Raw genomic sequence first — 56,933 nt, forward strand, 5'->3', positions numbered from 1 at the left:
CAGGAGCCGAGGACCTTGCCGGTGCCCGGGTCGACCTCGACGTTGTGCCAGGTGCTGCCCTTCAGGACGTCGACGCCCCAGACCAGGCCGCCGTCCTCGTCGTCGAGCTCGGCGGAGACCGCGGTGCCCGGGGTGTCCGCGAGGGCCGCCTTGATGGCGTCCGCGGCCGTGACCTTCGCGGCCTTGGCCTCGGTGGTGTTCTCCACCGTGTCCCCGCGGTCGTCGTCCTTGACCTGGACGCTGGAGCGCTGGGCGGCCGTCGGCCCGTCGTCGCCGGTGACCGCGAGGGCGGTGGCGGTGCCTCCGGCGACCAGGGCGGCCGCGGCGACGGTGGCGATGACGATGTTGCGCTTCATGAGGGGTTCCTCCCGAGACGGTGGGCGGTGCGGCGGCGGCCGGTGAGCCGCTGCCGTTCGCTTTCGACGAGGACCAATCTGGCGGAGCGACCCTGAACCCAGCCTGAAGCCGCCTGAAGAACTCTTCAGGTTCGCTCTGCCACCCTGAACGCATGCGCCTGTTGATCGTGGAAGACGAAAAGCGCCTCGCGTTGTCCCTGGCCAAGGGCCTGACGGCCGAGGGTTACGCCGTCGACGTCGTCCACGACGGCATCGACGGGCTGCACCGCGCGAGCGAGGGAACGTACGACCTGGTCGTCCTCGACATCATGCTGCCCGGCATGAACGGCTACCGGATCTGTTCCACGCTGCGCGCCGCGGGCCACGACGTACCGATCCTGATGCTCACCGCGAAGGACGGCGAGTACGACGAGGCGGAGGGCCTGGACACGGGCGCCGACGACTACCTCACCAAGCCGTTCTCGTACGTCGTGCTGGTGGCCCGGGTGAAGGCGCTCCTTCGCCGCCGCGGTGGCGGTGGCCCTTCGCCGGTGCACACGCTGGGGGAGCTCAAGGTCGACACGGCGGCGCGCCGCGTCTTCCGCGGCGAGGACGAAATCACCCTCACCACCAAGGAGTTCGCGGTCCTTGAGCAGCTGGTGCTGCGGGCCGGCGAGGTGGTCTCCAAGGGCGACATCCTGGAGCACGTCTGGGACTTCGCGTACGAGGGCGATCCCAACATCGTCGAGGTGTACATCAGCACGCTGCGCCGCAAGCTGGGCGCCACCCTCATCAAGACCGTGCGCGGCGCGGGCTACCGTCTTGAGGCCCCGCGATGAGGCGGCTCTTCGGCTCGGTGCGGGCCAGGGCCACGCTCGGCGCCAGTCTCGTCGTCGCGCTCGCGCTGGTCGCGGCGGGCGCGGCCGTACTGATCTCGCTACGCGTCAACCTCACGGGGCAGGCGGATTCGCGGGCCGCCTCCGCCGCCCGCGAGGTCGCCTCGCAGATCGTCTCGGGGCGTCCGTACGCCGATCTCGACCTGCCCGACGGTGAGGACAGTCCGGTCCAAATCGTGGACGAGAACGGCCGGTTGGTGGCGGCCAGCGAGGATCTGGAGCGGATCAGCGGCACGGGGTCGGACGAGGTGAAGCCGGGGTCCGCGGCCGGGAAGCCGTCGGGCGACGACGACGAGGGAGAGCGCGAGGGGAAGGGGAAGGGCGGCGACTCCGCCGCCGACTCCGAGTCGGGGTCCGATTCCGATTCCGAGTCGGGCTCCGACTCAGGGTCGGGTTCCGACGACGCCGAGATCTCCGACGACACCGAGTACAGCGACGGATCCGCCACCGTCGACGGCGAGAGCGCCGACTACCGCTTCGCCGCCGTCGAGGTGGGCACGGAGTCCAAGGGCGACCTGAAGGTCTACGCCGGTGGCTCGCTCTCCGACGAACGGAGCGCCGTGTCCACGGCGTTGACCTCCATGCTGGTCGGCTTCCCGCTGCTGCTCGCCGTCGTCGCGGGCACCACCTGGCTGGTGACGCGCCGCGCGCTGCGCCCGGTGGCCGCCATCACGGGGGAGATGTCCGCCATCACCGCGTCGCAGGACCTGGGGCGCCGGGTCCCCGAGCCGGACACGCACGACGAGATCGCCAGGCTGGCCCGCACCACGAACGAGACGCTCACGGCCCTGCAGACCTCCGTGGAGCGCCAGCGCCGCTTCGTGGCGGACGCCTCCCACGAGCTGCGCAGCCCCATCGCCTCGCTGCGCACCCAGCTCGAAGTGGGCGCCGCGCACCCGGAGTTGCTGGACGTCGACGGCGCGGTCGAGGACACCGTGCGGCTCCAGGAGCTCGCCGCCGATCTGCTGCTCCTCGCCCGTCTCGACGCGGGGGAGAAGCCGGGCGGCGCGCGGGTCGAGCTCGCCGCGTTCGTCCGCGAGGAGCTCTCGCAGCGCACCCGGGACCGCGTCGACGTGCGCACGGACCTCACGAGCCTCGAAGTCACCGGATCGCGCGGTCAGCTGGCGCGGGTGCTCGGCAACCTCCTGAACAACGCACAGCGGCACGCGCACTCCCGGATCACGGTCACCACCAGGACCGAGGGTGCCTGGGCGGTCCTGGAGGTGTCCGACGACGGGAGCGGCGTGCCGGTGGGCGAGCGCGAGCGGATCTTCGAACGCTTCGTACGCCTGGACGACGCACGCAGCAGGGACGACGGCGGGGCCGGGCTCGGCCTCGCGATCGCACGGGACGTGGCGGTGCGGCACGGCGGCGCCCTCGTGGTGCGGGAGGCGCCGTCGGGCGGTGCGCTCTTCGAGCTCCGGCTGCCGCTCCCTCAGTCGTCGGCGGAGTGAGGGGTGCTGTCGCTGCCGGGCGGGAAGGCGCGCACGACGCGCGGGATGCGCGCGGTGTGCGGGCGCCGGTGGGCGCCGCGCGGGATGCGCGTCAGGGTTTGCCGCGCTGTCCCCGCAAATGTTCCGCGATCGGGGTCAGGGCCTTGCGCAGATCGCCGAGCGCCTCGGGTGAGACGAGGTCGACGAAGTGCCGCCGCACGGATGCGACGTGGTGCGGTGCCACCTTCTGCATGGTCTCCATGCCCTCCTCGGTGAGGACGGTGTAGAGGCCGCGCCGGTCGGACTCGCAGTTCTCCCTGCGCACCAGGCCCGCGTTCTCCATGCGGGTGATCTGGTGGGACAGGCGGCTCTTGGACTGCAAAGTGGCGGCGGCGAGATCGCTCATACGCATCCGCAAATCATCGGACTCGGAGAGGTGTACGAGGATGTCGTAGTCGTTCATGGTCAGGTTGAACGGCTGAAGGTCCTTTTCGAGCTGATAGGTCAGCATCCTGTTGACCTCCACGTGGGTGCGCCAAGCGCGCTGTTCCTCGTCGGTCAGCCACTGCGGGGCCGTCTCGGTCTCCATGGAATCGATTCTACCTAAGAAGTTGAAAGGTGAACGAATGGTGGGATGTGACGCGCCTCGCACCCCCTGGCTCACGGAGGCGCACAGGCGTTCGCCGTCACACTCCGCAGACTACCGCTCACAGCCCGAAGCGACGCTGGAGGTCCCCCAGTTGTCCGGGAAGACGCGGTGCGCCCGACTGCTGTCCCGGTTGACCCGGAGTGCCCCGTCCGCCCGGCACGCCCGCCTGGTGCGGCACCTCACCGGCGGCCTGCTCCGGCATCAGGGCCTCGGTCGACTGGAGCAGCACGGTGCCCGCGCCCACGAACTCGAACTGGTGCTCCTCTCCGGAGGTTCCGCCGATGCCGGTCAGTGCCCGCACGCCTCCGATGACGCCCGTGAGGTACCCGTGGTCGTAGTGGTGGCACGGTGAAGGACAGTCGGCCCAGCCCACCAGCGCCTGTGGATCCACCCGGATCGGCGGCTCCATGAAGACCACGGGGCCGTTCGAGGCGGCGACGAACTTGCCCGTCCCGATCAGCGTCAGAAAGCCCGGAACGATCGACTGCTTCAGCGCGAGAGTTGGCTGAAAAGCGAGGAGGTTGCCGGAGCGAATGGTCAGGTTGCCCTCTTCGAGGTCGTACGAATTCACGTCGAAGGCCCGGTCGGCTAGGAGCATCTTGCCCTGGCCCTCCGCCACGACCCAGTCGCTCGCGTGCAGCGGCGAATGAAAGCTGGTCCGGACCAGACGGTCGAGACGGCCGTGCCCGATGCCGTTGAAATCGATCCGCCCGTAGTAGGCGATCATCTTTCCCTTCTGCAGGAACCACTGGCTCCCCTTGAGCTCCACGCAGAAGGTGTAGGCATTCACGTTGTCGTCGGTCGGCAGCGTCATCGGGTCGAAGACGGCGGGAGCGCCCGCCGGGGTCGAGACGTTCGGGTTCACAGCTTCTCCTCCGAGGCCTGGACGTACACCGCGCCGCTGCCCGACAGCTCCAGCTGGAACGCCTCGCCGGAGCCGCGGCCCACCATGTCGCGCCAACCGAGCGCCGTGGACAGCTTGTTGCGTACGTCACCGTGGTGTGCCACGTACGCCTGCGGGTCGACGTGGACCGGGCGCTGGGGGGTGATGGGGACCTCGATGACCCCGCCGTGTGCCATGACGGCGACCGCGCCGTGTCCCTTCAGGGTGGTGGTGAACAGGCCCTGACCGCTGACCTGGCCGCGGACCATGCCCATGACGCCGCCCTGCGAGCCCATGAACATCGTGCCCTGCTGGAGGGTGCCGTCGAAGGCGAGCAGGCGGTCCGCCTCCACGTAGAGGGTGTCTCCGGAGAGGCCGATCACCTGGATGTGATGGCCGCCGTGCCCGAAGAGGACCGTGCCGCTGCCCTCGACGGTCATCAGGGGCGTCGCCTCGTTGGCCACCCGGCGTCCGATCATGGACATCAGGCCGCCCTGCCCGCCCTGGATGTTGGGGGTGAAGGAGACGTCCCCCTTGTAGGCGAGCATGGCGCCGCGCTGGCTGAAGATCTTGGCCCCCGGCTGCACGGTGGCCTCGATCATCTTCGAGTTGATCTCCTGGAAGGGCATGTCAGACGTCCCCCGCGATCGTCGCCCGCTCACTGGGCTGTACATAGACCAGGCCGTCGCCCTCGAAGCGGATCTGGAAGGCCTCGCCGCCGCCCTCGCCCATGAAGGTGCGGAAGGTGACGCCGGACTGGAAGCTCTGGTGGAGGTTCCCCTGGTGCGCGATGTACGCCCCCGGGTCGACCGTCAGCGGGTACTGCTGTGAGACGCGCAGGACCACCGCGGGTCCGTCGGAGATGATCGCGGCCTGCCCGCTGCCCTCGACGGTCGTCGTGAACAGTCCGTTGCCCTGGGTCGCGCCGCGCAGCCCGGTGAAGCTCGTGCCCGTGCGCAGCCCGGCGTCGGTGCAGAGCAGATTGCTCGCCTCCACGTAGAGCTTCTCGCCCCGCAGCTGTACGAGATTGATCTCGGTGGCACGGTCGGCGAACCAGCACGTGCCGTGCCCCTTCACCTCCATCACCGTCATCTGCTCGCCGGTGACGCGACGGGTCACCATGCCCCGTATGCCCTCGCCTCCGCCGGTCATCTTCTTGAAGGCCATCTGGCCGTCGTACGCGACCATCGAGCCGTTCTTCGCCTTTACGGCGTCGCCGGTCATGTCGACCGCGAGCACTCTGCTCCCCTGGAGCCGGAACGTAGCCACGAATCGACGGTAGCCGCCCCGTACCCGCCCAGAACAGGGTGAAGGGCCCTGAGCGAACCCCGAGAACACCCCGATGTCACAATGGGGGTCGCTTGTGCGCGCGTTCACAAGATCGGCGCGCGCCGTGCGTCCGCCCCCTCCCGCCGCCCACCCACCCGAAGGTGATCCGTGGACATCAAGACCGCTTCCGCACTCCGCCGCCTCCGCCTGGTCTCGGCCCCCGAGGCCGTGTCCTTCCTGCTGCTGCTCATCTGCTCGGTGCTGAAGCGGACCACGGAGTTCAACGCCGTGCCGGCCATGGGCATGATCCACGGCGTGCTCTTCGTCCTCTACGTGCTGTTCTGGCTGGACGCCTGGAACCGCACCAAGTGGGACCTGAAGACCGGCGCCCTCTACTTCGTGCTCTCCGTCCTGCCGGCCGGCGGCTTCTTCGCCGAGCGCAAGCTCAAGCGGGAGGCCGAGGCCGCGGTGATCGCCTCGCGCGCCCGCCGTGAGGGAGTCGTGGGCGCATGATCGTCGCCTTTTCCGTCACCCCGCTCGGAGTCGGTGACGACGTCGGCGAGTACGTCGCCGACGCGGTCCGCGTGGTCCGCGAGTCCGGTCTGCCGAACAGGACCGACGCGATGTTCACCTCCGTCGAGGGGGAGTGGGACGAGGTGATGGACGTGATCAAGCGCGCCGTCGCCGTCGTGGAGGAGCGCGCGCCCCGCGTCTCGGTCGTGATGAAGGCGGACATCCGCCCCGGCGTGACGGACGGCCTCACGTCCAAGGTGGAGACGGTGGAGCGGCACTTGTCCGCGTAGCGTTCCCCGGTGCTGCGCCTGTGCCCGTGCCTCTGCCTGTGCCTGCGCCTCGGCTTCCGTCTGCCGGTTCCGTGTGGCTGGTCGCGCAGTTCCCCCCGCCCCTGACGGGGCCCACGCGCGCCTGCGCGAAGCCCTGATGAAGTTGTGAAGCCCCCGCCTCCGGGCGGGGGCTTTCTTGTGCCTGCCGACTTGAGCGACTGCTCAAACGCCTGTACCTTCCGTGGAAGAAGACTTGAGCACTCGCTCAAGAACGCGCTGACGTGGGGGTTTACCGTGAGCCTGTACATCGAGGCACGCATACGCGCCGATCTCGACGACCTGTGGGCCCGCACCCAGGAGCCCGACCGGCACCAGCGCTGGGACCTGCGCTTCACCGAGATCACCTACCTGCCGCGCCAGGAGGGCGAGCCGCAGCACTTCCGGTACGCCACGCGCGTGCTGCCCTTCCTGGCCGTCGCCGGCACCGGGATCTCCGCGGGGGAGAAGCGCCGCCCCGACGGCACCCGGACCTCCGCCCTGCGCTTCGCGTCGCCGCACCCGCTCTCCCTCCTCGAAGAGGGCAGCGGCTACTGGCGCTACGTGCCGACCGACGACGGCGTCCGCTTCGTCACCGGCTACGACTACCGCCCGCGCTGGGGCCGCTTCGGCAAGATCGCCGACCGCGCGGTCTTCCGCCCGCTGATGGGCTGGGCGACGGCCTGGTCCTTCGACCGCCTCCGGCTCTGGCTGGAGCGGGGCATCACCCCCGAACGCGCGCTCCTGCACGGCGTCGCGGAGGTCGCCGTCCGCGTCCTGTGCGTGGTGGCGGCCGTCCTCCTGGCCCCGCTGACGGCCATCGCGACGGCGGCCCTGATGCTGATGCTGCCGCCCCTGCCGACGACCCCCGCGGCCCGCCGCTGCCTGCGCACCCCACCGGAACGCGCGCGTGCGCCGCGTCTTCTCACCACTCTCGCCCCGTACGCGGAGCAGCGGCAGCCGGAGCAGTCGCCGCGGCCCCGCACGGGGCGGGAGGAGTTGCGCGCCCGGCCCGCGCGGAGCCGCGGCCGCGCCGCCCGCGGCGGGGCTCTCGGCGGGTGCGGGTTCGCGGGGGTCGCCCGCGCGACTCCCCGCGCCCCTTACACGGTCAAGGAGCAGCAGCTGTGAAGCGACGATCCGAGTCGATCTTCAGGACGGTGCTCGGCGCGGACTTCGAGCGACTGCACCCGCAGCTCCAGCGGCGTTTCTCCGTCGGCCTGGACAGTGGTGAGGCGTGCACGGGCCGGGGCGTGATGGACCGCATCTGGCACGGCAGGGGCTTCGTGAAGCCGTTCCTCGCGGTCGGCGGCACGCGCAACATCCTCGTACCGCGCCAGGGCAGGAACGTGCCCTTCGTCATCGAGAACGTGCCGTACGCCGACACGTACGGACGTGAGACGGTGACCTTCGTGCGCACCTTCGACCTGCCAGGCGGCCCCCGCCGCTTCGACGCCCAGATGGTCCTGAGCCCCCAGGGCGACCGCGTGCTCGACTACCTCGGCACGCACCAGCACCTCGCCAGCGACCTGCACTTCGAGGCCGAGCCCGACGGCTCGCTCCTGATCCGCTCCGGGGAGCACCGCTTCCGCGAGGGGCCGGTGGACTGCCGCGTACCCGGCCTCATCGGCGGCGACGCGGAGGTGCGGGAGTCCTACGACGACGCGACGGGGCGCTTCCGCATCCAGGTGCGGGTGGTGAACCGGCACTTCGGGCCGCTCTTCGGGTACGAGGGTTCCTTCGAGGCGACGTACGCGGACGTCCGCTCCTGCGGAGTACGTCCCGGGCTGCGCCCGGTGCGCGAGGAGGCGCGCGCGTGACACCCGCGAAGGACGCGGCCAAGGGCCAGGAGACCCGGACCAAGCTCCTGGAAGGCGCGCTGCGCACGCTCACCGAACAGGGCATCGCCAAGACGTCGGCGCGGACGATCGCGGCGGCGGCGGGGGTCAACCAGGCGCTGGTCTTCTACCACTTCGGCTCCGTCGACGAGTTGCTGTCCGCGGCGTGCAGGCACGGTACGGAGCAGCGGGTGACGCGCTACCGGGAGCGGCTCGCCGGAATCTCCTCCCTCTCCGAACTCCTCGCCTTCGGGCGGGAGATGCACGAGGAGGAGCGGGCGGCCGGGCACGTCGCGGTCCTGGGCCAGCTGCTCGCCGGGTCCCAGACCCAGCCGAGGCTCGCTGCCGCGACGGCTGCGGGGCTGGGCCTCTGGATCGAGGAGATCGAGAAGGTGCTTACCCGGGTGCTTTCGGCGTCCCCGCTGGGGGAGTTCGCGGATCCGGTCGGGCTCTCCCGGGCGGTGGCGGCGTCGTTCGTGGGCATGGAGCTGTACGAAGGGGTCGATCCGGCCGGTACGGAGCGGGCGTTGGCGTCCCTGGAGCAACTCGGCACGCTGGTCTCGGTGATCGAGGACCTGGGACCGCTGGCCCAGCGAGCACTCCGCCACGGCCTGCGCCGAACGCGCCCTTGACCGGCTCCGGTGCGGCTGCCCCCGTCCTTCCCCTCGGCATGGCGTCCACCGGCATCACCCACCTGCCCCCGTAACGGCCCCTCAGCGACGGGGGCTGTGCCCACCCGTTCCGCCCTGCGGAACGCCTGCCCACAGCGGGGGACCGCACCGTGCCGCAGCCGCGAGCGAGACCCGAGGGGACGCGGCGGTATGTCTGCCCGGAGCACTGGTGGCCACGCCCAGAGGTGCATGACCACGACGGCTCACCGGGATAGCGAGGACGGACATACCGCCGCGGCCCCGCCCCACGACACCGGCCGAAGGCGACGCCCCACACGCCGCCCCAAGGCGCACCGGCGAACCCCGAACCGCACAAGCCGCCCCCCACCGCAACCCCACCCAAACCGCCCACCCTAAAACCGCTCGCACGGGCGTACCCGGTTCGACACGCCGGGGAAACTCCCCTTTTGTGTGGGTATCGGCTAGTTCGATCACCAGAACCTGGAGGGCGCTGTGCGGCAGCCGGAGGGCTACGACTACGACACCCACAGCACGCTCGCCGGCCCGCTCACCGAGCCGTCGGCCGGCGGAGCCAAGGACGGCGGCGGCTATCGGGTCCAGTACCGCAAGCTCCTCGCCCGCGAGCCGCACCGAATACGGGCCGTCCTCCTGATGACGCTGGCCCCGGTGCTCACCGGCCTCCTGCTCGTGTATCTCGTCTGGCCCACCCACTGGACCGAACGCGAGGGCGGCGACCGCTGGCTGATCGGCCTCGACATCACGATGCTCGTGGCGATCGGCCTGATCGAGCTGTTCATGCTGGTCAACGTCGTATCGATCGCGCACGCGACGATGGTGGCGAGGGACCCGATCCCCGTCGTCCCCGAGGAAGGCACCCGCGTCGCCTTCCTCACCACGTACGTCCCCGGCAAGGAACCGCTGTCCATGGTCCGCGCCACCCTGGAGGGCGCCGTGCGGATACACCACACGGGCCCCCTGGACGTATGGCTCCTGGACGAGGGCGACGACGCCGAGGCCAAGGCGCTCTGCGAGGAGCTCGGCGTGCACCACTTCACCCGCCACGGCGTACCGGAGTGGAACCGCAAGAAGGGCCCGCACAAGGCCCGCACCAAGCACGGCAACTACAACGCGTGGCTCGCGATGCACCACGCCGACTACGAGTTCTTCGCCTCGGTCGACACGGACCACGTCCCGCTCCCCAACTTCCTGGAGCGGATGATGGGTTACTTCCGCGACCCGGACATCGCGTTCGTCGTCGGACCGCAGGTCTACGGGAACTACGAGTCGCCGGTCACCAAGGCCGCCGAGTCCCAGCAGTTCCTCTTCCACGCGCTGATCCAGCGCGCGGGCAACCGCTACCGCGCCCCCATGTTCGTCGGCACGAACAACGTCGTACGCATCAGCGCGCTGACCCAGATCGGCGGCCTGTACGACTCGATCACCGAGGACATGGCGACCGGATTCGAGCTGCACCGCCGCCGCAACCCGCTCACCAAGAAGCACTGGCGCTCGGTGTACACCCCGGACGTGCTGGCCGTCGGCGAGGGCCCGGCGTCCTGGACGGACTTCTTCACCCAGCAGATGCGCTGGTCGCGCGGTACCTACGAGACGCTGTTCAAGCAGTACTGGAAGGCACCGTTCACGATGCCGCCCGGCCGCCTCTTCTCGTACTCGCTGATGCTCGTGTACTACCCGATGACAGCGGTCAACTGGCTGCTTGGCGTGCTCAGTTGCGTGCTCTTCCTGTGGTTCGGGGCGAGTGGGACGCAGGTCGCGGCATCGGTCTGGCTGATGCTCTACAGTGACGCGGCCGCGCTCCAGATCGGCCTCTACCTGTGGAACCGCAGGCACAACGTGTCCCCGCACGAGCCGGAGGGCTCGGGCGGCCTCGCGGGCATGGGGATGTCGGCGCTCTCCGCGCCGATCTACGCCAAGTCCCTCGGCGCGGCCGTCCTGCGCCGCCCCAGCCGCTTCGTGGTCACGCCCAAGGGCGGCGACGCGAGCCCCGACCGCCTGCTGACGTTCCGCATCCACCTCTTCTGGGCCGCGGTGCTCGCCAGTTCGCTCGTCGCCTCCTTCGTGCTCGACCACACCCATGTGGCGATGCGTACGTGGGCGGTGCTCGCGATGATCATCTCGCTGGCCCCGGTGACGATCTGGACCTGCACGACGGTCAAGGAGCGCAGGGCGCGCAAGGCGGCGGTGCGGCGGGCCGCCGCACCGGGAGCCGAAGCGGAGGGCGAGCCGGAGCCGGCGTTCGCCACCGGTACGACGACAGGAGGGAACTGACCCATGGCCTACCGGCCCTCGAAGCGCACCAAGAAGACGCTCATCGGAGTCGGCGCGGGCGCGCTGCTCGTCGGACTGAACGCTCCCGCCGCGCTCTCCTTCGCCGAGGAGCAGTACTACGAGTACAAGATCGCCCAGCCCGGCTACAAGAAGAAGTACGGGTCGTGGAAACAGGTCGGCATTCCGGAGGAGTTCCGCACCAACGCCATCCACGCGGCGCTCCTGCACACCGGCAAGGTGCTGATCGTGGCGGGCTCGGGCAACGAGCAGAAGAAGTTCGACGCGGGATCGTTCGACACGATCCTGTGGGACCCGAAGAGCGACACGTTCAAGAAGGTCGAGACGCCGGAGGACTTCTTCTGCTCCGGTCACGCCCAACTCCCTGACGGGCGGCTCCTGGTGGCGGGCGGCACCGCGCGCTACGAGCTGCTCGACGGCGAGGTGGAGCGCGCGGGCGGCGGCATGCGGGTGAAGAACGAGAGCCCGGACAAGACGGTGCGCATCAAGAAGGGCACCACGTTCCGCTCGCCCTCCGGCATCGAGTACGTCAGCAAGTTCGACGTCGAAGTCCCCAAGGCCAAGCGGGACTTCGAGATCTCGTACTCCAAGGCCGGTGTGATGCAGCCCTGGAAGACGAAGGTCAAGGCGAGCGAGACGCGGGTCTTCGTCGAGGCGAAGGAGCCGGGCAGGCAGGCGGTGACGGAGAAGTCGGCGCAGTACGAGATCGAGGGCCTGGCCGGCGAGGACGCGGACAACGCGTACGGCATCGCCGAGAAGATCGACATGGAGAAGCAGGACTTCCAGGGGATCAAGGCGGCGTACGAGTTCGACCCGAAGGCCGAGAAGTACGTCCCGGTGGACCCGATGGACAAGGCCCGCTGGTACCCGACGCTGGTGGGGCTGGAGGACGGCAAGGTCCTCGCGGTCTCCGGACTCGACGACGTGGGCGTCATCGACCCGGGCGACAACGAGATCTACGACCCGAAGACGAAGAAGTGGTCGGACGGGCCCAAGCGGTACTTCCCGACCTACCCCGCGCTCTTCCTCACCAAGGGCGGAAAGCTCTTCTACCCGGCGTCCAACGCGGGGTACGGCCCCGCAGACAAGGGCCGTGAGCCGGGCCTGTGGGATCTGGAGACGAACACGTTCGAGAAGGTCCCCGGCCTCGACGACATGGACCAGACCGAGACGTCCGCGTCCGTGCTGCTGCCGCCCGCGCAGGACCAGAAGGTGATGATCATGGGCGGCGGTGGGGTCGGCGAGTCCGAGAAGGCGACGCGCCGCACGGCGGTGATCGACCTCAAGGAGGACGACCCGTCCTTCAAGACGGGACCCGAACTCCCGCAGGGCACCCGGTACTTGAACAGCGTGCTGATGCCGGACGACTCGGTGTTCACGTCCAACGGCTCGGCGGACTACCGGGGTCGCAGCGCCAGCAACATCCTCAAGGCGCAGTTCTACGACCCCAGGACCAACGCCTTCCGCGAGGCCGCCTCACCCAAGGTGGGCCGCAACTACCACTCGGAGGCGCTGCTGCTGCCCGACGGGCGGGTCGCCACGTTCGGCTCCGACCCGCTCTACGACAACGAACAGAACACCAAGCTGGGCCACTTCGAGCAGCGCATGGAGATCTTCACCCCGCCCGCGCTGCACCGGAACGGAAAGGACCGCCCGGTGCTCGGCGAGGGCCCCGAGCAGCTGCCCGCCGACGGCCGCGCCACGTTCCGCACCGCCCACCCCGACAAGATCGCCTCGGCACGGCTGATGCGCCCGAGCGCGGTGACGCACACGACGGACGTGGAGCAGCGCTCGATCGCCCTCGACGTCAGCAAGGGCAAGGGCGAGGTGACCGTGGACGTACCGAGGAACGACGCGGCGCTGGTGCCGCCGGGCTGGTACATGCTCTTCGTCACGGACACGGGCGGGACGTCGTCCGAGGCGAAGTGGGTGCATGTGGGCGAGAGTTGAGGGATCCGGCCCTCACGCCTCCTTGGCGTTCCGCGCGAGGCCGAGGGCGTAGTCCGGCCACCACTGCCCGGCGGCCGGGCCGCCCCGGCACGGCCCGTCCGAGTCGCCGGGGCGCTTGATCCACAGGACGGCGTCGAGCAGGGGATCGCCGGTGCGGTCGGTGGGCGGGGTGCCAAGGCCCCGGCCCGGCGGGTTGCACCAGGCGTCCTGGCGGTCGCCCGCGAGGGGCCCCTTGCCGTTGCGGCTGGTGTCCATCACGAAGTGCTTGCCGCCGACGGTGGCCGAGAGAGCCTTGCCGTACGCCTTCGTCGTCTCGTCGTCCTGGAAGTTGGAGACGTTCAGCGAGAACCCGTCGGCCCGCTCGATGCCCGCCTTGCGCAGCGGCCCGGTGAGCTTGCGCGCGTCGGAGATCCAGCCGGGGTTGCCCGCGTCCAGATAGACCTTCACCTTCGGCTGCCGCTTGAGCCGCTCGATGGCCTCGGAGAGCAGCGAGAAACGGTCGGCGTGGTACTCGGCGGGGGTGCAGCCGTCCACGATGTGCGGGATCGCGTCCGGTTCGAGGACGACCACGGCGGGCGAGGTGCCGATCGCGTCGGCGAAGGCGTTCACCCAGCTCCGGTAGTAGTCGGCGCTGCCCGCGCCGCCCGCCGAGTGCTGGCCGCAGTCGCGGTGCGGGATGTTGTAGGCGACGAGGACCGCCGTGCGGCCCCCGGCGGCCGCGCCCCCGGTCGCCTCCTTGATGTCCGGCGCCGGGTCGTCCCCCGCGGGCCAGACGGCCACCGGCTGCTCGGAGATCCGCTTGAGCACCTCCGCGTCCCGGTCGCGGCCCTGCGCCTGCCACTGCTTGACCTGCCGGGCGGCGGCGCTGTCCGGGTCGACCCAGAAGGCGCCGCCGGGCGCCGGGGTGCCGTCGGTGGCGGGGCCGCGCACGGCGGACGCCTCCTGCGGTCCTGACCCGGAGTCCGACGAGCAGCCCGCCGTCAGTCCGAGGGCGGTCAGCGCGGCGAGTGCCGTGAATGTGCGGAGCAGCCGGTGCATCCAGCCCCCTTGGGCGACGGTGGCGACGACGTGACGACGACGGTGACGGTCAGTCAGCCCGGCAATCGTTACATAAAGGACTAATGTCGCCCTTGTGCCACACCGCCCCGACCCGCCCCCGACCCGTCCCGAGCCGCCCCGTCCCGCCTCAGCCCCCGCTCCCGTCCCCGCCCTCACCGCCTCCGCCACCCCCGCCCCCGCTCACCAGGGCGATGGCGAGCGGCGTGCACTCGTAGAACACCTGATGCCCGTACCGCCGCGACACCAGCAGACCCGCCGTCCGCAGCGCCCCCAGATGCGCCGACACCGTCGACGGCGCGAGACCGGTGCGGTGCGCGAGGCCCGTCGTGGTCGCGGGCGCGTCGAGCGCGGCCAGGACCGTGGCACGGCCGCGCCCCAGCAGCCCCACGAGCGCGGCCGGCGTCCGCTTCGAGGGCTCCGCCCACAGGCCCGCGATGCCCCGCACCGGATAGGCCAGCGTCGGCTGCCACGGCGGGTCGAAGCCGCTGACCACGTCGGGCCAGGAGAAGACGCTCGGGATCAGGATCAGGCCCTGCCCCGTCAGATGCCGTACGTGCTCCTCGCGCCACTCGACCGTCAGCGTGCCCGCGTCCCACGAGAGCCGCCGGTCCAGCTCGGGGAGCAGGCCCCCGAGCCCGACCTCCGCGAGCCGCCGCGAGTGGAAGGCGACATCGGCTTCGAGCAGCGCCCGCAACCGCGGCCAGTCCGGCTCGATCAGTGTGTGCCAGGCGGCCTCCATGGCGTCCGCGAGCTCCCGCACCGCGCCCGCGGGATCGGCGAGCAGCGCCCGGCCCCGCGGCGATTCGGCGGCCCCCGGCGTACAGGCCAGCGCCCGCGCCAGGTCCGGCCGCGCGACCTCGGGATCCGTCGCGCGCACCCCCGCGATCTCCTCGTCGAAGCGGGCCGCGGGCCCGATCGGCGGCGGCCCGAGGAAATCGGGGGAGTGCCCGCGCCGCGGCATCAGCAGCCACAGGGCGCTCAGATCGAGCTCCCGGCTCGCCTCGCGGATGCGGCGCAGCCAGTGCGGGTGGTACCCGTGCCGGTCACGCCGCTTGAGCGTGCGCACCGCCTCCTGCGTCTCCCACAGCGGCGACACCGCGAACCTGCAACGCAGCAGGTCGTCCTGCCCGAAGTGGATGTGGAACGGCACACCGGCCTCCTCGCGCCGTCGGTACATCGGTCGAACCGCGCCCGGCCCCGAGGCCGCACTCCGCCCGGCAGGACCTCTCCGCCCCAGGATTCGCCCAGGACCGAAACTCTAGGCCCGCCGCGGCCCCCGCGTGAGGCTGCCGCCATGCCACCCGTAGAGCCCACCGGGTACACCCGGGTCTTCGCCGTACGCGAGTTCCGTACCGTCTTCGCCGCGCACGCCTGCTCCCTGCTCGGCGTCGTCGTCAGCGAGATCTCCCTGACCGTGCTCGTCTACGGCCTCACCGGATCACCGCTCCTGAGCTCCCTCACCTTCGCGCTCGGGATGCTGCCCTACCTCATCGGCGGCACGCTCCTGTCCGGCGTCGCCGACCGCTTTCCGCCGCGCCGCGTCCTCGTCGTCTGCGACCTGCTCTGCGCCGGCTGCGCCGCCCTCATGGCGCTGCCCGCGACCCCCGTCGCCGCGCTCCTCGCGCTGCGCGCCGTCATCGCCCTCGTCGCACCCGTCTTCAACGGCACCCGCATGGCCACCCTCACCGACGTCCTCGGCGACGGCGACCTCTTCGTGCTCGGCCGCTCCCTGCTGCGGATCGTCTCGCAGAGCTCCGTCCTCGTCGGCTTCGGACTCGGCGGCGTGCTCCTCACCTTCGTACCGCCGCGCGGCGCCCTCGTCATCACCGTCTGCACGTTCCTCCTCTCCGCGGTCCTCCTGCGGTACGGCACAAGGCGGCGGCCCGCCCGCGCGGGCGAGGGCGGCGGCACGCTCCTGCGGTACTCGCTCGGCGGCCTCCGGCAGGTCCTCGCCGAGCGCCGCGTGCGCGCCCTGCTCCTGCTCTTCTGGGTGCCGCCGATGTTCCTCGTCGCCCCCGAAGTGCTCGCGGCCCCCTACGCCGACGAGATCGGCATCGGCGTCGCGGGCGTCGGCCTGCTGATGTGTGCCCTGCCGGTGGGCACCATCGCCGCCGAGCTGTACGCGGGCTCCGCGCTGTCCGCCGCCGCGCGCGGCCGCATCGTGCTGCCCCTCGCCGCGCTCACGCTCCTCCCGCTCACCGTGTACGCGCTCACCCCCGGCCTGGTCTGGGCCGTCGTCGCGCTCGCCCTCGCGGGCGCCGGATCCGCGTACACCCTGGGCCTGGACCGCTGGTTCGTCGACGCCGTGCCCGAGGAGCTGCGCGGCCGCGCGATGACCGTGCACTCGGCGGGGCTCATGACCATCCAGGGCACCGGGATGGCGCTCGCGGGCCTGGCGGCCGAGTTCTACGCGGTGAGCACGGTCGTCGCGGCCGCGGGCGTGCTCGGGACGCTCTGCTGTCTGCTCCTGGTGGTGGAGGTGCGGCGCACGGCGACGGATTCCGCGCCGGCCGCGAGGGAACAGACGCCCGAATTCCGAGACGGGGCTGACCAGCATGTGACCGACGGGTAAGGTCGATGCCGTGCCGAAGCCGCTCAGCCTCCCCTTCGATCCCATCGCCCGCGCCGACGAGCTCTGGAAGCAGCGCTGGGGGTCGGTGCCGGCCATGGGCGCGATCACCTCGATCATGCGCGCGCACCAGATCCTGCTCGCCGAGGTGGACGCGGTCGTCAAGCCGTACGGACTCACCTTCGCGCGCTACGAGGCGCTGGTCCTGCTCACGTTCTCGCAGGCCGGCGAGTTGCCGATGTCGAAGATCGGCGAGCGGCTCATGGTCCACCCGACGTCGGTCACCAACACGGTGGACCGGCTCGTGAAGTCCGGCCTCGTCGACAAGCGCCCGAACCCGAACGACGGCCGCGGCACGCTCGCCTCCATCACGGAGAAGGGCCGCGAGGTCGTGGAGTCGGCGACGCGCGAGCTGATGGCGATGGACTTCGGGCTCGGCGCCTACGACGCGGAGGAGTGCGGGGAGATCTTCGCCATGCTGCGGCCCCTGCGGGTGGCGGCGGAGGACTTCGAGGACAGGGGCTGAGGGGCGGCTCTACGGTTCTGCCGGGTCGGCGCGCTGTCCCCGCCGACGCGGGGGTTTTCCGGGCGGTTACGCTCGTAGCCATGAAATCCAGCGTGCTGACCCGCTACCGGGTGATGGCCTACGTCACCGCCGTCATGCTCCTCATCCTGTGCGCCTGCATGGTGGCCAAGTACGGCTTCGACAAGGGCGAGGGCCTGACGCTCGTCGTCTCCCAGGTCCACGGCGTGCTCTACATCATCTACCTGATCTTCGCCTTCGACCTGGGGTCCAAGGCGAAGTGGCCGTTCGGCAAGCTGCTCTGGGTGCTGGTCTCGGGCACCATCCCGACCGCCGCCTTCTTCGTCGAGCGCAAGGTCGTCCGTGAGGTCGAGCCGCTGATCACCGACGGCTCCCCGGTCACCGCCAAGGCGTAGCCGCCACCGCGTGGCCACCGCCGTGGGCAAGCCCACGGCGGTTTCCCATCGACATTTACTAGGACGTCCTAGTAAATTCGATGGTATGGACGCTGACGCGATCGAGGAAGGCCGCCTCCGCTGGCAGGCCCGTTACGACAAGGCCCGCAAGCGCGACGCGGACTTCACCACGCTCTCCGGCGACCCGGTCGAGCCGGTCTACGGGCCCCGCCCCGGCGACTCGTACGACGGGTTCGAGCGGATCGGCTGGCCCGGGGAGTACCCCTTCACGCGCGGGCTCTACCCCACCGGGTACCGCGGCAGGACCTGGACCATCCGCCAGTTCGCGGGCTTCGGCAACGCCGAGCAGACGAACGAGCGCTACAAGATGATCCTGGCCAACGGCGGCGGCGGGCTCTCCGTCGCCTTCGACATGCCGACCCTGATGGGCCGCGACTCCGACGACCCGCGCTCGCTCGGCGAGGTCGGGCACTGCGGCGTCGCCATCGACTCCGCCGCCGACATGGAGGTCCTCTTCAAGGACATCCCGCTCGGCGACGTGACGACGTCCATGACGATCAGCGGGCCCGCCGTGCCCGCCTTCTGCATGTACCTCGTCGCGGCCGAGCGCCAGGGCGTCGACCCGGGTGTCCTCAACGGCACGCTGCAGACCGACATCTTCAAGGAGTACATCGCGCAGAAGGAGTGGCTCTTCCAGCCCGAGCCGCATCTGCGCCTCATCGGCGACCTGATGGAGCACTGCGCGCGGGACATCCCCGCGTACAAGCCGCTCTCGGTCTCCGGCTACCACATCCGCGAGGCCGGGGCGACGGCCGCGCAGGAGCTGGCGTACACCCTCGCGGACGGCTTCGGGTACGTGGAGCTCGGCCTCTCGCGCGGGCTCGACGTCGACGTGTTCGCGCCGGGGCTCTCCTTCTTCTTCGACGCGCACCTCGACTTCTTCGAGGAGATCGCCAAGTTCCGCGCCGCGCGCCGGATCTGGGCCCGCTGGCTGCGTGACGTGTACGGGGCGCGGACGGACAAGGCCCAGTGGCTGCGCTTCCACACGCAGACCGCGGGCGTCTCGCTCACCGCGCAGCAGCCGTACAACAACGTCGTACGCACGGCGGTCGAGGCGCTCTCCGCGGTCCTCGGCGGCACCAACTCCCTGCACACCAACGCCCTCGACGAGACCCTCGCCCTGCCGAGCGAGCAGGCCGCCGAGATCGCGCTGCGCACGCAGCAGGTGCTCATGGAGGAGACCGGCGTCGCCAACGTCGCGGACCCGCTGGGCGGTTCCTGGTACGTCGAGCAGCTCACCGACCGCATCGAGGCCGACGCGGAGAAGATCTTCGAGCAGATCAAGGAGCGGGGACGCCGCGCCCACCCGGACGGTCAGCACCCCATCGGGCCGATCACCTCGGGCATCCTGCGGGGCATCGAGGACGGCTGGTTCACCGGGGAGATCGCCGAGTCGGCGTTCCAGTACCAGCGGTCCCTGGAGAAGGGCGAGAAGCGGGTCGTCGGCGTCAACTGCCTCGAAGGCTCCGTCACGGGCGACCTGGAGATCCTCCGCGTCAGCCACGAGGTGGAGCGCGACCAGGTACGGGATCTCGCGGACCGCAAGGGCCGACGCGACGACGCGCTGGTCCGCAGCTCACTCGACGCGATGCTGACCGCCGCGCGGGACGGCTCCAACATGATCGCGCCGATGCTGGAGGCGGTACGCGCCGAGGCGACGCTGGGCGAGATCTGCGGCGTGCTGCGAGACGAGTGGGGCGTGTACGTGGAGCCCCCGGGCTTCTAGACAGCCCACGGTCCGGAGGGCTCTTAGGGGCGCGGGGAACTGCGCGACCGGCCCCCACCGACCCGCAGATGGGAACAAAACCAGCCAAACAACCCCCACCCCGGTCGACACCGAGAATTAATAGGTTTAGGGCCCAGGGGCCAGGGCAGGCGCGGCCGGTCAGCCCCCGCCTGCCCCTGGAGTCATTCGTGACCTCGAACGGCCACGCCCGCACCGCCGCCTTCGCGATAGGAGCCGCCACCTGCACCGTTCTCGGTGCGCTGCTCGTGGGTGGCTCCGGCGAGGTGAGTGCGAGCCCGCCGCCCGAGCCGAAGGTGCAGGACGAGTTCGATTCGCTCGGGCCCGCGGTGCGGGCGGCGAAGCTCTCCGACGGGCGGACCGCGCACTACTCGGACACCGGTGAGAAGGACGGCAAGCCCGTGCTGTTCATCGGCGGCACCGGTACGAGCGCCCGCGCCTCGCACATGACGGACTTCTTCCGTACGACGCGCGAGGACCTGGGCCTGCGGCTCATCTCCGTGGAGCGCAACGGCTTCGGCGACACGGAATACGACAAGGACCTGGGCAAGGCCGACTTCGCGAAGGACGCACTCGAAGTCCTCGACAAGATCGGCGTCGACGACGTCTCGGTGATCGCGATCTCCGGCGGCGGGCCCTACGCCGCCGAGCTCGCCGCGCGGGCCCCCGGCCGGATCTCGCAGCTGCACCTCGCCGCCGCCCTGCCGCCGTACGGCGACAAGCCCGCGTACTGCGGCCTGTCCGACGACGCGCTCGCCGGTGCGGTGAAGGACCAGATCAAGGACCCGCGCAAGTGGTGGGCCTTCCCCGACGACAGTCCCGTGAAGTCGATTCCCGGCTTCGCGGACACCGCGTACGAGGAGGGGGCGCGGACCTACAACCAGCGTGGCCAGCAGGCCGACCCGGCGCCGCAGGTGCACGAGCAGAAGCTGTACTGCCAGCGCCCCGGCCCTGACCTGTCGAAGCTGGACGCGCCCGTCTACCTCTACGGCGGCAAGAAGGACACCACCGTGCCCCCGGCCACGCTGAAGACCTGGCAGGAGGCGCTGCCGGGCAAGGCGAAGGTGCGGACGTACGCCGACTCGGGCCACGACGTGCAGTACCGGCACTGGGACCAGATCCTGGTCGATCTGGCCGGGCACGGGGACCGTACGGTCGTGTGCAAGGGCGGTAAGACGCGGGTGCTCGTCGCGCGCGAGGCCGACCACTTCCTCGACAAGGGCAAGGCCACGCTGGGCAGTTGCGCCTGGGCGAAGAAGAAGTAGGCAGGGTCACGAAGTAGTAGGCAGCGTCAGGAAGCAGTAGGCAGCGTCAGGCGGAACAGCGCGCCCCCGCCCGGTGCCCGTTCCGCCGTGAGCTCCGCGCCGTGCGCGTGCGCGATCTGGCGTGCCATCGCGAGACCGAGGCCCGATCCCGGCAGGGCGCGGGCCTTCTCGGCGCGGTAGAAGCGGTCGAAGACGTGCGGCAGGTCCTGTTCGGAGATGCCGGGGCCGTGGTCGCGCACGGTCAGGGCCGTGGCGGTCAGCGAGACCTCGACGGGGGTGCCCTGCGGGCTGAACTTGGCCGCGTTGTCCAGGAGGTTGGTCAGCAGCCGGGACAGGCGCGCCGGTACGCCGGGGATGCTGAGGTCCGCCGCGTCCGGTGCCACCTGGAGGCCGAAGGGGACAGCGGGCCAGTGGCCGCGGGCCGCGTCGACGCCGTGGGCGACCAGCGGAGCGAGCCGTACCTCCTCCAGGAGGGGTTGGGGCTCCTCCTCCCTGGCCAGTTCGATCAAGTCGTTGACCAGCCCCGTGACTTCGCGCAGCTGGCGGCCGAGCGCGCCGGACGCCCGGTCGCGCTGAGCGTCCGTCAGGCGGTCGGCCTTGGCGAGCAGTTCGGCGTTGGTGCGGAGCGCGGTGAGCGGGGTGCGCAGCTCGTGGGAGGCGTCGGCGACCAGGCGGCGGCGGGCCGCGACGGACTCCTCCAGTTCGGCGAGCATCGTGTTGAACGTGGCGGCCAGGCGCGTGACTTCGTCCTCGCGGCCGGGCGGTCCCGGGGGCAGCTCGATGCGGTGGCGGGCGTCGCGGGTGGCCGCGATGCGTTCGGCGGTGGTGGTGAGGCGGGTGATCGGGGCGAGGCCGGTGCGCGAGACCCAGTAGCCGCCGAGCCCGGAGAGCAGCACCCCGGCGCCGCCCACCGCGGAGAGCAGCGAGGCGGCCTGGCTGACGCCGCGCTCGGCGATGTCGGCGCGGAGCGCGACCTGGACGGCCTCGCCCTTGCCGAAGGTGGTGGTGAACATCCGTCCCGGTTTGCCGCCGGGCAGCGTGAAGTTCGAGTAGTACGGGGCCTGGTGGCCGGTGGCGACCGCGCGCGTCACCGGTGTCACGGGCAGCAGATAGGGCTTGGCGGGGTCCTTCGCCGCGTCGGCGGGGACGATCTGCGAGCAGGCGGGCGCGCCGAGGAAGCGGCACTCGCCGGTCACCACGCCGGGGCCCTCGGTGCGGTGCTGCTGAGCGATGAGCGTCGCCGACTGCGCGAGGTTCTGGTCGAGCTGCTGGTAGAGCTTGTAGCGGATCACGAAGAACGCGGCGGCGCACACCCCGACCGCCACCAGGGCCACGGCGGCCGCCGCCATCAGCGCGAGGCGGGTGCGCAGCGGCCTGCGGCGCTGCCAGCGCGCGCCGAGCCGGTGCCGGGCGCTCACGGGGTGCCGAGCCGGTAGCCGACGCCGTGCACGGTGTGCACCAGGCGGGCCTCGCCGCCCGACTCCAGTTTGCGGCGCAGGTAACCGACGTACACCGCGAGGGAGTTGGAGTCCGGGCCGAAGTCGCGGCCCCAGACCGTCCGTTGGATCAGGTCGCGCGGCAGGACCTGGCCCGCGTTGCGCAGGAGCAGTTCGAGGAGGGCGGCCTCGGTGCGGCTGAACTCCACGGCACGCGCGCCACGGCGTCCCGTGCGGGTGACCGGGTCCAGGACGAGATCGCCGTACGAGAGGGCGTCGTCGTCACGCTCTGGCCGCTCGGGCGTCAGGCGCCTGAGCAGGGCCCGGACGCGGGCCACCAGCTCGTCCAGGGCGAACGGCTTGACCAGGTAGTCGTCGGCACCCGCGTCGAGGCCGTCGACGCGCTCGCTCACCGAGTCCAGGGCGGTGAGGACGAGCACCGGGGTGCGGTCGCCCGCCGCGCGCAGCTGGCGGCAGACGGCGAGGCCGTCCATGACCGGCATCAGGACGTCGAGGACGAGCAGGTCGGGCTGCCAGCGGGCGACCGCGAGGAGCGCGCGGTGGCCGTCGGCCGCGCCGCGCACCCGGTGGCCCTCGATGGTCAGGGCGTCCTCCACGGCGGCGCGCACCTCGGGGTCGTCGTCGACGACGAGGATCTTGTGGGGCGCGGGTTCCGCGCCGCCCGGTAGGACGCCCTTGCCGGGCGGGCTCGTGAAGCTCATGCCCCCACGGTGCCAAACGTGCTTCTTAAAACCCTCTTAGACCCTCTCGTAATGCTCCATTGCCATGCGAACCTCTCACTCCGGTCCCGCGGATCGTCCGGGCCGCTCCCGTCTCTCCGTGGTGATCGGTGCGGGCGGCACCGGCGGCCACATCTATCCGGGCCTCGCCCTCGCCGACGCGCTGCGCCGGGCCGTGCCGGACGCGGTGATCTCCTTCGTCGGCACCGAGCGCGGCCTGGAGACCCGGCTGATCCCGGACGCCGGCTACCGCCTGCACACCGTCGACATGATCCCCTTCGACCCCTCGCTCGGCGCCCGCCGCTATCTGCTGCCCGCCGCCCTGATGAAGTCCGGCGCCCAGTGCCGGGCCATCCTGCGCGAGCAGGGCGCGCAGGTCGCCGTCGGCATGGGCGGCTACCCCAGCGCCCCCGTCATCGTCGGCGCCCGCATGGCGGGTCTGCCGAGCCTGATCCACGAGTCCAACGCCGTGCCGGGCCGCGCCAACCGGTTCGCCGCCCGGCTCACCCCGAACATCGCGGTCGCCTTCGACCGCAGCCGCGCCCATCTGCCCGGCGGTGAGCGCGCCTTCACCACCGGCATGCCCATCGCGGCGCCGCTCGCCGCCCTGGACAGGACCGCGCTGCGGGCCGAGGCGCGGCGCGTGCTCGGGGTGCCCGAGGGGCGGCGGCTGATCCTCTTCAACGGCGGCAGCCTGGGCGCCAAGCGACTGACCGAGGCCGCGCTCGGGCTCGCCGCGCGCTGGCAGGGCCGCCCCGACGTGTATCTGCTGATCAAGACGGGGCCCGCGGCCCTGGAGGAGTCGGCCGACCGGCTCGCGTACGAGGGCGGCGGCACCGTCGCGCGGGCCGTGCCCTACCTGGACCGTATGGACCTCGCCTACGCGGCCGCCGACCTGGTCGTCTGCCGCGCGGGTTCGGCGACCGTCGCCGAGCTCGCCGCCACCGGCGTACCCGCCGTCCTCGTGCCCTATCCGCACGCGCCCGGCGACCACCAGACCCACAACGCCCGGGTCCTGACCGACGCGGGCGCGGGCCTGCTGCTTCCCGACGGGGAGACGACCGCGGAGCGCCTCGCCGAGCTCGTGGGGCCGCTGGTCGTGGACCCCGCGCGGCTCGCCGCGATGAGCGGCGCCGCGGACCCCGGGCCGCACGCCCGCGCCGCCGACCTGCTCGCCGAGCGGGTCCTCGGACTCACCCACCACACGCCTCACCTGGAGTACGCATGAGCACCTTTTCCTGGCAGAACCGCACCGTCCTCGTCACCGGCGCCGAGGGCTTCATCGGCTCGACGCTCGTCGACCTGCTGCTCGAAGAGGGCGCGAAGGTCAGGGCGTTCGTGCACTACAAGCCGTACGCCGAGAAGGGGCACCTGGCGCATCTGCTCGGTGACCCGCGGGTCGAGATGATCGCGGGCGACGTGCGGGACGCGGGGCGCGTGATGGACGCGGTCGAGGGCTGCGACACGGTCTTCCACCTGGCCGCGCTGATCGGCATCCCGTACTCGTACGACTCCCCGGGCGCGTACGTCCAGACGAACGTGGTCGGCACCGAGAACGTCGCGGAGGCGTGCCGGCGGCACTCCGTGCGGCGGCTCGTGCACACCTCCACCAGCGAGGTGTACGGGACCGCGCTCACGGCGCCGATCAGCGAGTCCCACCCGCTGCAGCCGCAGTCGCCGTACTCCGCGTCGAAGATCGGCGCCGACATGATGGCGCTCTCGCACTGGCACGCCTTCGAGCTGCCGGTGACGGTGGTGCGGCCCTTCAACACGTACGGTCCGCGGCAGTCGGCCCGTGCGGTCATTCCCACGATCCTGGCCCAACTGCACGCCGGTGCGCGGGAGATCAAGCTCGGCTCGCTGACGCCGACCCGCGACTTCACGTATGTCACGGACACCGCGCGGGGGTTCATGGCTCTCGCGGTGGCCGACCGGGCGCTCGGGCACGCGGTGAATCTCGGGGTGGGGCAGGAGATCTCGATCGGCGATCTCGCGGAGGCGTTGATCGCGGCGTCGGGCCGCGAGGCCTCGGTCGTCGTCGACCCGGCGCGGCTTCGCCCCTCGGGCAGTGAGGTGGAGCGGCTTCTGTCGGACAACTCGCGGGCCCGCGAATTCTCCGGGTGGGTCCCCGAGGTCTCCTTGGCGGAGGGCCTCAAGCTGACCTCCGCCTGGGTCGCGGACCATCTGCACCTGTTCGCGCCTGAGCGGTATCAGGTCTGACCGTTGGCCGCGGGCCGGTGGGGGCTTGTCGCGCAGTTCCCCGCGCCCCTTACGGGGCCGTCCCGACCGGGGGCGCCGTCTTTTAGGGGCGCGGGGAACTGCGCGAGCAAGCGCAGCGGGCCCGCAGCCGCCGTACGACCGCCGGGGGCAGACGCGACCGCGCGCCCTTACGGTGCGGCCGCCGCCGCCAAACCGCCCAGCAAGAGCAACGTAAAGCGGCGGGCCCACTCCTCGTCCACCGGCTCCCCGCTCACCAGCGCCCGGTGGACCACCGCCCCGGCGATCACGTCGAAGATGAGGTCGGCGGTGTGGGCGGCGGAGACGGGGTCGGACTCGGCCGGGAGTTCGCCCCGTTCCTGGGCCCGCGCCCGGCCTGCGAGGACCAGCCGCTTCTGCCGGTCGACGATGGACGCGCGGATCCGCTCCCGCAGCGGCTCGTCCGTCGTCGACTCGGCGACCACCGCCATCAGCGCCGTCTTGGTCTCCGGCCGCCCCAGCAGCAGGGCGAACTGGAGGACCACGCCCTCGATGTCCGCGGCGAGGCTGCCCCTGTCCGGCAGCTCCAGCTCGTCGAAGAGCTCCGCCACCGCGTCCACGACCAGCTCGCTCTTGCCCGCCCACCGCCGGTACAGCGTGGTCTTGGCGACGCCCGCACGCGTGGCGACGTCGCTCAGGGTCAGCTTGGACCAGCCCAGTTCGACCAGGCCCTGACGGGTCGCCTCCAGGATCGCGGCGTCGGCCGCGGCGCTACGGGGGCGGCCTCCGGTGCGGGCGGGAGGTGTGATGCGGCTCTGCATGCCCGCGACCATACCGGCCAGTACGGAGTGGGCCGGGGTGCCGAGTGAGGGAGATCACCGAGGCCGTCTTCCCATGCTCCGGGCCCGCCAGTTACGCTACGACGCGTAGCGAAAGCAGATGGGCGCGGTGAACGGCGAACTCCCGCCCCCATGAGCGAGCGCCACGAGAGACAACCACATGTGCGGGGTGGGGACCCCGCGTCAACCACCGGTCCTCCTCGGGACCTTGAACGGTGCCCCTCGGGTGCCCCGCAATCCGGCGGGGGTCCGCGGACCGGCACGGTTCCCGCACGGCTTGGGGGAGGATGTACTCATGCAGCCACGGAACATGTCCATGAGTGGAGTCGTCGACCTCGCCGCGGTGAAGGCGGCCCAGGAGGCCAAGGCGAAGGCGGAGCAGGCGCGCGCCGAAGCGGCCAGGCAGGGCGGCGGCGCCCCGGGGGCCGTCTCACCGGCGAGTCTCGTCATCGATGTCGACGAGGCGGGTTTTGAACACGAGGTCCTCCAGCGTTCCGCCGAGGTCCCGGTCGTCATCGACTTCTGGGCCGAGTGGTGCGAGCCCTGCAAGCAGCTGAGCCCCCTCCTGGAGCGCCTCGCGCAGGAGTACAACGGCCGCTTCCTCCTTGCCAAGATCGACGTCGACGCCAACCAGATGCTGATGCAGCAGTTCGGGGTCCAGGGGATCCCGGCGGTCTTCGCGGTGGTGGCCGGGCAGGCCCTGCCCCTCTTCCAGGGCGCGGCCCCCGAGGCGCAGATCCGCCAGACCCTGGACCAGCTGATCCAGGTCGGCGAGGAGCGCTTCGGCCTGACCGGCCTGGTGGTCGACCCGGACGGGCAGGCGCAGGAGGCCCCGGTGCCGGCCGAGGTGCCCGCCGGTCCCTATGACGCGCTGCTCGAATCCGCCGTGCGGGCGCTCGACGCGGGCGATCTGGCCGGCGCGGTGCAGGCGTACAAGAACGTGCTCAGCGACGACCCGGGCAACACGGAGGCCAAGCTCGGCCTCGCCCAGGCCGAACTGCTCCAGCGCGTGCAGGGCCTGGACCCGCAGCAGGTCCGCCAGGCCGCGGCCGAAGGACCGGCGGACGTCGCGGCGCAGATCGCGGCGGCCGACCTGGATCTGGTCGGCGGCCACGTCGAGGACGCCTTCGGACGGCTGATCGACGCGGTGAAGCGCACGGCGGGCGACGACAGGGACGCCGCGCGGGTGCGTCTCCTGGAGCTCTTCGAGGTCGTGGGTGCGGACGATCCGCGGGTGACGGCGGCGCGTACGGCGCTCGCGCGGGTGCTCTTCTGACCCGTGCGCCCACCCGTCGGCTGACCAGTCCCTAAACGCGGGGGCATGTGATGCCCGAGTGAAAACCTTGTCCCCAGGACGCCACAGTGGCCGCGCTTTACCAAAACTTGGTAAACGCGGCCGCTGTTACTCGGAGTAAGACAGCGGTGCCCTTCTGAGCGGGTTCGACCGCTCATGTCCCGTTCTGCTCCGGCCCGTTAAGCCACCGTGCGTACCCGACCGATACCGAGCGGTCGCGCTTCGGTTATCCCCCCGTTACTAGCGAGTAACGAACCCCCTTGTGCGGGGGCCGAGAATGCACCACGATCGGCGACGCTCGGTCCAATAACCCGCAGCCCGACAGCCAATCGGGTAGCGGTGTTTCTGGGTCCCCACCGAGCAGGCCGGTGACGCCGTCGCCGGTCTTGGACAGGGGGGTCTCTGCCGGTTCCGGCAGGGCCTGTCCGCGAGGTTGTGCGTGATGCGTCAGGCGCGACCAGTGGTTGTCGCTCGGGGGTGATCGCCGGTGATGTGTGGTGCGGTTCGTGCCTCCGTAGCGGGCGCTCTCCTTCCCGAGGACGTAGCACTTCTCCCATCCCTGCCCGGCTGAGCCGCCCGAACGGGAGCAGTCAGGGCCGGAGATGTACGTCCGAGAAGGAGGAAAGTCATGGAGTCCGTGGCTCGTGGCGGAACCAGATGGAAGCGGTTCGCCGTGGTCATGGTGCCGAGCGTCGCGGCGACTGCCGCGATAGGCGTCGCCCTGTCCCAGGGTGCGCTCGCGGCATCGTTCAGTGTGTCAGGGCAGCAGTTCAAGGTGACTGCCAAGGAGCTCAACGGTACGGGATTCGTCCAGTACGGAGCCCTGGACAGCGGCAAGTCGGGTAACCACCCGGTCGCCGTCGTCGGTCTCGAAGAGGCCACGATCACCAACCTCTGTCAGTCCGTGGTCGTCCCGGTCCCGGTCTTCGGCGATGTGTCGATGACCCTCAAGGCCGGTGGCGAGGGTGGTCCGAAGGTAGAGGCCAAGAAGCTCTACATCGACGCCGATGACCTGAAGGCCAACGCGACCTTCAACAAGGTCGACATCGGCGTCTCGGTCGACCAGACCACCAAGGGACCGGGTCCGGCGAAGGGCGACAAGTACGCCCCGGACTCGTTCGCGCAGCAGGCGGAGTCGGTGCAGTTCACCGACGTCAAGCAGCGTGCGTGGGCGACCACTGCCGGCACCTTCAAGCTCTCTGGCCTCGGCATGTCGGTCAAGAAGGGCAAGCACGAGTGCTACTAGGGCAGTTGATGCCCTGGTGCGGCGTATCCGGATGACTGATCGGGGTACGCACTCGTTGCGCTGAACGGCCGGGCGCGGGGGCGCGACGGCAATGACGGAGCCGTCCCCGTGCCCGAAACCGCACGACACACAGAACCAACGCCATTCCCGAGGAGCTGTACGACATGAGCGCCGAAGCGCAAGTGGGACTGGGCGACAAGCTCGGCCGGATGCGCCGATCGTTCCGAGGGTGGCGCGGTCAGCGCCCGTTCTGGGGTGGTCTGCTGACACTTCTCGGTGGCATCCCGATCATGTATTTCCCGTACGCGAACCTCACGCTCGGCACGATGACGATCCGGATGGCGACCACCGCCGGTGCCGGATCGCTGATCATCGGCGTGCTGTTGGTCGTGCTCGGCCTGACCATGTGGTTCCAGCCGCACTCCCGTGTCTTCGCGGGCGTCGCGGCGATCCTGCTCGCCCTCGTCTCCCTGGTCGTCTCCAACTTCGGCGGCTTCGTCATCGGCTTCCTGCTCGCCCTGATCGGCGGCGCCCTCGGCGTCTCCTGGGCGGCCGCACGGCCCGCCGGTGAGCCCGCGAAGGGAGCGGCACCGGGGTCCGGCGACCCCGTGGACGACGGGGCTCCCGGGCCCCCCGCTCCGGCGGCCGCGGGCGGGGTGAGCGGGGAACAGGACGATCTGTCAGGAACGAGCCCGACAAACGGGACGAACGGGAGGCACCGTGCCGGCTGACGAGGTGCACCACGAGAGCTCCGCGGGGGAGCCTCGTGCGAGAACCGGGCCGCGCCACGCGGCACCCAGAAAGCCGCTGTTCACCCGGCTCCAGGTGCCCGCGGGCAAGGCGATAGCCATCGCCGCGATGCCCACCGCCGTGCTCATGGGCATGGGGCTGACCCCGACGCTCGCGCAGGCCAAGCCGGGCGTCCCGGACAACCCCTTCCAGGACGGCCCGTGCGTCACGGCGCCCGACAAGGACGCGGAGAAGGACGCCAAGGACGCCGAGAAGGACGCCGCGGACAAGGCGAAGGAGGACCAGGCCAAGAAGGACGCCGAGGAAGCCGCCGAGAAGGACGAGAAGGACGAGGCGAAGAAGGACGAGGCCAAGGAGCCGACTCCGTCGACCTCGCCCTCCTCGGACGACGAGGCGGACCCGGACGGCAAGGCCGAGCCCACCCCCACCCCGTCCGCCGGTGACAAGAAGGACGGCGAGAAGAAGTCCGAGCCGGCTCCCGAGCCGACCGAGACCAAGAACCCCTGGGACCCGCTGGGTGTCGGCGAGGCCATCAAGGACGCCTTCACGCCCGACGAGCCCGACGAGCCCGACGAGCCCGACGAGAAGGAGTCCGGGAAGCCGGCGCCCGACCCCTCGGCCTCCAAGGAGACCAAGTCTCCCGAGGACGCGGCGAAGGACACGGCCGACAAGGTCACCAAGCCCGTCGAGGACACGGCCGACAAGGCCGAGGACGGTCTCAAGGACGGCGCGGACAAGGCGAAGGACGAGACCGACAAGGTCAAGGACGACGCCGAGAAGGCCCTGAAGGACGCCGCCGACAAGGCCAAGGACGAGACCGGCACCGAGGCCGAGGACCCGATGGCGCCGGACGAGAACGGCAAGAAGCCGTTCCCGTGCGTGGTCGAGAAGAAGGACGCCGGAGAGGGCGAGAAGCCCCCCGCGCCGATCCCGAACCAGCCGTGGAACCTGGAAGCGAGCTCCCTGACGCTCAAGGGCGCCGACTACCAGGGCGTCGTGAACCTGACGATGCCCAACGGCAAGACCAAGCAGGCCCTGAAGTACGTCGTCCAGAACACCGACATCGGCGATCTGCACCAGATCGTCGAGGGACCGGGCGGCAAGAAGTACCACGTCGAGGCCGCCAAGGGCTCCACGTCCACCATCCGTGGCGGGGAGACGACCATGTACACCGAGCGGATCTCGGGCAAGCTGTTCGGGCTCATCCCGATCACCTTCGACCCCGAGCACCCGCCGCCGCTGAACATCCCGCTGATCTACTTCACTGACGTGAAGGTGCAGCAGGCGGGCCAGTTCGGCGGGAACCTCACCATCCCCGGCCTGCACCAGTCGATCACCGACTAGTCGCGCACGGACCTTCCCGGGAGCCGCGAAAGCACCGAGGGCGCCCCCTTCCACAGGGGGCGCCCTCGGTGTCGTACGAGGCGGGGATCAGTCGCGGTCGCCGCCGCCCAGGTGGTGCACCCGGACCATGTTGGTGGTGCCGGGGACGCCGGGGGGCGACCCTGCGGTGATGACGACGGTGTCGCCGTCGTTGAAGCGGTTGAGCTTGATCAGCTCGGCGTCGACCAGCTCGACCATCGCGTCGGTGTTGTCGACGTGCGGCACGACGTAGGTGTCCACGCCCCAGCTCAGCGTGAGCTGGTTGCGGGTCGCCTCGTCCGTGGTGAAGGCCAGGATCGGCTGGGCCGCGCGGTAGCGGGACAGGCGGCGGGCCGTGTCACCGGACTGCGTGAAGGCGATCAGCGCCTCGGCGCCCAGGAAGTCCGCGATCTCGCACGCGGCACGGGCCACCGAACCACCCTGCGTACGCGGCTTCTTGCCGGGCACCAGCGGCTGGAGACCCTTGGCGAGCAGCTCCTCCTCGGCCGCCTTGACGATCTTCGACATCGTCTTGACGGTCTCGATCGGGTACGCGCCGACGCTCGACTCGGCCGACAGCATGACCGCGTCGGCACCGTCCAGGATCGCGTTGGCGACGTCGGACGCCTCGGCGCGCGTGGGGCGCGAGTTGGTGATCATCGACTCCATCATCTGGGTCGCGACGATCACCGGCTTGGCGTTGCGGCGGCACATCTCCACGAGGCGCTTCTGCACCATCGGGACCTTCTCGAGCGGGTACTCGACGGCCAGGTCGCCACGGGCCACCATCACGGCGTCGAACGCCGCGACGACGCCCTCCATGTTGGCGACGGCCTGCGGCTTCTCCACCTTGGCGATGACGGGGACCCGGCGGCCCTCCTCGTCCATCACCTTGTGGACGTCCTTGACGTCGTTGGCGTCGCGCACGAAGGACAGGGCGACCATGTCGCAGCCCATCGCCAGGGCGAAGCGCAGGTCCTCGATGTCCTTCTCCGAGAGCGCGGGCACGTTCACGGCCGCGCCGGGCAGGTTGATGCCCTTGTGGTCGGAGATGACACCGCCCTCGACGACGATCGTCTTCACGCGCGGTCCGTCCACCTCGACGACGCGCAGCTCGACGTTGCCGTCGTTGATCAGGACCTGGTCGCCCTTGGAGACGTCGCCCGGCAGACCCTTGTAGGTGGTGCCGCAGATCGACTTGTCGCCGGGCACGTCCTCGGTGGTGATGGTGAACTCGTCACCGCGCACCAGCTCGACGGGGCCCTCGGCGAAGGTCTCCAGGCGGATCTTCGGCCCCTGGAGGTCGGCGAGCACGCCCACCGCGCGGCCGGTCTTCGTGGCGGCCGCGCGCACACGGTCGTAGCGACCCTGGTGCTCGGCGTGGGTGCCGTGGCTGAAGTTGAAGCGGGCCACGTTCATGCCGGCCTCGATCAGCGAGACGAGCTGCTCTTCGGAGTCGACGGCGGGGCCCAGCGTGCAGACGATTTTGGAACGGCGCATGGGGGCGATCCTATCGGTTTGTTTCGCTTCGGAATATTCCGTCTGGTGGAATCTACAAATGGGCGGACGGCCGCTCAGTCGTTGCGGTCAGGCCGGGGCGCCGGCCTGACCGACCGCGCCGACCAGGGCGTAGGTCTGCTGGGCGATCTCCAGCTCCTCGTCCGTCGGGACGACGGCCACGGCCACGCGTGCGTACTCCGGCGAGATGAGCCGCGCTTCGTCGGATCGTACGGAATTGAGCTCGCCGTCGACCGCGAGGCCGAGCTCTTCGAGACCGGCCACGGCCGCCTCGCGCACCGGCGCCGCGTTCTCGCCGACGCCCGCCGTGAACGCGACGGCGTCGACCCGGCCGAGCACCGCGTAGTAGGCGCCGATGTACTTCTTCAGCCGGTGGACGTAGATGTCGAAGGCCAGCGTGGCCTCCTGGTCGCCCTCGTCGACGCGACGGCGGATCTCCCGCATGTCGTTGTCGCCGCAGAGCCCGATCAGACCGCTCTTCTTGTTGAGCAGGACGTCGATCTCGTCGATGGACATCCCGCCGACCCGGGCCAGGTGGAAGATGACCGCGGGGTCCATGTCACCGGAGCGGGTACCCATCACGAGCCCCTCCAGCGGCGTGAGCCCCATCGAGGTGTCGACGCACTTCCCGCCCCGTACGGCCGAGGCGGAGGCGCCGTTGCCCAGGTGCAGCACGATGACGTTGACGTCCTCGGGCGCCTTGCCGAGCAGCTTCGCGGTCTCGCGGGACACATAGGCGTGCGAGGTGCCGTGGAAGCCGTAGCGCCGCACGCGGTGCTCGTCGGCGGTCTTCACGTCCATCGCGTAGCGCGCCGCGGACTCAGGCATCGTCGTGTGGAACGCGGTGTCGAAGACGGCGACCTGGGGCAGGTCGGGGCGCAGGGCCTGGGCGGTGCGGATGCCGGTGATGTTCGCCGGGTTGTGCAGCGGGGCCACCGGCACCAGGCGCTGGACCTCCGCGAGCACCTCGTCGGTGATCACGGTCGGCGCGGTGAACTTCAGACCGCCGTGCACCACCCGGTGGCCGATCGCGGCCAGTTCGGGGGAGTCCAGGCCGAGGCCGTCGGCGGCCAGCTCCCGCGCGACGGCCTTGAGCGCCGCCTCGTGGTCGGCGATCGGCTCCTCGCGCTCCCGCACCTCGGCGCCGCCGGTCAGCGGGGTGTGCTTGAGCCGCGAGGTCTCCTCGCCGATCCGCTCGACCAGGCCGACGGCGAGCCGTGCGCTGTCGCGCATGTCGAGCAGCTGGTACTTCACCGACGAGGAGCCGGAGTTGAGGACGAGTACGCGCGTAGCGGTCACGGAATTGAGACGCTTTCTGTGGGGGATCAGCTGGTGGCCCTGGCCGGCGTCTGGGCCTGGGCCTGGATCGCCGTGATGGCGACGGTGTTGACGATGTCCTGGACGAGCGCGCCGCGGGACAGGTCGTTGACCGGCTTGCGCAGACCCTGGAGGACCGGTCCGACGGCGATCGCGCCGGCCGAACGCTGCACGGCCTTGTACGTGTTGTTGCCGGTGTTCAGGTCCGGGAAGATCAGCACGCTGGCCTGGCCCGCGACGTCGGACTCCGGCAGCTTGGTCGCGGCGACCGTGGGCTCCACGGCCGCGTCGTACTGGATCGGGCCCTCGATCTTGAGGTCGGAGCGGGTGGCCCGCACCAGCTCGGTGGCCTCGCGGACCTTGTCGACGTCCGCGCCGGAGCCCGAGGTGCCCGTCGAGTACGAGAGCATCGCGATCCGCGGGTCCACGCCGAACTGCTCGGCGGTGGCGGCCGCCTGGACGGCGATGTCCGCGAGCTGCTCGGCGTTCGGGTCCGGGTTCACCGCGCAGTCGCCGTAGACGAGGACCTTGTCGGCGAGGCACATGAAGAAGACCGAGGAGACGATCGAGGCCTCCGGCTTGGTCTTGATGATCTCGAAGGCGGGCCGGATGGTGGCGGCCGTGGAGTGCACGGAGCCGGAGACCATGCCGTCGGCGAGGCCCTCCTGGACCATCAGCGTCCCGAAGTAGTTCACGTCCGCCACGACGTCGAAGGCGAGCTCGACGCTGACGCCCTTGTGGGCGCGGAACTCGGCGTACTTGGTGGCGAAGCGTTCCCGCAGCTCGGAGGTGACCGGGTCGATGAGCTCGGAGTCGGCGAGGTCCACGCCGAGGTCCGCGGCCTTCTTGCGGATCTGCTCGACCGGGCCGAGCAGCGTCAGATCGCAGACGCCGCGGCGCAGCAGCACGTCGGCGGCGCGCAGGACGCGCTCCTCGGTGCCCTCGGGCAGCACGACCCTGCGCTTGTCGGCGCGGGCCTGTTCGAGCAGCTTGTGCTCGAACATCATCGGCGTGACGCGGTCGCTGCTGGGCGCCGAGACGCGGTTGAGCAGGTCGGCCGTGTCGATGTACCGCTCGAACAGACCGAGCGCGGTCTCCGCCTTGCGAGGCGTCGCCGCGTTCAGCTTGCCCTCCAGCGCGAAGAGCTCGGCGGCGGTCGGGAAGGAGCCGCCGGAGACGGCGACCACCGGGGTGCCGGGGGCGAGTCGGTCGGCGAGGGTGAGTATCTCCTGCCCCGGCTGTTCGTTCAGGGTGAGCAGGACGCCCGCGATGGGCGGCGTGCCCGCGCTGTGCGCGGCGAGCGAGCCCACCACCAGGTCGGCGCGGTCGCCGGGGGTCACGACCAGGCAGCCGGGGGTCAGGGCGTTCAGGAAGTTCGGCAGCATGGCGCCGCCGAAGACGAAGTCCAGGGCGTCGCGCGCGAGCCCCGCGTCGTCGCCGAGCAGCACGCGGCCGCCGAGGGCGTGGGCGATCTGCGCGACGGTGGGCGCGGAGAGCGCGGGCTCGTCGGGCAGCACGTAGCAGGGCACGGGGAGCCGGGCCTCGAGGCGCTCGTGGATCTCGTCGCGGTCGGCGGGCGCCACCCGGTTGGTGATCATCGCGAGTACGTCGCAGCCCAGGCTGTCGTACGCGCGGTAGGCGTTGCGGGTCTCGGCGCGGACCGACTCGGCGGTCTGGTTCTTGCCGCCGACCACGGGGAGCACGGAGGCGCCGAACTCGTTGGCGAGCCGCGCGTTGAGCGCCAGCTCGTCGGGGAGCTGGGTGGCGGCGAAGTCGGTGCCGAGCACGAGGACGACCTCGTAGTCCCGCGCCACCCGGTGGAAGCGGTCCACCAGCCGCGAGACCAGCTCGTCGGTGCCCTGCTCCGCCTGGAGCGCGGACGCCTCGTGGTAGTCCATGCCGTACACGGTCGCGGCGTCCTGCGAGAGGCGGTAGCGGGACCGCAGCAGGTCGAAGAGGCGGTCGGGCCCGTCGTGGACGAGCGGACGGAAGACGCCGACCCGGTCGACCCGGCGGGTCAGGAGTTCCATCACTCCCAGCTCGACGACCTGACGGCCGTCGCCGCGGTCGATCCCGGTCACGTACACGCTGCGCGTCACGCGTGGTCTCCCCTTCTTCGCTGCCTGCTGATGTCTTCGCCGCCTGCCGATCGGCAGGCGGGCCGGTAAGGGACAAATGGTCCGATATCGCGGCGCTGCCCCCTTGACAATACCTCTGCGGCTGGTTAGGCCGCCCGCCGGACGAAAGGCCCTGGAGCAAGGGCCATAAGGCCCCTGCCCGGGGATCGCACGTGCATCCGTCGGACATCCGTGAGCGGCGACCCCCTTGCGACCGTGGAACAATCGGACCGGCTCACAAGTACCAACAGCGAGCAGGAGACACAGCGCGATGCGTATCGGAATTCTCACCGCGGGCGGCGACTGCCCCGGCCTCAACGCAGTGATCCGGTCGGTCGTGCACCGCGCCGTCACGCACTACGGCGACGAGGTCATCGGCTTCGAGGACGGCTACGCGGGCCTGCTCGACGGGCGCTACCGTCCCCTCGACCTGAACGCGGTCAGCGGCATCCTGGCCCGCGGCGGAACGATCCTCGGCTCGTCCCGCCTGGAGCGCGACCGCTTCCGCGCGGCCTGCGAGAACGCCAAGGAGCTCGCCCAGGAGATCGGCTTCGACGTGCTGATCCCGATCGGCGGCGAGGGCACCCTGACGGCCGCCAAGATGCTCTCGGACGCGGGCCTGCCCGTCGTCGGCGTCCCCAAGACCATCGACAACGACATCTCCGCCACGGACCGCACCTTCGGCTTCGACACCGCCGTCGGCGTGGCCACCGAGGCCATGGACCGCCTCAAGACCACCGCCGAGTCGCACCAGCGCGTGATGGTCGTCGAGGTCATGGGCCGGCACGCGGGCTGGATCGCCCTGGAGTCCGGCATGGCGGGCGGCGCCCACGGCATCTGCCTGCCCGAGCGGCCCTTCGACCCCGCCGACCTGGTCGCGATGGTCGAGGAGCGGTTCTCGCGCGGCAAGAAGTTCGCGGTGATCTGCGTGGCCGAGGGCGCGCACCCGCAGGACGGCACGATGAACTACGGCAAGGGCGCGATCGACCAGTTCGGCCACGAGCGCTTCCAGGGCATCGGCACGGCCCTCGCCTACGAACTGGAGTCCCGCCTCGGCAAGGAGGCCAAGCCGGTCATCCTCGGCCACGTCCAGCGCGGCGGCACCCCCACGGCGTACGACCGCGTCCTCGCGACCCGCTTCGGCTGGCACGCGGTGGAGGCGGCGCACCGCGCGGAGTACGGCAGGATGACGGCGCTGCGCGGCACGGACATCACGATGGTGCCGCTCGCGGACGCGGTCACCGAGCTGAAGACGGTCCCGAAGGACCGGATGGACGAGGCCGAGTCGGTTTTCTGACCGCGCCCCACGACCCGGCCCGCGGCCCTTCGGCCGCCCGGCCACGGTCCTTGGTCCCGGCGGATTCGGGCCGTCAGTCCCGGCCGCCGCGGACCAGGGGCCAGAATTGTTCGAGGATTCGGTCCAGGAAGTCCCGGCCGGCCTCCCCCGAGGCGTCGGAACCCGCGCCGCCGCCCCAGCTCAGGGTCCGCGCCATCCGCGACTGATAGTCCTCGTGCAGCTGCCGCAGCACGCCCTCGATCTGCCGCTTCTCCACCGCCAGCAGCTTGCTCACCGGCCGCACGTACCCCTGCCAGCGGGTGGTGACCGCGCTGCGCAGCAGCTCGGTCAGCGGCTCGGCGCGCCCCGTGACGTGCACGAAGTCGGGCAGCGCCAGATCCAGGACCCGGGCGAGCGCCGCCGACTGCCGCTCGTTCCCGCGCCAGACGCCGGTCTCCTCCATGCGCAGATACGCCTGGATCTCCACGCCCGACTCCCGCGCCACGTCCTCGGGCGCGAGCCCCCGCGCGAGCCGGTGCTCGCGCAACGTCCGCGCCGCGCCCATGAGTTCACCTGGCGAGCACCACAGCGTCGCGGCCAGGGCGGTCAGCTCGGCGGAGGTGGGCGAGGAGAGCCCCCGCTCCCAGGCCATGATCGTGTCGGGCGTGATGTGGGCGAGCCCGTAACTGGCGCGCATGCCGTACGCGACGTGCCCTGGCGCCATGCCGAGCGCTTCACGCAGACGGCGGGCGGCAGGGAAGTTGAAGGGCGGCGTGGGCTGGTGCGGCGGTTGGCTCGGTTGCACGGGCACACCGTAGGCGCCCACGGGGGTGGTGACTACGGTGCGTTTCTACGAGGTTGCGGATTGGTGCGAAGGTACGTACGACGGGACGTAAGGGCACGAGGCGCGCCGCCGCGCCTGTAACCCTCCTCCCTGCCCCTCAACTCTCCCCTCAGCTCTACTCCGGCGCCCACGCGGCCGACAGCGTGGCGAGGCGCTCCCGGTGCCGCGCGATCCAGTCGTCCGGCAGGTCCACGGGCACCACGACAGTCACCATGGAAGTGGTGACGTCCTCGACGACCACCTCCGGGCAGTCACGCTCTCCCCGGAGCCGAACCGAGAGCGAGGGCCCGCTCTCGACCGTCATCCACCCGGCGTCCTCCCCCGCCTCCAGCCGATCCAGGACACGCCCCCACTGCTCCAGCCGCGAGCCCCACAGGGCGAGGTCGAGCCGGCCACGGACGAAGGGCGTCTCGACGACGATCTCGGCCGTGAGCATGTCGGCCTGCCCGGGGTAACGCCCCAGCGCCGTGACGCGGACGGTGTTGCCCTCTTCGTCGGCGAGCAGGATGAGGTCGAGGGGAGTGATGTCGTCGGGCATGGTCCTCGCGAGTGGTTGGTGTCGGCGATGCAGCCGGCCGGTGCGTGCCAATCCGCAGGCCGATGGCCCCCCATGCGTCTTCCCCCGTCACTGCCGGATCGATTTGAACTCTGTTTCCACCGTACCGATCTCCGTCCACCGGTCGCCGTCGCGGCGGTCGAACCAGACCGGCCAGGTGTGGGTCGAGCGGCGCTTGTCGAAGGAGACCTCGTGGAGGATGCCGTTCACCGAGACCTGTTGGATCTCGCGGTCCAGGGTGTGGCGCAGGGAGCTGGGGGAGGCGTCGGTGGGGAGCTTTTGCAGGGCTGTGGCCAGGGCCGACGCGCCGTCGGAGAGTTCGCGGTTGCCCCGGGCGGGGAGGTTCTCGTCGGGCTCGCCCGCGTGGTTGCGGGCGCGGACGACTCCGTCGGGGACGTCCTTGTCGCGTGACGCGGCGCGGGCGAGGTCCGCGGAGTCCGCGCAGGTGCCTTCCTCGTCGCCCTGGGTCAGGACCGGGCCGTGGAAGCCGTCGGCCTTCAGCGCCTTCGACCAGAGCCGCACCGACGTGCCGGTGGGCACCACGACCGCGTCCGCCCGCGCCGCCGCGACCAGCGCGGGGATCCGCGCCGCCGTCACCTCGTCCGGGTCGACGTCGAGACCTTCGGCGCTCGCGCCGCCCGCGCGCAGACCGGTGGCGATCCCGTCCGCCCGGTCCACCCACAGCTTCTCCTCGGCGACGAGCACCCGGCGCGCGCCGGTCTCCGCACGGAGATAGCGCGCCATCGCCTCGCCCTGGCGCGCGTCGTCCGCGGGGACGGCGAACGCGCCACCCGGGTGGGCGTACGGGGTGCAGGTGCTGATCTCGGGCAGGAACGCCTCGTCCGTGTCGTGCACCCAGGAGAAGTCCACGGTGTCACCGATGACGGCGAGCATCCTCGGGTGCTTCGCCAGCATCGCCCGCGCGCTCGTGTCGCCGTCCGCGGCCACCGGCACGACCCGGAACCGCTGGGCGCCCTCCGTGCCGAGCACCTCCTTGAACGCGGACTCGACGGTACGCCGCTGCTGCGTCGTGAACTGCTCGTACTCCGCCTTCTCTTCCGCGTCGGCGTTCTGGTCCGCGCCCACGTGCCGGTAGCTGTGGGCCACCCCGATCTCGTACACCGTCGCCACGTCGCCCGCCGGCGCGCCCGTCACGGCGTCGTCATCCGTGGCCAGCGCGTGCACCCCGAACCCCGCGGGCACGCCGACCACGAGGAGCGCGGCGGCGGTCAGGACGAGTCGTCGCCCACGGAAGCGCGAACGGGAGGAACTGACCGGGGCGGTGGTCTTGGTGACGGGGGCCGGTTGCCGGGTGGTCGGGTCCGCGGGGCGCGGCGCGGGCCTCGTGACCTCCGTCGGCGGCGGGCCCGCCGCCCCGATCCTGGCCAGCGTCGCCGCCGCGTCCCGCGGACGGTCCGCGGGGTCCTTCGCCAGCAGGTCGAGGACCAGCCGCTCCACGGGCTCCGGCACCCCGGGGCGCACCGCACCCGGGCGCGGCGGCGCGTCATGGACGTGGCCGTACATCACGCCGACCGCCGAGCCGGTGAACGGCGGCTGCCCGACCAGGAGTTCGTACAGGACGCAGCCGAGCGCGTAGAGGTCGGTCCGTCCGTCGCCCGGCTCCTGGCGCCACCGCTCCGGCGCCAGGTACGGCACGCTGCCGAACGCCGACTGCCCGGTCCTGGTGAGCCGCGCGTCGCCCGCCGCCCCCGCCGCGCCTTCGACGAATGTCGCGATGCCGAAGTCGACGACCTGCGCGACGCCGTCGTCCCCCGTGACCATCACGTTGCCCGGCTTGACGTCGCGGTGCACGATGCCCGCCGCGTGCGCCACGTCCAGGGCGCGGCAGATGTCCGCCGCCCAGCGCAGCGCGTCCGCGACCGGGACCGCGCCGTCCTCGCGGAGCACCTGGTCGAGCGAGCGGCCCCGTACCAGCGCCATCACCAGGTACGGGGTGCCGCCGTCCTCGCCGTGGTCGTGCACGGCGACGATGTACGGGCTGTTCAGGGCAGCCGCGGCGCGGGCCTCCCGGCGGAAGCGGGCGAGGAGTTGGCGCTGCTCGTCCTCGCCCGCCGTCGTCTCGCGCACCAGGAGCTTGACCGCGACCTCGCGGTCCAGGCTCCTGTCGTGCGCCCGCCAGACCTGGCCCATGCCGCCCGCGCCGATCGGCGCGCGCAGCTCGTACCGACCGTTCAGCAACCGCCCCCGCACGGCGTTCCCCCTTCGACGCCAGTGATCCCAGGCGGGCCGCCGTGGCGCGGCGGCGGCACGGCGGCTAGCGGTTGATGGACTGGATCTCCTGCACCACCACGTCCTGCTCGGCGCCGAACTCGCCGTCGGGCAGGTCCTTCGGCGCGTTCTGCCCGGTCCCGGTCCAGTGGATCTTCCAGGTGACCGTGGCCCGCAGCGGGAACGACGCCTTGCCCGACGAGCGCAGGTACTTCACACCGCAGGGCGGGGTCTGCTTCGACTTGCCCTTGGCGTACGGCTCACCGATCCGGCCGTTCGTGATGGGGCAGACGCCCGCTCCGGGGTACGTCTCGGCGTCCGACGTGCCGGGGTCGATCTTCAGGGAGACCGGTTCGGCGGTCGTCGTCGCCTCGATGCCGAGGACCGGCACCGAGGCCGTCACCGAAACCGGCTTGAACTCCGCGCCGTCGAGCCACGCCCAGGTCGGCAGGTTCACCTTCGTCCCGTTCCCGGGAGCCAGGGACACCTTGGTGCCGGGCACGCGGATCTCGGCGAGGGCGAGCTTCGCCAGGATCTCCGGGTCGATCGCCTCGGGGGCGTCCGGCGGGGGCGGGTCACCCTTGTCGACCCAGAAGGTCTCCTTGTCGCACGAGTCCCAGCCGGGCGGGTACGACTTGTTGGGGAACGACGTCCACCAGTAGCCCTTCCCCTCCTTGTCCATGTTGAAGTCCTTGTACGGCTCGCCCTCGACGTACTTCTTGCGCTGCTTCGCGTCCCACTCGTAGCCCGTGGAGTCCACGGCCCAGACCGCCTCGCGCTCCTTCTTGAACTGGGCGGGCGTGTAGGTGGGGCCGTACCAGCACGGCGGCGGCTTGTAGGTGCCCGTGGGGGCGACCGCGCCGGTCCTGGGTCCCGAGCCGTTCTTGGAGCGGTCGTAGACGATGCCGCCCGCGGAGGCGAGGAGGGAGCCGTCACCGCCGTCCTCCGTGGGGCCCTTGGCATCGCCGTTGGCGGTCCCGCCGTGCCCGGTGCGCGCCGAGGCGGCGCCCGGCACCAGCAGGGTCGCGGCCAGCGCCAGGGCTCCGGCGGCTATCAGTGGCCTGGTTCGTCTCATGGCTGACATGTGTCGTTCCCCCGGTCCGATGTGGTCGTCTCGGTGACCCAGACGCCCTTGTCGTTCAGTCGCAGCCGGCTGCTGTACAGCACGAAGTCGTCCTTGGAAGGCGCCCCGGCCGCGGCGGTCTTCCCGGTCTTGATGTTCTTGTTGTGCGCCTTGCGCTGGTCCTCGCAGTAGACGAGGCCCGCCTTCTTGGTGCCGGAGAGGTCGACGCGCGCGTTGAAGTACCGCTTCTCGCCGGTGATCCGGTCCTTGTAGTCGACGTACTCCTTCACGAACTTCTGGCTCCCGGCCGCGGCCGTGCCCTCCGAGTAGAAGCGGTACGCCTTGTGCAGCGGGTCCTGTTCGGCGATGGCCAGGTCGACGGCCTTCACGTACTGCTCGGTGTCGGCCAGCACCGCGTCCTTGGTCTTGTCGCCCGTCTTCGCCCACGCGAACTCGTACGTGAGGTCCGAAGGCAGCTCGATCTTCGGGCGGTCCGCACGCTGCTCCGGCTCGCTCGGCGCCTTCGGCTTCTGCTCGTCGCCCTGCTCCGCTCCGGCGATCTTGTCGTCGTCCTTCGGCTTGTCCTCGCTGCCGCAGGACGACAGGAGCAGGGCTGCGGACGCGGCGAGCGCGGCCGTCGCTAGGCGGAGAGGGCGGTTCACTGTCGGCTCCTGGCGAGGTGGGAGAGGGCGCGAGTTCAGCACGCTAGTCCCAGCCGATGGCCGATACCAGGTGGTTGAGTCGTGACGAATGGGGTGCGGGGGACGTATGCCTGCGAAGCGATGTCACAGTTCTGTCCCCGCGCGGTGGCCGGTCGGTGCGGTTCCCCTCGGGCGGTCTCCGGGGGCGGTCAGCCCTTCACGGCTCCGCCCAGTGCGAAGCCGCCGCCCAGGCGGCGCGAGACGAGGACGTACAAGAGGATCACCGGGGTCGAGTAGATGATCGAGAACGCGGCCAGCTGACCGTAGACCACGGTGCCCTTGTTGCCGAAGAAGTCGTTGATGCTCACCGACGCGGGCATCTGCTCCGGGGTGAGCAGGAGCATGAAGGGGACGAAGAAGTTGCCCCACATCATGACGAAGGAGAAGACGGTCACCACGGCCACTCCCGGACCCATCAGCGGGAGCACGATCCGCAGCAGCGACTGGAACGACGACGCGCCGTCCGTCCACGCCGCCTCCTCCAGCTCCTTCGGCACGCCGTCCATGAAGTTCTTCATCAGCCAGATGGCGAAGGGGAGTTGGGACGCCGCGAAGAAGAAGATCGTGCCCTGCATCGTGTCGATCAGGTCGACCTGGACGAACAGGGCGTACACCGGGACCATGATCGCCGTGATCGGCAGGCTCGTCGCGAACAGGATCGTCAGCATGAACGGGCGGTTCAGGCGCGACCGGTAGCGCGAGAGCGGATACGCCGCGAGCGCCGCGCAGACCACCGTGAGCAGGGTGCCGCCGCCGCAGAGCAGCAGGCTGTTCAGGAGCGGGGTGAAGGTGATCTCGGGCGTCAGGACCTTGTCGTAGTTGTCCAGCGTGAGGCTGCCGGGCAGCCGCACCCGCAGGTCCGCCTTCGGGTCGAAGGAGGACAGGACCACCCAGGCCAGCGGCAGCACGAACGCGGCGGCCACCACCAGCAGGCCCGCGTCGGCCGCCAGGCGGTGTTTCGTACGGCGTGAACGCAGCGTGCGCGAGGCTCTTTTGGCGGGCACGTCAGACCTCCGTGCGCAGCAGGCGCATATAGACGAGCGAGAACAGCGAGCCGACCAGGAGCAGCAGCAGGGCCACGGCCGTGCCGTAGCCGATCATGCTCTTCTGGAAGGCCTGTTCGTACATGAACAGCGGGAGCGTCTGGCTGCGGTTGCCGGGGCCGCCGCGGGTCATCACCCAGATCAGGCCGAAGACGGAGAGCGTCTGGAGGGTGTTGAGCATGAGGTTCGTGCCGATCGAGCGGCGGATCATCGGCAGCGTGATGTGCCACATGCGGCGCCAGCCGCTCGCGCCGTCGACCTCGGCGGCCTCCGTGATCTCCTTCGGGATCTCGTTCAGCGCGGCGGAGTAGACCAGCATCGAGAAGGCCGTGCCGCGCCAGACGTTCGCGAACGAGACCGCGAGGATCGGGAGCGTGAACATCCAGTTCTGGGACGGGAGATGGAGGAAGTCCAGGACGGCGTTGAGGGTGCCCTCGCGGCGGAAGAACGCGTAGAGGAGGAAGCCGGCGACGACCTCGGGCAGCACCCAGGCCGTCACGACGATCGCCCCGGTGAGGGTGCGGACCGGCTTGGAGGCGCGCTGCATGAGGGAGGCGAGGGCGAGGCCCAGGGTGTTCTGGCCGACGAGGGAGGAGAGGACGGTGAAGACGAGGGTGAGCCAGACGGCGTTCAGGAAGCGTTCGTCGCCGAAGGCTTCGCGGAAGTTGTCGAAGCCGACGAAGCTGGATTCGGCCTGGCCGGTGAGTTGGAGGTCGGTGAAGGCGATGTAGGCGCAGTAGCCGATGGGGCCTGCGAGGAAGAGGAGCAGGAGGATGGCGGCGGGGGAGACGGGGAGGGCGCGTAGGAGGGGGCGGGTGAGGCGGGTCTTCGTGGTGGGTGCGGGTTTCACCTTCGGCACTCACTCTCTGGGGGTGGTGCGGGTTCGGGGTCTTGGGGGCGGCCGGGGGGTTGTACGCCACGGCCGTCGTGGGGCGGGGCCACGGCGGTATGTCCGTCCTCGCTATCCCGGTGAGCCGCCACACCTATGCACCTCGGCTCGTGGCCACCAGTGCTCCGGGCAGACATACCGCCGCGTCCCCTCAGGAGCGCTCGCGGCCGCGGGCCGGTGGGGCCCCCGCTGTGGGCCGGCGTGGGCACAGCACCCGTCGCCGAAGGGCGGTTGTGGGGCGTCGGCCGCGTCGCGGAGGGGGAGTTACTTGTGGGTGACCTCGCCGTCCGTTGCCGAGGAGACTTCCTCGTCGTACGAGGACGCCGCCTTGTCGACCGAGGCGTCGCCCGTCGTCACGGATTCCATCGCCTCCTGGATCGCCGTGGAGACCTTGGGGTACGCGGGGTACGCGGGGCGGTAGTTCGTCGTGGCGACCAGGTCCGTGAAGAACTTCAGGCCCGGCTGCGCCTTGATGTACGAGGGGTCCGCCGCGACGTCCTTGCGGACCGCGATGCCGGAGTTCGCGATGTACCACTTCTGCGCGTTGGCCTTCGTCTGCATCGTCTCGATGAACTTGAAGGCCAGGTCGGGGTTGTCCGCCTTGGAGGGGATCGCCCAGGTCCAGCCGCCGGACATGCTCACCTTGCCGGGCGCCTGCCCGTGCTGGGTCGGCATGGCGGCGAGGCCCAGCTTCTTCGACCACTCGGGCCATGCGTGGCCCGCGCCCTTGCCCCAGTCCTGCGGGAGCCAGGAGCCGTCCAGGTTGATGCCCAGCTTGTCCTCGGGCAGGAGCTCGCCGCGTACGCGCGTGGCGAAGTTGGGGTCGAGCGCGTCCGAGACGTCCGGGCCGAGCTTGTCCTTGTAGACCGTCTCCACGAAGCTCAGGGAGTCCTTGAAGCCCTGGCTGCCCGTGACCCACTTCTTGGACTTCGGGTCGTAGAGGGGGTTCTTGCCCGTGCCGTACGCCAGCATCTCGAAGCCCTGCATCGAGGCCGCCTCACCGGCGGGCTTGCCCGTGTAGACGTTCAGGGGAGTGACGTCGGGGACCTTCTTCTTGATGGTGCGGGCCGCTTCCAGGACCTCGTCCCAGGTCTTGGGCTGCCAATCGGCGGGCAGGCCCGCCTTCTTGAAGATCGCCTTGCTGTACCAGAGGCCGCGCGTGTCGGTGCCGTCCGGGACGCCGTACGTCTTGCCGTCGGCCGCCTTCGCCGCCGACTTGGACGTGTCGATGAACTGATCCCAGTCCTTCCACTTGTCCAGATAGGGATCGAGCGGCTTCAAGTACCCGCTGGTGATGTCGGAGTTGATGAGGAACGTGTCCTCGTAGACCAGGTCGGGCGCGGTCTTGGGGGAGCGCAGCATCTGCTGGAGCTTGGTGTAGTACTCCGAGTCCGGCGCCTTGATCGGCACCAGCTTGACCTTCTTGCCGGGGTTCGCCTTCTCGAACTGCTTCTTGACGTCCGCCAGATAGGTGTCCATGACCCTGATCTGGTTGTCCGTGGACTGCTTGAAGGAGACCTTCACGGTGTCCGGGTCGTCGCCGGAGCCCGAGCCGCACGCGGTGAGGGTGCCGGCGGCGAGCAGGGTGGCGGCGGCGAGGAACAGCGGGGTGGTGGTAGGGCGCACGGGCACGACCTCCTACTGGCCGACGCGGCCGGGTTGCCACGCGGGGGCCGCAACGCGGGGTTGCCCGGTGAACGTAAGGGCGGGCTCGGAGCAAGGTCAATGCCCGTGCGGCGGCTCGGCGTTGATGCTTGTCATCATCGTGACAACGTTGTTATTGGGGGTGCTCTGAAGGGGCGTCCGGTCACTCTGGGGCGGGCAGCCTGCGGTACACCAGTTCCGGACGCCCGACCTGGCCGTACTGCGGACTGCGTGCCGCGTGGCCCGTCTCCACCAGGTGTTCCAGATAGCGTCGCGCGGTGATCCGGGACAGGCCCGCCGACTGGGCGGCCGCGGTGGCGGTCAGGCCGTCGGGGGCCGCGCGCAGGGTGCGTACGACGCGTTCCAGGGTGGGGCCGCTGAGGCCCTTGGGCAGGGCGGCGGGGCCGGGCGCGCGCAGCGTGGCGAGCGCGCGGTCCACCTCGTCCTGGCCGGTGGCCTCGCCGTCGGCGGCGGCCGAGCGGAACTCCGCGTAACGGGTCAGGCGGTCGCGCAGCGTCGCGAAGGTGAAGGGCTTCAGGACGTACTGGACCACGCCGAGCGCAACGCCCTCGCGGACCACCGCGAGATCGCGGGCCGAGGTCACCGCGATCACGTCCGTGGGGTGGCCCGCCGCGCGCAGCGAGCGGGCCAGCTGGAGGCCGTGGCCGTCGGGCAGGTGCAGGTCCAGGAGGATCAGGTCGATCGCGGTGCGGTCCAGGACGCGGCGCGCCTCGGCGGCGGAGTGGGCGGGCTTCTCGGTCGACTCGAAGCCGGGGACGCGGTTCACGTAGAGGACGTGCGCGTCGGCCGCCACGGGGTCGTCCTCGACCACGAGTACGCGGATGGTCACCTGGTGCCTCCCTGGGTCTGGCAGAGGGTTACCTCGAACTGGGCGCCGCCGTCCGGGGATTCCTCGATGGTCAGGGTGCCGCCGTTGCGCGTCACCGTCTGGTGCACCAGGGCCAGGCCGAGGCCCCTGCCGGTGGCCGCCTTGGTGGACCAGCCCCGTTCGAGTACGGCGGTGCGCTGGGCGGGGTCGACGCCGGGGCCGGTGTCCGCGACGCGCAGCAGCAGGCCCGCCGCGTCCGCGCGGGCCGTGACGGTGACGCGGGCCGCGGGGGAGCCCTGGGCCGCGTCCACCGCGTTGTCGATGAGGTTGCCGAGGACCGTGACCAGGTCGCGGGGCGGCAGGGACGCCGGGAGCATGCCGTCGTCGATGCTGGTGTCCTGGGAGACGACCAGCTCCACGCCGTGCTCGTTGGCCTGTGCGGCCTTGCCGAGGAGGAGGGCCGCGAGGACGGGTTCGCTGACCGCGGCGACCACCTGGTCGGTGAGGGCCTGCGCCAGTTCCAGTTCCGCGGTGGCGAAGTCGACGGCCTCGTCGGCGCGGCCGAGTTCGATGAGGGAGACCACGGTGTGCAGCCGGTTGGCCGCCTCGTGGGCCTGGGAGCGCAGGGCGCGGGTGAAGCCCCGCTCGGAGTCCAGCTCGCCGGTGAGCGCCTGGAGCTCGGTGTGGTCGCGCAGCGTCACGACCGTGCCGCGCCGCTCGCCGCCGGAGACCGGCGAGGTGTTGACGACGACCACGCGGTCGGCGGTCAGGTGCACCTCGTCGACGCGCGGCTCGGCGGCGAGCAGCGCGCCCGTCAGCGGCGCGGGCAGGCCGAGGTCGGCGACGTTGCGGCCCACCGTGTCGCCGCGTACGCCGAGCAGCTCCCGGCCGGCGTCGTTGATCAGCGCGACACGGCGCCGCCCGTCCAGCATCAGGAGTCCCTCGCGCACCGCGTGCAGAGCCGCCTCGTGGTAGTCGTGCATGTGGCTGAGCTCGGCGGCGTTCATGCCGTGGGTGCTGCGGCGCAGACGGGCGTTGATGACGTACGTCCCGATGGCGCCGAGGACGAGCGCCGCGGCGGCGACGCCGAGCAGCGCCGCCAGCTGGCCGCGCGCCTTGGCGGTGATCTCCTCGATGGTGATCCCTGCGCTGACCAGGCCGATGATCGGCCCCTTGCCGTCCTCGCCCGCCCTGACCGGCGTGACCACGCGGACCGAGGCGCCGAGCGTCCCGGTGTACGTCTCGGAGAAGGTCCTGCCGCGCAGCGCCTCCGCGGTGTGGCCGAGGAAGCGTTCGCCGATCTGGTCCTTGTCGGGGTGCGTCCAGCGGATACCGCGCGGATCCATGATCGTCACGAAGTCGACGCCGGTGTGCCCCTGCACCCGGCGCGCGTACGGCTGGAGCTCGCGCGTGGGGTCGTCGCCCGCGATCGCCTCGCGCACCGAGGGCGAGTCCGCGACCGCCCGCGCCGCCGCGGTCGCCTGGCGCCGCGCGCCCTCCTCGGCCTGGTGCTTGTCGCTGACGTACGTGAACAGCGCGCACCCGGCGACGACCACCGTGACCAGCACGATCTGCATCGCGAAGAGCTGGCCCGCCAGGCTGCGCGGCAGGCGGCGCGGGCGGCGGCCAGGGGTGCGGGACATGCCGCAAGTCTGCCTGGTCCGTTAAGCGTGAACTAAATGAACGCAAGGGTGACCGGCCTCACAGGGCGAGAGATAGTCACCGGGATCGCCCAGGACGTGAGCCGCACGCACTACGGGCAGCCGCGCACTCGCCGGGCACGTGCACCACGTACACCGCGAGCGCGCCACCGATGCGCGTATCCCGCGCAGCGCGTCACCGACCCGCTGCGCGCCTACGTCACCCAACGCCGACGTCGTCGTTCAAGGAGGGCCCCGTGACCAGCACGGCCGACCCACACGCGGCACCCGCAGCCAAGCGGGACCGCACGCACTACCTCTACATCGCCGTCATCGGCGCCGTGCTGCTCGGCATCGCCGTCGGCTTCATCTGGCCGGACTTCGCCAAGGACCTGAAGCCGCTCGGCACGGGCTTCGTGAACCTGATCAAGATGATGATCTCGCCGATCATCTTCTGCACGATCGTGCTCGGCGTCGGTTCGGTCCGCCAGGCCGCGAAGGTCGGCAAGGTGGGCGGGCTCGCGCTCGGCTACTTCGTCGCGATGTCCGCCGTCGCGCTCGCCATCGGCCTCCTCGTCGGCAACATCCTGCACCCGGGTTCGGGCATGGACATCACCGAGTCCGAGAAGGGCGCGGGCCACGAGGCGGCCGACGAGGCCGACAAGGGCCTCGTCGACTTCGCGCTCGGCATCATCCCCAAGACGATCGTCTCCGCCTTCACCCAGGGCGAGGTGCTCCAGACGCTGCTCGTCGCGCTGCTCGTGGGCTTCGCGCTGCAGGCCATGGGCCGCTCCGGCGAGCCGGTGCTGCGCGGCATCGGGCACATCCAGAAGCTGGTCTTCCGGGTCCTCGGCATGATCATGTGGGCCGCTCCGGTGGGCGCGTTCGGCGCGATGGCCGCGGTCATCGGCGAGACCGGCGTGGACGCGCTCAAGGCGCTCGCCACGATCATGATCGGGTTCTACGTCACCTGCGCCCTGTTCATCCTCATCGTGCTCGGCACGCTGCTGCGCCTGGTGACCGGCGTCAACCTCTTCAAGCTCCTGAAGTACCTGGGCCGTGAGTTCCTGCTGATCGTGTCCACCTCCTCGTCCGAGTCCGCGCTGCCGCGGCTCATCGCGAAGATGGAGCACCTCGGGGTCAGCCGTCCCGTCGTCGGCATCACGGTCCCGACGGGCTACTCGTTCAACCTCGACGGCACGATGATCTACCTGACCATGTCGTCGCTCTTCATCGCCGAGGCGATGGACCAGCCGCTCGGCGTCGGCGAGCAGATCTCGCTGCTGCTCTTCATGATGATCGCGTCCAAGGGCGCGGCGGGCGTCTCCGGCTCCGGCATCGCGGTCCTCGCGAGCGGACTCCAGTCGCACAAGCCCGCCCTGGTGGACGGCGTCGGCCTGATCATCGGCGTCGACCGCTTCATGAGCGAGGCCCGCGCCCTCACCAACTTCGCGGGCAACGCGGTCGCCACGCTGCTGATCGGCACCTGGACCAAGGAGGTCGACAAGGAGCGGGTCGCGGCGGTCCTCGACGGTCAACTGCCCTTCGACGAGCGGACGTTGGTCGACGACGGGCACGGCGACGCGGCGCCGTCGGAGGCGCGGGGCGCGGACGCGGACGCCGACGCGGACACCGTGCCGGAGCCGCGGGGCGACGGCAAGGAGCCGGCGAAGGCCCTGTAGCCCCTCACCGACCGCCCGCCCCGTCGGGCAGGCCCCACCGGAACGGGGCCGACCTGCGCCGCCCGCGACGCACGAGACTTCCCCCTCGTGCGTCGGGGGCGGCGTGTTCGTGTGTGGGGGCGTGGCTTTGGGGCTTGGGGTGCGGGGTTCGGGGTGTGGGGTGCGGGCGCGGCCCGTTCGGTCAGGCGGAGAGGTCTGCGATGATCTCCCGCACCCGGTCCATCGGTACGCCCGCCGAGAGCAGTGCCGTCGACGCCGCGGCAAGGCCCGCGTCCTTCGGGTCGAGGAGGTCGTCGTTCACCGCCTCCATCAGGCCGAAGAGCTGCTGCTCGTGGACGTACGAGAGGGCGGCGGGCGGCAGGGTCGAGGTGAACACGCCCTTTTCCAGGCCGAGTTGGAGTACGTTCACGCACTGCTCGCGGACCGGTGCCAGGCGCTGTCTGATGCCCTCCATCGCGACGCTGCGCTGGGCGAGGGCGACGAGCAGGCGGTAGCCGTCGGCGATCTCCCAGACGGCGACCATCGAGTGGGCGAGGGACTCGGCGGGGTCGTCCGACCGGGCGCGGCCCGAGGCGTGGGCCGCGGCGACCGCCTCGACCGCGCCGTCGATGAGCGCGCCGATCAGCGCGTCCCTGCTCGGGAAGTGGCCGTACACCGTCCTGCGGACGACACCCGCCGCGCGCGCGATCTGGTCCATGGACGCTTCCGGGTCGCGCAGCAGCTCGGCGAGTGCCACCTCCAGGATGCGGCGGCGGTTGGCGTCGGCTCGGCTCATGGGCTCCATTGTGCACGCGGGGTCAGCGGGCGGTCCGGCGCTCGCCCCCGAGGGCTCACCAGGTGCCTCCGTCCCGTTTTGCACAGTGGTGTGCAGTGGCGTAAGTTGCACAGTCGTGTGTAATTGCACAGTGCTGTGCAAGGTCACCGGGCAACAGAACGCAAATGGACCATGGAAGGGTGAGGCTTCGGTGGCTCTACTCATGAAGCAGCCGGTCGAGGAGATGAAGCAGCCGTACGCGCGGCGCTGGTGGGCACTGGGCGTGCTCTGCCTGAGTCTGCTGATCATCGTGATGGCGAACACGGCGCTGACCGTCGCCGCCCCCGACATGACCAAGGACCTCGGGCTCTCCAGCTCCGACCTGCAATGGGTCATCGACGGCTACACCGTGCCGTACGCCGCCCTGATGCTGCTGCTCGGCGCGATCGGCGACAAGTACAGCCGGCGCGGCGCGCTGGTGCTCGGTCTCGTCGTCTTCGGCGCCGGATCGGTCGCGGGCTCGCTGGTCGACAGCTCCGGCGGGGTCATCGCGGCCCGCGCGGTGATGGGCTTCGGCGCGGCGATGATCATGCCCGCCACGCTCTCGCTGCTCGCCGCGACCTTCCCGCGCGCCGAGCGGGCCAAGGCGATCGTGCTGTGGACCGCCACGGCCGGTCTCGCCATCGCGGCCGGACCGCTGGTCGCCGGCGCGCTCCTGGAGAACCACGGCTGGTCGTCGACCTTCCTGATCAACGTGCCGATCGCCGCTCTCGCGATCGTCGGCGCGCTCGTCCTGGTGCCGCCGTCCAAGGCCGGGCACCACGACCGGATCGACTACGTCGGCGGTCTGCTCTCCGTCGTCTGGACCGGCGCGCTGGTCTACATGATCATCCAGGGACCGCACTTCGGCTGGGACGCGAAGGCGATCTCCGCGGCGGTCGTCGCGGGCGTCGGCCTGCTGGCCTTCATCGCCTGGGAGCTGCGCTACCCGCACCCGATCCTGGACGTCCGCCGCTTCCTCGACCGCCGCTTCGCGGGCTCGAACCTCGCGGTCGCGCTGTTCTTCCTCGCGGTCTTCGGCGCCTTCTACTACCTCACCCAGCACCTCCAGTTCGTGCTCGGCTACAACCCGCTGGAGACGGGCGTGCGCATGCTGCCGCTCGCGGGCGCGGTCTTCGTCGGCTCGGCGCTCACCGGCTATCTGACGCCGCGCATCGGCATGAAGATCACGGTCTCGGCGGGCATGGTCGCGGGCACCACGGCGCTGGCGCTCCTGACGCGGGTCGACGCCACCTCCTCGTACGGTGACTTCGTCGCCCCGCTGATCATCCTGGGTCTGGCCATCGGCCTGGCGCTCTCGCCCTGCACGGACGCCATCATGGGCGCGTTCCCCGAGTCCGAACTCGGCGTCGGCGGCGCGGTCAACGACACCTCCCTGGAGCTCGGCGGCTCGCTCGGCATCGCCATCCTCGGCTCGGTGCTCGCCAGTTCGTACTCCTCGAAGCTCTCCGACGCGGCCGCCGCCTCCGGCGCGAAGCTGCCCGACGGCACGCTGGACACCGCGCAGGACTCCGTCGGCGCCGGTTACGCGGTGGCGCAGGGCATCGGCGACCAGGCGCGCGAGCTCGCCGACAAGGCGGCCCACGCCGGTTCCCAGCAGCAGGCCGCCCAGCTCAAGGGCCAGGCCGAACAACTCGCCCAGGGCGCGGGCAAGATGGCCGACGCGGTCGGCTCCGCCTTCTCGGACGCGGTCGCCCACACCAGCCTGATCGGCGCGGTGATCCTCGGTGCGGGCACGGTGCTGGTGGCGGTGCTGTTGCCGCGCAAGAACGGCGGGGACGCGGCCCCGGTGTCCGCGGAGGCATCGGAGACGGCGACGGAACGCGAGCCGCAGCCGCAGCACTGACCCGCCCCGGAACGCCTGTCGACCAGGTGCGTAACCGACGGCCGGACCACCCCGCGCACGGGGTGGTCCGGCCGTCGGTCGTCGGGCATGCTGCCGTCCATGGGGTGGCCGCGGCAGGGCGTGCGATGGCTGCTGGCCGCCGGGGTGACGACCCTGCTGGCGAGCGGGGGCTGGGCGGCCTGGTCGGTAGGCCGAGGCGGCCTCGCACCCCAGGACGTCGCGGGGGTGTTGGGACTCCCGCTCGCTGTCATCGGCCTGCTCGTCGGCTCGGCCCTCAGCCTGAGTGCCCTGCGGCTGCAGCGGGAGAGCGAGGGGCTTGCGGTCGAACTGGACCGGCTCGCACGGTCCGTCGAGGACGTGGAGGTAGCCGAGCGCACCCACATCCTGGGCACCGGCGCACACCTCATGGACCTTCCTCTCGATGTGGTGCCCCGCCCGGGTGGCGCGGAGCCGCCGGGCCGGCAGCGCCTGTCCGACGTCGCGCGCTCGTACTGTGCGGCGCCGGGACGCCTGATCGTCACCGGGGCGCCGGGCGCGGGCAAGACGGTCCTCGCGGTGCATCTCGTGGTGCGTCTCCTCGCGGTGCGTGCCCCCGGCTCTCCGGTACCGGTCCGCCTCTCGATCCGTGACCTGCCGCCGCCGCGCACTCGCCGCTGGTGGAGCCGCCGCGGGGCCGAGGGCGGCCTTGAGCGCTGGCTCACGGCCAACCTCGTCACGTTGTACGAGGTGGCCGGCGCGGCCGCGGTCCAACTGGTCGCGCGCCGCCTGGTCATTCCGGTGCTTGACGGCCTGGACGAGATGGACACGGAAAGCGACGCCGCCGGGGAGCGCGGCCCCGCCCGCGCCCGCCAGGCCCTGGAACAGCTCAACGCCTATCAGTCCGTGGTCGGCAGTGCACCGCTCGTGCTGACCTGCCGTGAGCGTCGCTACACCGAACTCGCCGAACACCATGCCTGGTTGAGAGAGGCGACGCTCCTGCGCATCGACGGGGTCGACGCCGACCAGGCCCGTACGTACGTGGACCTGCGGTCCGACGGGCGGAGCTCCCCGATGGACGCGGTGGCCGACGCGATGCGCGACGCGGCGCCGGACAGCGCGGTGACCGAGGTGCTGGGCTCGCCGTTCTATCTGAGCCTCGCCCTGTCCGTGTACGGCGGGCCGACGAGGCCGCACCGCCTTCTGACGGGCTTCGACACCTCAGACGAACTGCGCGAACACCTCTTGGCGCACTGTGTCGCCGCCGCCACGGCCGCGGCGAACGCCGCCGCGCGGCAGGCCCGGCTGAGTGTGACGGGGGCGCGTTCGGTGTGGGGGAGACAGGCGGAGTACGAGCCGAGAGCGGTGCACCGGTGGCTGCGGAGCGTGGCGGGGCCTCAAGGGCAGATCGCGCCGCCGGGGCGGGTCGTCGGGCGGGGAGTGAGGGTGACCCTGTACGTGGCGATCGCCCTGGCCTTGGCCGCGGCGGTCCTGCTGGTGGTCCCGGACACGCTGGCGCGCCTGTTTCCCGAGGAGTGGTGGGTCCGCGGGGAACAGGTCGGGAGCGCCTGGGCGGTAGCGGTCGGGACGGCGCTGAGTGTTGCGGTCACCACGGCGCTCCCGTTGTTCGAGGAGGGGCTGTGGCGGCCCCCGGAACGGGTGGGTGTGCGGCGGGTGCCGACACTCGAGAGGTTGGGCGGGGCCGTTCGGCGCGGGTGTGTCGTCATCCTCCACACGGGGGCTCTGGTGGGCGTGATGGTGCTGGGCGCGGTGGTGTGGGTCAATGACTGGTACGTGGAGGTCCCGGCCCAGGCGCGATACGTGCTGGGATGCGTCCTGGTCGTCTCCCTGGCCTGTTCCTTCGTGGTCCAGGAGTCCTTCGTCGCGTACACAGGTGAGCGGGGGCGCATTACCTGCGCGGTACTCCCGGTACTCGGTCTGGGCGCCGGGCTGGTGGCCCGTGTGATCTCCGGGGACGGGCTCGTCTTCTGGGTGGTCGCGTTGTTCTTCGGCGGCTCCTATCTGTACTCCAGCGGTACCGCGAACGGATTCTCGCTCCTGGGAGGATGCCTGGCGTGCGGCTGTGCCTGGAGCGATGTCCCGCTCGGGCCGAACGGCGGACTCGCGTCGGGCATCACGCTCGGGCTCATCGTCTGCTACGTCCTGGGATGCGCACTGCTCGGAGAACAGGGGGCGGAGCGGACACGGGCTGCGGTGCGCCGGGTGGGGAGCGCCGGCGTGTGGCTGGTGCCGATCATTCTGTTCGTGCCGTTCCTCACGGGGACAGGCGTCGCATCGCAATTCGGGCTTGCCGGGGTCGTCTTCATGGCCCTCGTGCTTGCGACCACGGCAGTCGTGGAGCGACTGGCCTACTGGCTCCTGCTGCTGACGGCGTGCCTCCTCGGCCGCCTGCCCCTGTCCCCCGGCGCCTTCCTCGCCTGGGCCTACCACGCCGGCCTGCTCCGCATCGTCGGCGGCGCCTACGAGTTCCGCCACAGCGAACTCCAGGAGTGGTTGGTCCAGAACCCCGCTCCGCGGGATTGAAGCGGCCCACCGGCCCCGTCCCCCTCGGCGCCGGCCTGCGCCGACGACCACGGGGAAGGGGATGACCCCCGGCCCGGCAGACAGCTTCCAAGAAAACCGTTGACACCACTCCAGCTGAAGTACTACGTTCTGACCACTTCACTTGAAGTACAACAAGCGTCGCGTACAGCGGGGCGCCGCTTCCACCCTGGGATCCACAGGAGTCACATGCGAAAGCTCGTCTACTTCATCGCCGTCAGCATCGACGGATTCATCGCGGGGCCCGACGGCGCCGACCCCACCGGGCCCGACGGGTTCTGGCCCGTCGCGCAGGACTATGTGGAGCACCTCGCCGCCACCTACCCGGAGACGCTGCCCGCCCCGGCCAGGGCCGCCCTCGGCATCAGTGGCGAGGGGGCCCACTTCGACACGATCCTGGAGGGGCGCAAGACGTTCCAGATCGGTGTCGACGCCGGAATCCCCGACTGCTACCCGCACTTGAGGCACCTGGTGTTCTCGCGGAGCCTCTCCGAACTCCCCGCCCCGGAGGTCGAGCTCGTCGCCACCGACCCCGTCGAGCGGGTGCGCGAGCTCAAGCGCGAGGAGGGCAAGGACATCTGGCTGTGCGGCGGCGGTGAGCTCGCCGGGGTGCTGCGCGGTGAGATCGACCGGCTCGTCGTCAAGCTCAGCCCGATGGCGCTGGGTTCGGGCATCCCGCTGTTCGGGAACAAGAGCGCCTTCGAGCCCACGCTGTACGAGCGTACGGACGCCAAGCTGCTCGACAGCGGAACCATCTTCCTCACCTACGACAAGGCCGGCGGCGAGCCCGATGGAAGCGCCGGCTAGGCGCGAGCGGCAGGGGCCGCGAGCCGATGCCCCTCCCCCTCGGCGGACTTGAGCAGCACGTCCGTCAGTTCGCCGGGGGCGGAGATCATCGGCCAGTGCCCGGTGGCGATCTCGAAGAAGCCCGTGCCGGGGCCGACCAGGCCCTGGACCAGCGGCAGGCCGGATGCCACCAGGCCCTCCAGGGTGGCGATGTCCATCGAGCCGCCCTCGGTGCAGAAGACGCCCGTGACCGGCACGTCCGCCACCGCCCCGGTGAGCCGCAGCTTCTGGTCGAGCGGGCCGAGCGGCTGCGGTGACGCCAGGCGCACGATCCGGTCCAGCGCCCGCGGAGTCACGCCCGCGAGGTTCCCCCACTCCCGCCACTCCCGCGGCGTCGGCGCCGGAATCCGCCAGCCGTCCTCGGCGCGCTCCCGAAGGCTCAGCACGCGTTCACGGGTCGCCCCTTCGGGCATCTGCTCGCGCACCTGGTCCAGCATGGAGCGGCCGTCCTGCGGCATCGGGGAGTCGAGATACACGAGCCGTGCCACCCGGCCCGGACGCCGGTCCGCGGCGCCGACGGCCGGGTAGATGCCGTAGCAGTAGCCGACGAGCACGACTTCGGGCGCGTCCAGGTGGTCGAGCAGCTGCGTCAGATCCTCGATGTGCGTCTCCAAGTCCGTCCCCGGACCGCCCAGATGGCGGCGCTCACCCGTGCCGGTCAGCGTCACCGGATGCGCCTCCGCGCCCGCGGCCCGCAGTCCCGCCGCCACGTCCCGCCAGATCCAGCCGCCCGTGTACCCGCCCGACACCAGCACGAACGTCGTCATGAGAGTCCTCCTCGTACGTCTCGGTCCGCGCGGCCGGCACCGGGGTGACGCCGCGCTCGCCGGTACCGTAGGAACTCCCCCTGAGGGAGGTTCAAGCCGTGCCGACCGACGACCTGTGGAGCATCGGCCAGCTCGCCGAGCGGGCGGGCGCGACCGTCAAGACCGTCCGCTTCTACTCCGACCGAGGGCTGCTGCCCGAAGCCGCCCGCAGCGCGGGCGGCCACCGTCGCTACGGCCCCGAGGCGCTCGACCGGCTGCGCCTCATCCG

Annotated in this window: 50 protein-coding genes and 1 pseudogene (2 of these 51 cut by a window edge); 26 read left to right on the forward strand and 25 right to left on the reverse strand. The window is 71.1% G+C overall.

Features of this window, described 5'->3' with window-relative positions; all coding sequences use genetic code 11:
- Positions 1-356, reverse strand: partial view of a PepSY domain-containing protein gene (locus tag ACIO9J_RS09055; protein ID WP_401994862.1) — the 5' portion only. The gene continues 337 nt to the left of window position 1, outside the view; only the first 356 of its 693 coding nucleotides appear in the window; the start codon lies at positions 354-356; its stop codon lies beyond the left edge, outside the window.
- Positions 357-508: 152 nt separating this feature from the next.
- Here ACIO9J_RS09055 and ACIO9J_RS09060 point away from each other — a divergent pair, with 152 nt between their 5' ends.
- Together ACIO9J_RS09060 and ACIO9J_RS09065 are read left to right on the forward strand one after the other, a co-directional pair.
- Positions 509-1,174: a response regulator transcription factor gene (locus tag ACIO9J_RS09060; RefSeq protein ID WP_401994865.1), complete on the forward strand. Its 666-nt coding sequence runs from the start codon at positions 509-511 to the stop codon at positions 1,172-1,174.
- Positions 1,171-2,685 (forward strand): ATP-binding protein, encoded by a 1,515-nt coding sequence (locus tag ACIO9J_RS09065; protein WP_401994868.1) that lies wholly within the window; start codon positions 1,171-1,173, stop codon positions 2,683-2,685. Before ACIO9J_RS09060 ends, ACIO9J_RS09065 begins: the two co-directional genes overlap by 4 nt.
- Positions 2,686-2,776: 91 nt before the next feature.
- On the opposite strand, the gene ACIO9J_RS09070 is transcribed toward ACIO9J_RS09065, so the two are convergent.
- The 4 genes from ACIO9J_RS09070 to ACIO9J_RS09085 all read right to left on the reverse strand — a co-directional run bounded on the left by ACIO9J_RS09070 (position 2,777) and on the right by ACIO9J_RS09085 (position 5,465).
- Positions 2,777-3,253 (reverse strand): MarR family winged helix-turn-helix transcriptional regulator, encoded by a 477-nt coding sequence (locus ACIO9J_RS09070; RefSeq protein WP_401994871.1) that lies wholly within the window; start codon positions 3,251-3,253, stop codon positions 2,777-2,779.
- Between the two features lie 118 nt (positions 3,254-3,371).
- Positions 3,372-4,127: an AIM24 family protein gene (locus tag ACIO9J_RS09075; protein ID WP_401995929.1), complete on the reverse strand. Its 756-nt coding sequence runs from the start codon at positions 4,125-4,127 to the stop codon at positions 3,372-3,374.
- Positions 4,128-4,174: 47 nt separating this feature from the next.
- Positions 4,175-4,825, reverse strand: coding sequence for an AIM24 family protein (locus ACIO9J_RS09080; protein ID WP_401994874.1), 651 nt, complete (start codon positions 4,823-4,825; stop codon positions 4,175-4,177).
- 1 nt (position 4,826) lies between these two features.
- A complete protein-coding gene (locus tag ACIO9J_RS09085) occupies positions 4,827-5,465 on the reverse strand; it encodes an AIM24 family protein (protein ID WP_079043623.1) in 639 nt (212 codons plus the stop codon).
- A gap of 168 nt (positions 5,466-5,633) precedes the next feature.
- Between ACIO9J_RS09085 and ACIO9J_RS09090 the strand changes: the two genes are divergently transcribed.
- The 7 genes and pseudogenes from ACIO9J_RS09090 (at position 5,634) to ACIO9J_RS09120 (ending at position 13,007) form a co-directional block, all read left to right on the forward strand.
- Positions 5,634-5,978: a DUF3817 domain-containing protein gene (locus ACIO9J_RS09090; RefSeq protein ID WP_401994877.1), complete on the forward strand. Its 345-nt coding sequence runs from the start codon at positions 5,634-5,636 to the stop codon at positions 5,976-5,978.
- Complete coding sequence (locus tag ACIO9J_RS09095; protein WP_055549079.1) at positions 5,975-6,268, forward strand: MTH1187 family thiamine-binding protein; 294 nt, start codon at positions 5,975-5,977, stop codon at positions 6,266-6,268. The genes ACIO9J_RS09090 and ACIO9J_RS09095 overlap by 4 nt, the downstream gene beginning before the upstream one ends.
- 273 nt (positions 6,269-6,541) lie before the next feature.
- A pseudogene (locus ACIO9J_RS09100) lies at positions 6,542-7,219 on the forward strand (hypothetical protein); the annotation flags it as partial.
- A 188-nt stretch (positions 7,220-7,407) separates the two neighbouring features.
- Entirely contained in the window at positions 7,408-8,100 is a 693-nt protein-coding gene (locus ACIO9J_RS09105) for a DUF4166 domain-containing protein (protein WP_401994880.1), read from the forward strand.
- The gene (locus ACIO9J_RS09110) at positions 8,097-8,750 is read left to right on the forward strand and encodes a TetR/AcrR family transcriptional regulator (RefSeq protein ID WP_401994883.1); all 654 of its coding nucleotides are present in this window, start codon (positions 8,097-8,099) and stop codon (positions 8,748-8,750) included. Before ACIO9J_RS09105 ends, ACIO9J_RS09110 begins: the two co-directional genes overlap by 4 nt.
- 492 nt (positions 8,751-9,242) lie before the next feature.
- Positions 9,243-11,039 carry a glycosyltransferase family 2 protein gene (locus ACIO9J_RS09115; RefSeq protein ID WP_401994885.1) on the forward strand — a complete coding sequence of 599 codons (1,797 nt, stop codon included), beginning with the start codon at positions 9,243-9,245 and terminating at the stop codon, positions 11,037-11,039.
- A 3-nt stretch (positions 11,040-11,042) separates the two neighbouring features.
- Positions 11,043-13,007 carry a galactose oxidase-like domain-containing protein gene (locus ACIO9J_RS09120; protein ID WP_401994887.1) on the forward strand — a complete coding sequence of 655 codons (1,965 nt, stop codon included), beginning with the start codon at positions 11,043-11,045 and terminating at the stop codon, positions 13,005-13,007.
- 12 nt (positions 13,008-13,019) lie between these two features.
- Here the strand turns inward: ACIO9J_RS09120 and ACIO9J_RS09125 are convergent, their stop codons facing one another.
- Both ACIO9J_RS09125 and ACIO9J_RS09130 read right to left on the reverse strand, forming a co-directional pair.
- Complete coding sequence (locus ACIO9J_RS09125) at positions 13,020-14,045, reverse strand: glycoside hydrolase family 6 protein (RefSeq protein WP_401994888.1); 1,026 nt, start codon at positions 14,043-14,045, stop codon at positions 13,020-13,022.
- Positions 14,046-14,193: 148 nt separating this feature from the next.
- Entirely contained in the window at positions 14,194-15,216 is a 1,023-nt protein-coding gene (locus ACIO9J_RS09130; protein WP_401994890.1) for a DUF5937 family protein, read from the reverse strand.
- A gap of 144 nt (positions 15,217-15,360) precedes the next feature.
- Between ACIO9J_RS09130 and ACIO9J_RS09135 the strand changes: the two genes are divergently transcribed.
- The 5 genes from ACIO9J_RS09135 (at position 15,361) to ACIO9J_RS09155 (ending at position 20,643) form a co-directional block, all read left to right on the forward strand.
- Positions 15,361-16,638, forward strand: coding sequence for an MFS transporter (locus ACIO9J_RS09135; RefSeq protein WP_401994891.1), 1,278 nt, complete (start codon positions 15,361-15,363; stop codon positions 16,636-16,638).
- Positions 16,639-16,648: 10 nt separating this feature from the next.
- Positions 16,649-17,161 (forward strand): MarR family winged helix-turn-helix transcriptional regulator, encoded by a 513-nt coding sequence (locus tag ACIO9J_RS09140; RefSeq protein ID WP_401994893.1) that lies wholly within the window; start codon positions 16,649-16,651, stop codon positions 17,159-17,161.
- A gap of 80 nt (positions 17,162-17,241) precedes the next feature.
- Positions 17,242-17,574 (forward strand): DUF3817 domain-containing protein, encoded by a 333-nt coding sequence (locus ACIO9J_RS09145; RefSeq protein WP_401994895.1) that lies wholly within the window; start codon positions 17,242-17,244, stop codon positions 17,572-17,574.
- An 85-nt stretch (positions 17,575-17,659) separates the two neighbouring features.
- Complete coding sequence (locus ACIO9J_RS09150) at positions 17,660-19,360, forward strand: methylmalonyl-CoA mutase (protein ID WP_401994897.1); 1,701 nt, start codon at positions 17,660-17,662, stop codon at positions 19,358-19,360.
- A 188-nt stretch (positions 19,361-19,548) separates the two neighbouring features.
- A complete protein-coding gene (locus ACIO9J_RS09155; protein ID WP_401994899.1) occupies positions 19,549-20,643 on the forward strand; it encodes an alpha/beta fold hydrolase in 1,095 nt (364 codons plus the stop codon).
- Between the two features lie 26 nt (positions 20,644-20,669).
- On the opposite strand, the gene ACIO9J_RS09160 is transcribed toward ACIO9J_RS09155, so the two are convergent.
- Together ACIO9J_RS09160 and ACIO9J_RS09165 are read right to left on the reverse strand one after the other, a co-directional pair.
- Positions 20,670-22,061 carry a sensor histidine kinase gene (locus ACIO9J_RS09160; RefSeq protein ID WP_401994901.1) on the reverse strand — a complete coding sequence of 464 codons (1,392 nt, stop codon included), beginning with the start codon at positions 22,059-22,061 and terminating at the stop codon, positions 20,670-20,672.
- The gene (locus ACIO9J_RS09165; protein ID WP_401994903.1) at positions 22,058-22,801 is read right to left on the reverse strand and encodes a response regulator transcription factor; all 744 of its coding nucleotides are present in this window, start codon (positions 22,799-22,801) and stop codon (positions 22,058-22,060) included. The genes ACIO9J_RS09160 and ACIO9J_RS09165 overlap by 4 nt, the downstream gene beginning before the upstream one ends.
- Positions 22,802-22,865: 64 nt before the next feature.
- Between ACIO9J_RS09165 and ACIO9J_RS09170 the strand changes: the two genes are divergently transcribed.
- Positions 22,866-24,047, forward strand: coding sequence for a UDP-N-acetylglucosamine--N-acetylmuramyl-(pentapeptide) pyrophosphoryl-undecaprenol N-acetylglucosamine transferase (locus ACIO9J_RS09170; protein WP_401994905.1), 1,182 nt, complete (start codon positions 22,866-22,868; stop codon positions 24,045-24,047).
- The gene (locus tag ACIO9J_RS09175) at positions 24,044-25,039 is read left to right on the forward strand and encodes an SDR family NAD(P)-dependent oxidoreductase (protein WP_401994907.1); all 996 of its coding nucleotides are present in this window, start codon (positions 24,044-24,046) and stop codon (positions 25,037-25,039) included. The genes ACIO9J_RS09170 and ACIO9J_RS09175 overlap by 4 nt, the downstream gene beginning before the upstream one ends.
- A gap of 167 nt (positions 25,040-25,206) precedes the next feature.
- Here ACIO9J_RS09175 and ACIO9J_RS09180 read toward each other — a convergent pair whose 3' ends face one another.
- A complete protein-coding gene (locus tag ACIO9J_RS09180) occupies positions 25,207-25,836 on the reverse strand; it encodes a TetR/AcrR family transcriptional regulator (protein WP_401994909.1) in 630 nt (209 codons plus the stop codon).
- Between the two features lie 313 nt (positions 25,837-26,149).
- On the opposite strand from ACIO9J_RS09180, the gene ACIO9J_RS09185 reads away from it, so the two are divergent.
- The 4 genes from ACIO9J_RS09185 to ACIO9J_RS09200 all read left to right on the forward strand — a co-directional run bounded on the left by ACIO9J_RS09185 (position 26,150) and on the right by ACIO9J_RS09200 (position 30,488).
- Entirely contained in the window at positions 26,150-27,130 is a 981-nt protein-coding gene (locus ACIO9J_RS09185; RefSeq protein ID WP_401994911.1) for a tetratricopeptide repeat protein, read from the forward strand.
- Between the two features lie 646 nt (positions 27,131-27,776).
- A complete protein-coding gene (locus ACIO9J_RS09190) occupies positions 27,777-28,394 on the forward strand; it encodes a DUF6230 family protein (protein WP_401994914.1) in 618 nt (205 codons plus the stop codon).
- A 164-nt stretch (positions 28,395-28,558) separates the two neighbouring features.
- Entirely contained in the window at positions 28,559-29,125 is a 567-nt protein-coding gene (locus ACIO9J_RS09195) for a DUF6114 domain-containing protein (RefSeq protein WP_401994917.1), read from the forward strand.
- Positions 29,115-30,488, forward strand: a complete 1,374-nt coding sequence (locus ACIO9J_RS09200; protein ID WP_401994920.1) for a hypothetical protein — start codon at positions 29,115-29,117, stop codon at positions 30,486-30,488. The genes ACIO9J_RS09195 and ACIO9J_RS09200 overlap by 11 nt, the downstream gene beginning before the upstream one ends.
- Before the next feature lie 87 nt (positions 30,489-30,575).
- Here the strand turns inward: ACIO9J_RS09200 and pyk are convergent, their stop codons facing one another.
- The 3 genes from pyk to pta form a co-directional block, all read right to left on the reverse strand.
- The gene (pyk, locus tag ACIO9J_RS09205; protein WP_401994923.1) at positions 30,576-32,006 is read right to left on the reverse strand and encodes a pyruvate kinase; all 1,431 of its coding nucleotides are present in this window, start codon (positions 32,004-32,006) and stop codon (positions 30,576-30,578) included.
- Positions 32,007-32,093: 87 nt separating this feature from the next.
- Positions 32,094-33,323, reverse strand: coding sequence for an acetate kinase (locus ACIO9J_RS09210; protein ID WP_401994925.1), 1,230 nt, complete (start codon positions 33,321-33,323; stop codon positions 32,094-32,096).
- A gap of 26 nt (positions 33,324-33,349) precedes the next feature.
- Positions 33,350-35,440 (reverse strand): phosphate acetyltransferase, encoded by a 2,091-nt coding sequence (gene pta, locus ACIO9J_RS09215; protein ID WP_401994928.1) that lies wholly within the window; start codon positions 35,438-35,440, stop codon positions 33,350-33,352.
- A 289-nt stretch (positions 35,441-35,729) separates the two neighbouring features.
- Between pta and ACIO9J_RS09220 the strand changes: the two genes are divergently transcribed.
- Entirely contained in the window at positions 35,730-36,755 is a 1,026-nt protein-coding gene (locus ACIO9J_RS09220) for a 6-phosphofructokinase (protein WP_401994931.1), read from the forward strand.
- A 73-nt stretch (positions 36,756-36,828) separates the two neighbouring features.
- On the opposite strand, the gene ACIO9J_RS09225 is transcribed toward ACIO9J_RS09220, so the two are convergent.
- The 10 genes from ACIO9J_RS09225 to ACIO9J_RS09270 form a co-directional block, all read right to left on the reverse strand.
- A complete protein-coding gene (locus ACIO9J_RS09225) occupies positions 36,829-37,545 on the reverse strand; it encodes a helix-turn-helix domain-containing protein (protein WP_401994934.1) in 717 nt (238 codons plus the stop codon).
- Positions 37,546-37,693: 148 nt separating this feature from the next.
- A complete protein-coding gene (locus ACIO9J_RS09230; RefSeq protein ID WP_401994937.1) occupies positions 37,694-38,116 on the reverse strand; it encodes a DUF5959 family protein in 423 nt (140 codons plus the stop codon).
- A gap of 87 nt (positions 38,117-38,203) precedes the next feature.
- Positions 38,204-40,345, reverse strand: a complete 2,142-nt coding sequence (locus ACIO9J_RS09235; RefSeq protein ID WP_401994940.1) for a protein kinase — start codon at positions 40,343-40,345, stop codon at positions 38,204-38,206.
- Between the two features lie 64 nt (positions 40,346-40,409).
- Positions 40,410-41,438 (reverse strand): hypothetical protein, encoded by a 1,029-nt coding sequence (locus ACIO9J_RS09240; RefSeq protein WP_401994943.1) that lies wholly within the window; start codon positions 41,436-41,438, stop codon positions 40,410-40,412.
- Positions 41,435-42,088 carry a hypothetical protein gene (locus tag ACIO9J_RS09245; protein WP_401994946.1) on the reverse strand — a complete coding sequence of 218 codons (654 nt, stop codon included), beginning with the start codon at positions 42,086-42,088 and terminating at the stop codon, positions 41,435-41,437. The genes ACIO9J_RS09240 and ACIO9J_RS09245 overlap by 4 nt, the downstream gene beginning before the upstream one ends.
- Before the next feature lie 188 nt (positions 42,089-42,276).
- Positions 42,277-43,131: a carbohydrate ABC transporter permease gene (locus ACIO9J_RS09250; protein WP_401994949.1), complete on the reverse strand. Its 855-nt coding sequence runs from the start codon at positions 43,129-43,131 to the stop codon at positions 42,277-42,279.
- A 1-nt stretch (position 43,132) separates the two neighbouring features.
- Positions 43,133-44,029: a carbohydrate ABC transporter permease gene (locus ACIO9J_RS09255; RefSeq protein ID WP_401994952.1), complete on the reverse strand. Its 897-nt coding sequence runs from the start codon at positions 44,027-44,029 to the stop codon at positions 43,133-43,135.
- 294 nt (positions 44,030-44,323) lie between these two features.
- Positions 44,324-45,691, reverse strand: a complete 1,368-nt coding sequence (locus tag ACIO9J_RS09260) for an extracellular solute-binding protein (RefSeq protein WP_401994955.1) — start codon at positions 45,689-45,691, stop codon at positions 44,324-44,326.
- 175 nt (positions 45,692-45,866) lie between these two features.
- Positions 45,867-46,553 (reverse strand): response regulator, encoded by a 687-nt coding sequence (locus tag ACIO9J_RS09265; RefSeq protein WP_401994958.1) that lies wholly within the window; start codon positions 46,551-46,553, stop codon positions 45,867-45,869.
- The gene (locus tag ACIO9J_RS09270) at positions 46,550-48,175 is read right to left on the reverse strand and encodes an ATP-binding protein (RefSeq protein WP_401994961.1); all 1,626 of its coding nucleotides are present in this window, start codon (positions 48,173-48,175) and stop codon (positions 46,550-46,552) included. Before ACIO9J_RS09270 ends, ACIO9J_RS09265 begins: the two co-directional genes overlap by 4 nt.
- A gap of 254 nt (positions 48,176-48,429) precedes the next feature.
- Here ACIO9J_RS09270 and ACIO9J_RS09275 point away from each other — a divergent pair, with 254 nt between their 5' ends.
- On the forward strand, positions 48,430-49,854 hold the full coding sequence (locus ACIO9J_RS09275; protein WP_401994964.1) for a cation:dicarboxylate symporter family transporter: 1,425 nt from the start codon (positions 48,430-48,432) through the stop codon (positions 49,852-49,854).
- A 181-nt stretch (positions 49,855-50,035) separates the two neighbouring features.
- Here ACIO9J_RS09275 and ACIO9J_RS09280 read toward each other — a convergent pair whose 3' ends face one another.
- A complete protein-coding gene (locus tag ACIO9J_RS09280; RefSeq protein WP_401994967.1) occupies positions 50,036-50,629 on the reverse strand; it encodes a TetR/AcrR family transcriptional regulator in 594 nt (197 codons plus the stop codon).
- 202 nt (positions 50,630-50,831) lie between these two features.
- On the opposite strand from ACIO9J_RS09280, the gene ACIO9J_RS09285 reads away from it, so the two are divergent.
- The 3 genes from ACIO9J_RS09285 (at position 50,832) to ACIO9J_RS09295 (ending at position 55,859) form a co-directional block, all read left to right on the forward strand.
- Positions 50,832-52,514, forward strand: coding sequence for an MFS transporter (locus ACIO9J_RS09285; protein WP_401995932.1), 1,683 nt, complete (start codon positions 50,832-50,834; stop codon positions 52,512-52,514).
- A gap of 99 nt (positions 52,515-52,613) precedes the next feature.
- Positions 52,614-55,034, forward strand: coding sequence for an NACHT domain-containing protein (locus ACIO9J_RS09290; protein WP_401994970.1), 2,421 nt, complete (start codon positions 52,614-52,616; stop codon positions 55,032-55,034).
- Positions 55,035-55,241: 207 nt separating this feature from the next.
- Positions 55,242-55,859 (forward strand): dihydrofolate reductase family protein, encoded by a 618-nt coding sequence (locus ACIO9J_RS09295; protein WP_401994973.1) that lies wholly within the window; start codon positions 55,242-55,244, stop codon positions 55,857-55,859.
- On the opposite strand, the gene ACIO9J_RS09300 is transcribed toward ACIO9J_RS09295, so the two are convergent.
- Entirely contained in the window at positions 55,856-56,665 is an 810-nt protein-coding gene (locus ACIO9J_RS09300; RefSeq protein WP_401994976.1) for an alpha/beta fold hydrolase, read from the reverse strand. The genes ACIO9J_RS09295 and ACIO9J_RS09300 overlap by 4 nt on opposite strands.
- 98 nt (positions 56,666-56,763) lie before the next feature.
- On the opposite strand from ACIO9J_RS09300, the gene ACIO9J_RS09305 reads away from it, so the two are divergent.
- Positions 56,764-56,933 carry the 5' portion of a MerR family transcriptional regulator gene (locus ACIO9J_RS09305; RefSeq protein ID WP_401994979.1) on the forward strand. 769 nt of this gene lie beyond the right edge of the window, so only the first 170 of its 939 coding nucleotides appear in the window; it begins with the start codon at positions 56,764-56,766; the stop codon falls past the right edge of the window.

This window comes from Streptomyces sp. NPDC087300 (assembly GCF_044744425.1).
Lineage (GTDB): Bacteria > Actinomycetota > Actinomycetes > Streptomycetales > Streptomycetaceae > Streptomyces.

Bases quoted from the DNA above. Each gene is read 5' to 3' on its own strand.
- ACIO9J_RS09060 (WP_401994865.1), top strand. From the start codon at position 509: ATGCGCCTGTTGATCGTGGAAGACGAAAAGCGCCTCGCGTTGTCCCTG.
- ACIO9J_RS09065 (WP_401994868.1), top strand. From the start codon at position 1,171: ATGAGGCGGCTCTTCGGCTCGGTGCGGGCCAGGGCCACGCTCGGCGCC.
- ACIO9J_RS09070 (WP_401994871.1), bottom strand. From the start codon at position 3,253: ATGGAGACCGAGACGGCCCCGCAGTGGCTGACCGACGAGGAACAGCGC.
- ACIO9J_RS09075 (WP_401995929.1), bottom strand. From the start codon at position 4,127: ATGACGCTGCCGACCGACGACAACGTGAATGCCTACACCTTCTGCGTG.
- ACIO9J_RS09080 (WP_401994874.1), bottom strand. From the start codon at position 4,825: ATGCCCTTCCAGGAGATCAACTCGAAGATGATCGAGGCCACCGTGCAG.
- ACIO9J_RS09095 (WP_055549079.1), top strand. From the start codon at position 5,975: ATGATCGTCGCCTTTTCCGTCACCCCGCTCGGAGTCGGTGACGACGTC.
- ACIO9J_RS09120 (WP_401994887.1), top strand. From the start codon at position 11,043: ATGGCCTACCGGCCCTCGAAGCGCACCAAGAAGACGCTCATCGGAGTC.
- ACIO9J_RS09125 (WP_401994888.1), bottom strand. From the start codon at position 14,045: ATGCACCGGCTGCTCCGCACATTCACGGCACTCGCCGCGCTGACCGCC.
- ACIO9J_RS09135 (WP_401994891.1), top strand. From the start codon at position 15,361: ATGCCACCCGTAGAGCCCACCGGGTACACCCGGGTCTTCGCCGTACGC.
- ACIO9J_RS09145 (WP_401994895.1), top strand. From the start codon at position 17,242: ATGAAATCCAGCGTGCTGACCCGCTACCGGGTGATGGCCTACGTCACC.
- ACIO9J_RS09150 (WP_401994897.1), top strand. From the start codon at position 17,660: ATGGACGCTGACGCGATCGAGGAAGGCCGCCTCCGCTGGCAGGCCCGT.
- ACIO9J_RS09165 (WP_401994903.1), bottom strand. From the start codon at position 22,801: ATGAGCTTCACGAGCCCGCCCGGCAAGGGCGTCCTACCGGGCGGCGCG.
- ACIO9J_RS09170 (WP_401994905.1), top strand. From the start codon at position 22,866: ATGCGAACCTCTCACTCCGGTCCCGCGGATCGTCCGGGCCGCTCCCGT.
- ACIO9J_RS09175 (WP_401994907.1), top strand. From the start codon at position 24,044: ATGAGCACCTTTTCCTGGCAGAACCGCACCGTCCTCGTCACCGGCGCC.
- ACIO9J_RS09180 (WP_401994909.1), bottom strand. From the start codon at position 25,836: ATGCAGAGCCGCATCACACCTCCCGCCCGCACCGGAGGCCGCCCCCGT.
- ACIO9J_RS09185 (WP_401994911.1), top strand. From the start codon at position 26,150: ATGCAGCCACGGAACATGTCCATGAGTGGAGTCGTCGACCTCGCCGCG.
- ACIO9J_RS09190 (WP_401994914.1), top strand. From the start codon at position 27,777: ATGGAGTCCGTGGCTCGTGGCGGAACCAGATGGAAGCGGTTCGCCGTG.
- ACIO9J_RS09195 (WP_401994917.1), top strand. From the start codon at position 28,559: ATGAGCGCCGAAGCGCAAGTGGGACTGGGCGACAAGCTCGGCCGGATG.
- pyk (WP_401994923.1), bottom strand. From the start codon at position 32,006: ATGCGCCGTTCCAAAATCGTCTGCACGCTGGGCCCCGCCGTCGACTCC.
- ACIO9J_RS09220 (WP_401994931.1), top strand. From the start codon at position 35,730: ATGCGTATCGGAATTCTCACCGCGGGCGGCGACTGCCCCGGCCTCAAC.
- ACIO9J_RS09230 (WP_401994937.1), bottom strand. From the start codon at position 38,116: ATGCCCGACGACATCACTCCCCTCGACCTCATCCTGCTCGCCGACGAA.
- ACIO9J_RS09240 (WP_401994943.1), bottom strand. From the start codon at position 41,438: ATGAGACGAACCAGGCCACTGATAGCCGCCGGAGCCCTGGCGCTGGCC.
- ACIO9J_RS09270 (WP_401994961.1), bottom strand. From the start codon at position 48,175: ATGTCCCGCACCCCTGGCCGCCGCCCGCGCCGCCTGCCGCGCAGCCTG.
- ACIO9J_RS09280 (WP_401994967.1), bottom strand. From the start codon at position 50,629: ATGAGCCGAGCCGACGCCAACCGCCGCCGCATCCTGGAGGTGGCACTC.
- ACIO9J_RS09285 (WP_401995932.1), top strand. From the start codon at position 50,832: ATGAAGCAGCCGGTCGAGGAGATGAAGCAGCCGTACGCGCGGCGCTGG.
- ACIO9J_RS09290 (WP_401994970.1), top strand. From the start codon at position 52,614: ATGGGGTGGCCGCGGCAGGGCGTGCGATGGCTGCTGGCCGCCGGGGTG.
- ACIO9J_RS09295 (WP_401994973.1), top strand. From the start codon at position 55,242: ATGCGAAAGCTCGTCTACTTCATCGCCGTCAGCATCGACGGATTCATC.
- ACIO9J_RS09300 (WP_401994976.1), bottom strand. From the start codon at position 56,665: ATGACGACGTTCGTGCTGGTGTCGGGCGGGTACACGGGCGGCTGGATC.